Annotated in this window: 51 protein-coding genes and 2 tRNA genes (1 of these 53 running past the window's edge); 25 read left to right on the forward strand and 28 right to left on the reverse strand. The window is 52.4% G+C overall.

The genetic code is table 11. The features are described from left to right. The first annotated feature begins 504 nt into the window (after positions 1 to 504). From CEE36_08035 to CEE36_08045, 3 genes are read left to right on the forward strand one after another with little or no spacing between them, the layout of a single operon-like run. Complete coding sequence (locus CEE36_08035) at positions 505 to 1008, forward strand: hypothetical protein (GenBank protein TKJ41394.1); 504 nt, start codon at positions 505 to 507, stop codon at positions 1006 to 1008. Then, a complete protein-coding gene (locus CEE36_08040) occupies positions 1008 to 3797 on the forward strand; it encodes an isoleucine--tRNA ligase (protein TKJ41395.1) in 2790 nt (929 codons plus the stop codon). Before CEE36_08035 ends, CEE36_08040 begins: the two co-directional genes overlap by 1 nt. Then, positions 3784 to 4152 (forward strand): hypothetical protein, encoded by a 369-nt coding sequence (locus CEE36_08045; protein ID TKJ41396.1) that lies wholly within the window; start codon positions 3784 to 3786, stop codon positions 4150 to 4152. The genes CEE36_08040 and CEE36_08045 overlap by 14 nt, the downstream gene beginning before the upstream one ends. Here the strand turns inward: CEE36_08045 and hflX are convergent. The 11 genes from hflX to CEE36_08100 all read right to left on the reverse strand — a co-directional run bounded on the left by hflX (position 4121) and on the right by CEE36_08100 (position 17554). Then, complete coding sequence (gene hflX, locus CEE36_08050) at positions 4121 to 5434, reverse strand: GTPase HflX (protein ID TKJ41397.1); 1314 nt, start codon at positions 5432 to 5434, stop codon at positions 4121 to 4123. The two genes, CEE36_08045 and hflX, sit on opposite strands and share 32 nt — an antisense overlap. Then, the gene (locus tag CEE36_08055) at positions 5406 to 6023 is read right to left on the reverse strand and encodes a CDP-diacylglycerol--inositol 3-phosphatidyltransferase (protein TKJ41398.1); all 618 of its coding nucleotides are present in this window, start codon (positions 6021 to 6023) and stop codon (positions 5406 to 5408) included. Before CEE36_08055 ends, hflX begins: the two co-directional genes overlap by 29 nt. Then, complete coding sequence (rsmI, locus tag CEE36_08060) at positions 5995 to 6633, reverse strand: 16S rRNA (cytidine(1402)-2'-O)-methyltransferase (GenBank protein TKJ41448.1); 639 nt, start codon at positions 6631 to 6633, stop codon at positions 5995 to 5997. The genes CEE36_08055 and rsmI overlap by 29 nt, the downstream gene beginning before the upstream one ends. A gap of 44 nt (positions 6634 to 6677) precedes the next feature. Continuing rightward, the gene (locus CEE36_08065; GenBank protein TKJ41399.1) at positions 6678 to 7631 is read right to left on the reverse strand and encodes a hypothetical protein; all 954 of its coding nucleotides are present in this window, start codon (positions 7629 to 7631) and stop codon (positions 6678 to 6680) included. Beyond that, positions 7628 to 10018, reverse strand: a complete 2391-nt coding sequence (locus tag CEE36_08070; protein TKJ41400.1) for a Clp protease — start codon at positions 10016 to 10018, stop codon at positions 7628 to 7630. Before CEE36_08070 ends, CEE36_08065 begins: the two co-directional genes overlap by 4 nt. Before the next feature lie 683 nt (positions 10019 to 10701). Further along, complete coding sequence (locus CEE36_08075; protein ID TKJ41401.1) at positions 10702 to 12240, reverse strand: hypothetical protein; 1539 nt, start codon at positions 12238 to 12240, stop codon at positions 10702 to 10704. A gap of 139 nt (positions 12241 to 12379) precedes the next feature. Further along, complete coding sequence (locus tag CEE36_08080; GenBank protein TKJ41402.1) at positions 12380 to 13636, reverse strand: ATP-dependent protease ATP-binding subunit ClpX; 1257 nt, start codon at positions 13634 to 13636, stop codon at positions 12380 to 12382. Then, positions 13608 to 14216: an ATP-dependent Clp protease proteolytic subunit gene (locus tag CEE36_08085; GenBank protein TKJ41403.1), complete on the reverse strand. Its 609-nt coding sequence runs from the start codon at positions 14214 to 14216 to the stop codon at positions 13608 to 13610. Before CEE36_08085 ends, CEE36_08080 begins: the two co-directional genes overlap by 29 nt. Continuing rightward, positions 14194 to 15426 carry a trigger factor gene (gene tig / locus CEE36_08090; GenBank protein TKJ41404.1) on the reverse strand — a complete coding sequence of 411 codons (1233 nt, stop codon included), beginning with the start codon at positions 15424 to 15426 and terminating at the stop codon, positions 14194 to 14196. The genes CEE36_08085 and tig overlap by 23 nt, the downstream gene beginning before the upstream one ends. Positions 15427 to 15459: 33 nt before the next feature. After that, positions 15460 to 15541, reverse strand: a tRNA-Leu gene (locus tag CEE36_08095). A gap of 393 nt (positions 15542 to 15934) precedes the next feature. Next, a complete protein-coding gene (locus tag CEE36_08100) occupies positions 15935 to 17554 on the reverse strand; it encodes a hypothetical protein (GenBank protein ID TKJ41405.1) in 1620 nt (539 codons plus the stop codon). Positions 17555 to 17680: 126 nt separating this feature from the next. Here CEE36_08100 and lepB point away from each other — a divergent pair, with 126 nt between their 5' ends. Then, complete coding sequence (gene lepB, locus CEE36_08105) at positions 17681 to 18541, forward strand: signal peptidase I (GenBank protein ID TKJ41406.1); 861 nt, start codon at positions 17681 to 17683, stop codon at positions 18539 to 18541. 7 nt (positions 18542 to 18548) lie between these two features. Here the strand turns inward: lepB and CEE36_08110 are convergent, their stop codons facing one another. Then, positions 18549 to 18890 (reverse strand): hypothetical protein, encoded by a 342-nt coding sequence (locus CEE36_08110; GenBank protein TKJ41407.1) that lies wholly within the window; start codon positions 18888 to 18890, stop codon positions 18549 to 18551. A gap of 176 nt (positions 18891 to 19066) precedes the next feature. On the opposite strand from CEE36_08110, the gene CEE36_08115 reads away from it, so the two are divergent. Next, a complete protein-coding gene (locus CEE36_08115; GenBank protein TKJ41408.1) occupies positions 19067 to 20218 on the forward strand; it encodes a deoxyguanosinetriphosphate triphosphohydrolase in 1152 nt (383 codons plus the stop codon). Between the two features lie 1158 nt (positions 20219 to 21376). On the opposite strand, the gene CEE36_08120 is transcribed toward CEE36_08115, so the two are convergent. Together CEE36_08120 and CEE36_08125 are read right to left on the reverse strand one after the other, a co-directional pair. Further along, a complete protein-coding gene (locus CEE36_08120) occupies positions 21377 to 21817 on the reverse strand; it encodes a hypothetical protein (GenBank protein ID TKJ41409.1) in 441 nt (146 codons plus the stop codon). A gap of 6 nt (positions 21818 to 21823) precedes the next feature. Then, positions 21824 to 22282: a hypothetical protein gene (locus CEE36_08125; GenBank protein TKJ41410.1), complete on the reverse strand. Its 459-nt coding sequence runs from the start codon at positions 22280 to 22282 to the stop codon at positions 21824 to 21826. Positions 22283 to 22393: 111 nt separating this feature from the next. On the opposite strand from CEE36_08125, the gene CEE36_08130 reads away from it, so the two are divergent. Together CEE36_08130 and CEE36_08135 are read left to right on the forward strand one after the other, a co-directional pair. Next, positions 22394 to 22969 (forward strand): nitroreductase, encoded by a 576-nt coding sequence (locus CEE36_08130; protein TKJ41411.1) that lies wholly within the window; start codon positions 22394 to 22396, stop codon positions 22967 to 22969. A 298-nt stretch (positions 22970 to 23267) separates the two neighbouring features. Further along, positions 23268 to 25124, forward strand: coding sequence for a hypothetical protein (locus tag CEE36_08135; GenBank protein TKJ41412.1), 1857 nt, complete (start codon positions 23268 to 23270; stop codon positions 25122 to 25124). A 166-nt stretch (positions 25125 to 25290) separates the two neighbouring features. On the opposite strand, the gene CEE36_08140 is transcribed toward CEE36_08135, so the two are convergent. Together CEE36_08140 and CEE36_08145 are read right to left on the reverse strand one after the other, a co-directional pair. Beyond that, positions 25291 to 25530 carry a hypothetical protein gene (locus tag CEE36_08140; protein ID TKJ41413.1) on the reverse strand — a complete coding sequence of 80 codons (240 nt, stop codon included), beginning with the start codon at positions 25528 to 25530 and terminating at the stop codon, positions 25291 to 25293. A gap of 14 nt (positions 25531 to 25544) precedes the next feature. Then, on the reverse strand, positions 25545 to 26615 hold the full coding sequence (locus CEE36_08145) for a hypothetical protein (GenBank protein TKJ41414.1): 1071 nt from the start codon (positions 26613 to 26615) through the stop codon (positions 25545 to 25547). Positions 26616 to 27801: 1186 nt separating this feature from the next. Between CEE36_08145 and CEE36_08150 the strand changes: the two genes are divergently transcribed. From CEE36_08150 to CEE36_08170, 5 genes are all read left to right on the forward strand, one after another. After that, complete coding sequence (locus CEE36_08150) at positions 27802 to 29100, forward strand: hypothetical protein (GenBank protein TKJ41415.1); 1299 nt, start codon at positions 27802 to 27804, stop codon at positions 29098 to 29100. Beyond that, positions 29100 to 30029, forward strand: a complete 930-nt coding sequence (locus tag CEE36_08155; protein ID TKJ41416.1) for a hypothetical protein — start codon at positions 29100 to 29102, stop codon at positions 30027 to 30029. Before CEE36_08150 ends, CEE36_08155 begins: the two co-directional genes overlap by 1 nt. Before the next feature lie 95 nt (positions 30030 to 30124). Continuing rightward, a complete protein-coding gene (locus CEE36_08160) occupies positions 30125 to 32197 on the forward strand; it encodes a hypothetical protein (GenBank protein ID TKJ41417.1) in 2073 nt (690 codons plus the stop codon). 13 nt (positions 32198 to 32210) lie between these two features. Further along, entirely contained in the window at positions 32211 to 33152 is a 942-nt protein-coding gene (locus CEE36_08165) for a hypothetical protein (protein TKJ41418.1), read from the forward strand. Positions 33153 to 33267: 115 nt separating this feature from the next. Continuing rightward, a tRNA-Gly gene (locus CEE36_08170) sits at positions 33268 to 33339 on the forward strand. A gap of 235 nt (positions 33340 to 33574) precedes the next feature. Here the strand turns inward: CEE36_08170 and CEE36_08175 are convergent. The 5 genes from CEE36_08175 to CEE36_08195 all read right to left on the reverse strand — a co-directional run bounded on the left by CEE36_08175 (position 33575) and on the right by CEE36_08195 (position 38318). Then, entirely contained in the window at positions 33575 to 34807 is a 1233-nt protein-coding gene (locus tag CEE36_08175) for a hypothetical protein (GenBank protein TKJ41419.1), read from the reverse strand. 108 nt (positions 34808 to 34915) lie between these two features. Beyond that, positions 34916 to 35479 (reverse strand): hypothetical protein, encoded by a 564-nt coding sequence (locus CEE36_08180; GenBank protein ID TKJ41420.1) that lies wholly within the window; start codon positions 35477 to 35479, stop codon positions 34916 to 34918. Between the two features lie 5 nt (positions 35480 to 35484). Further along, a complete protein-coding gene (locus CEE36_08185) occupies positions 35485 to 36339 on the reverse strand; it encodes a phosphoribosylaminoimidazolesuccinocarboxamide synthase (GenBank protein TKJ41421.1) in 855 nt (284 codons plus the stop codon). Positions 36340 to 36639: 300 nt separating this feature from the next. Continuing rightward, positions 36640 to 36969, reverse strand: a complete 330-nt coding sequence (locus tag CEE36_08190) for a DNA (cytosine-5-)-methyltransferase (protein TKJ41422.1) — start codon at positions 36967 to 36969, stop codon at positions 36640 to 36642. Between the two features lie 122 nt (positions 36970 to 37091). Next, positions 37092 to 38318 (reverse strand): hypothetical protein, encoded by a 1227-nt coding sequence (locus tag CEE36_08195; protein TKJ41423.1) that lies wholly within the window; start codon positions 38316 to 38318, stop codon positions 37092 to 37094. A 146-nt stretch (positions 38319 to 38464) separates the two neighbouring features. Here CEE36_08195 and CEE36_08200 point away from each other — a divergent pair, with 146 nt between their 5' ends. The 12 genes from CEE36_08200 to CEE36_08255 all read left to right on the forward strand — a co-directional run bounded on the left by CEE36_08200 (position 38465) and on the right by CEE36_08255 (position 49016). Next, positions 38465 to 39574: a hypothetical protein gene (locus CEE36_08200; protein ID TKJ41424.1), complete on the forward strand. Its 1110-nt coding sequence runs from the start codon at positions 38465 to 38467 to the stop codon at positions 39572 to 39574. A gap of 135 nt (positions 39575 to 39709) precedes the next feature. Continuing rightward, the gene (locus CEE36_08205; GenBank protein TKJ41425.1) at positions 39710 to 41338 is read left to right on the forward strand and encodes a CTP synthetase; all 1629 of its coding nucleotides are present in this window, start codon (positions 39710 to 39712) and stop codon (positions 41336 to 41338) included. Next, positions 41335 to 42111, forward strand: a complete 777-nt coding sequence (locus CEE36_08210; GenBank protein TKJ41426.1) for a hypothetical protein — start codon at positions 41335 to 41337, stop codon at positions 42109 to 42111. The genes CEE36_08205 and CEE36_08210 overlap by 4 nt, the downstream gene beginning before the upstream one ends. Further along, on the forward strand, positions 42111 to 42659 hold the full coding sequence (lptC, locus tag CEE36_08215; protein TKJ41427.1) for an LPS export ABC transporter periplasmic protein LptC: 549 nt from the start codon (positions 42111 to 42113) through the stop codon (positions 42657 to 42659). The genes CEE36_08210 and lptC overlap by 1 nt, the downstream gene beginning before the upstream one ends. After that, positions 42656 to 43561, forward strand: coding sequence for a hypothetical protein (locus CEE36_08220; protein TKJ41428.1), 906 nt, complete (start codon positions 42656 to 42658; stop codon positions 43559 to 43561). Before lptC ends, CEE36_08220 begins: the two co-directional genes overlap by 4 nt. Beyond that, the gene (gene lptB / locus CEE36_08225; GenBank protein ID TKJ41429.1) at positions 43512 to 44297 is read left to right on the forward strand and encodes an LPS export ABC transporter ATP-binding protein; all 786 of its coding nucleotides are present in this window, start codon (positions 43512 to 43514) and stop codon (positions 44295 to 44297) included. Before CEE36_08220 ends, lptB begins: the two co-directional genes overlap by 50 nt. Beyond that, entirely contained in the window at positions 44294 to 45655 is a 1362-nt protein-coding gene (gene rpoN / locus CEE36_08230) for an RNA polymerase sigma-54 factor (protein TKJ41430.1), read from the forward strand. The genes lptB and rpoN overlap by 4 nt, the downstream gene beginning before the upstream one ends. A 522-nt stretch (positions 45656 to 46177) precedes the next feature. Continuing rightward, complete coding sequence (locus tag CEE36_08235; GenBank protein ID TKJ41431.1) at positions 46178 to 46495, forward strand: hypothetical protein; 318 nt, start codon at positions 46178 to 46180, stop codon at positions 46493 to 46495. Further along, a complete protein-coding gene (locus CEE36_08240) occupies positions 46495 to 46956 on the forward strand; it encodes a hypothetical protein (protein TKJ41432.1) in 462 nt (153 codons plus the stop codon). The genes CEE36_08235 and CEE36_08240 overlap by 1 nt, the downstream gene beginning before the upstream one ends. After that, positions 46922 to 47170 carry a hypothetical protein gene (locus CEE36_08245; GenBank protein TKJ41433.1) on the forward strand — a complete coding sequence of 83 codons (249 nt, stop codon included), beginning with the start codon at positions 46922 to 46924 and terminating at the stop codon, positions 47168 to 47170. The genes CEE36_08240 and CEE36_08245 overlap by 35 nt, the downstream gene beginning before the upstream one ends. A gap of 94 nt (positions 47171 to 47264) precedes the next feature. Next, positions 47265 to 48005 (forward strand): hypothetical protein, encoded by a 741-nt coding sequence (locus CEE36_08250; protein ID TKJ41434.1) that lies wholly within the window; start codon positions 47265 to 47267, stop codon positions 48003 to 48005. 132 nt (positions 48006 to 48137) lie between these two features. Continuing rightward, entirely contained in the window at positions 48138 to 49016 is an 879-nt protein-coding gene (locus CEE36_08255; GenBank protein TKJ41435.1) for a hypothetical protein, read from the forward strand. A 191-nt stretch (positions 49017 to 49207) separates the two neighbouring features. Here CEE36_08255 and CEE36_08260 read toward each other — a convergent pair whose 3' ends face one another. After that, a complete protein-coding gene (locus tag CEE36_08260) occupies positions 49208 to 50473 on the reverse strand; it encodes a hypothetical protein (GenBank protein TKJ41436.1) in 1266 nt (421 codons plus the stop codon). After that, entirely contained in the window at positions 50458 to 50643 is a 186-nt protein-coding gene (locus CEE36_08265; protein TKJ41437.1) for a hypothetical protein, read from the reverse strand. Before CEE36_08265 ends, CEE36_08260 begins: the two co-directional genes overlap by 16 nt. Before the next feature lie 1023 nt (positions 50644 to 51666). Here CEE36_08265 and CEE36_08270 point away from each other — a divergent pair. After that, positions 51667 to 51999, forward strand: a complete 333-nt coding sequence (locus tag CEE36_08270; GenBank protein TKJ41438.1) for a hypothetical protein — start codon at positions 51667 to 51669, stop codon at positions 51997 to 51999. Between the two features lie 65 nt (positions 52000 to 52064). Here the strand turns inward: CEE36_08270 and CEE36_08275 are convergent, their stop codons facing one another. The 5 genes in view from CEE36_08275 to CEE36_08295 are tightly spaced (at most 8 nt apart) and all read right to left on the reverse strand, a layout consistent with a single transcriptional unit that may run on beyond the window. Further along, entirely contained in the window at positions 52065 to 52529 is a 465-nt protein-coding gene (locus CEE36_08275) for a hypothetical protein (protein ID TKJ41439.1), read from the reverse strand. Further along, a complete protein-coding gene (locus tag CEE36_08280) occupies positions 52526 to 53623 on the reverse strand; it encodes a hypothetical protein (protein TKJ41440.1) in 1098 nt (365 codons plus the stop codon). The genes CEE36_08275 and CEE36_08280 overlap by 4 nt, the downstream gene beginning before the upstream one ends. Positions 53624 to 53631: 8 nt before the next feature. Continuing rightward, complete coding sequence (locus CEE36_08285) at positions 53632 to 54057, reverse strand: methyl-viologen-reducing hydrogenase subunit delta (GenBank protein TKJ41441.1); 426 nt, start codon at positions 54055 to 54057, stop codon at positions 53632 to 53634. Then, positions 54050 to 57031 carry a hypothetical protein gene (locus tag CEE36_08290; protein ID TKJ41442.1) on the reverse strand — a complete coding sequence of 994 codons (2982 nt, stop codon included), beginning with the start codon at positions 57029 to 57031 and terminating at the stop codon, positions 54050 to 54052. Before CEE36_08290 ends, CEE36_08285 begins: the two co-directional genes overlap by 8 nt. Beyond that, positions 57031 to 57671 carry the final stretch of a tRNA uridine 5-carboxymethylaminomethyl modification protein gene (locus CEE36_08295; GenBank protein ID TKJ41443.1) on the reverse strand. Its footprint extends 2737 nt past the window's final position, so 641 of the gene's 3378 nt are visible here — the last part of the coding sequence; its start codon lies beyond the right edge, outside the window — the gene reads right to left on this strand; it ends in the stop codon at positions 57031 to 57033. Before CEE36_08295 ends, CEE36_08290 begins: the two co-directional genes overlap by 1 nt.

Below are 57671 nucleotides of genomic sequence, written 5' to 3' on the forward strand. Positions count from 1 at the left end.
ACCAGAGCTTCATGTCGTGGCATCCCTGGGAGGTGCGGAATCCTGAGGGCGAGGTCTCGTACACCTTATCCCAGTAACGTGAGAACTGAGCTATGTTGACATCCATCCCCCAGTAAATGTTTGTATCCTCTGGCTGGGAAAAAGACAATAAGCCGAGCAAAACGATAACCATAAGGAAACTTTAGCTGGAGAGATTCAAATGTCAAGCCTGCCCTCAATGATATACCCTAGCCTTCCCAACGTCCTATCTCAGCGGGGATGAAAACTTAACTAATCGGTAAAAAGATTGATTGTTTGAGAACCGGTCTGGATTTCGCATACCGGTAGCCCCGCTTCCTTAAAAATCCTCAATACCCTAACCCCCACCTAGTAACGACCTCTTGGCGCACGAACTTCCAACTCTTGACTTTAAAACTTCTCTCCTTATAATTATCGGCTATGGGCGTATTGTTGATGCTTACAGTTTTGGCGGGAACCCCGACCGATTGGGACGTGGCAAGGACGATGCTTTCAGGGATGTTTGCAGATCTTGGTGGGCTTGAGGGTATTGAAAGTGTAGTCCTTTACGACGCCAGATACTCTTCGGATGATGCTGGATACCTGGTGCGTACGCAGCTGGCCGAGGTTCTAAGAGAACGCGGCATAGAGGTTTACCTTTCCGCACCACTCGGCGCTGAGCCGGAGGTGGAGTTGCGCTACCTTGTAAACCAACTGCGCGTGGTTCATAAACGCAGTTACCGCAAGCTGCTTCTGGGACGCAGGATGATCGAGCGATGGACACAGGCAGAAGTGGAGATAACCTTGATGAAGGACAACATGGTTATTTCACAGCAGCGTTTTGTTGACGAACAGAAAAGCGTGTTCCCTGAAAGCGAACTGGATCTGGTGCGTTCCCCGTTAACCCAGGAGTACTACACCTCATCGTCAGCGGGCAGCCTGTGGGAACCGCTGCTGGTAACCGCGATAGTGGGAACGCTCATCTATATCTTTTACGCCCCCAAGAATTGATGAACTACAGGGATACCATCCATCTTCCCAGCACAGAGTTTCCGATGCGGGCAAAGCTCCCCCAAAGAGAACCCGAGATCCTACGCTTCTGGAACGAGGCTATGATCTATGAAAAAACAATCAAGGCTAGACGTTCGGGCCAAACCTACATCCTGCACGACGGACCGCCCTACTCCAACGAGCATGTCCATCTCGGGACTGCACTCAACAAGGTGGTTAAGGATTTCATCGTTAAGTACCGTTCGATGAACGGTTTCTTCACACCCTTTGTGCCGGGCTGGGACAACCACGGTATGCCCATCGAAAACAACGTCCTGGCCGAGTTCCGTAAGCGAGGGGAACCTGTCGAACGAGGGGCGATCCGCAAACGCTGCCGGGAGTACGCGGCGCATTTCGTGGATGTCCAACGCGATGAGTTCATGCGGCTCGGCGTGTTCGGCGAGTGGGAAAACCCTTACCTGACGATGTCACGGCTATACGAAGCCGAGATACTACGAATCTTCGCCAAACTTGTAGAGCGTGGCTACATCTACCGCGATCTGCGGCCCATCCACTGGTGCACCACCTGCCAGACCGCTCTGGCCGATGCAGAGATCGAGTATCATGAGAAGAGTTCCTACTCCATATGGCTGCGGTTTCCACTGCTTGAAGACCCTGACCGTATCTTCGGCGGGGATAAGGAGGGCTCCTATGCCCTTGTCTGGACCACAACACCATGGACTGTCCCCGCGAATCTGGCCCTGACGGTAAGGCCGGACTTCGAGTACTACGTTGTGAAGAGGGACGAAGAGCGCTACCTTCTGGCCAAGGCGCTCTATGAACAAACGGCTAAAGAGCTGGGATGGAACGAGGGAGAGATCGAGATAGAGCGCCGTCTGGAGGGCGAGCAACTCAGAAACCTCCAGTTCAGACATCCAATCTTCGATCGGCCCTCTCCGGTATTGGAGGGTGATTTCGTCACCGCGGATCATGGCGCCGGCATTGTTCACACCGCACCCGGCCACGGCGAGGATGACTTCCGGATAGGCAAGAAATACGGGCTAGAGATCCTCTGCCCGGTGGATGAGAAGGGGCACTTTACCGCAGAGGCAGGCAAACGTTTTGCAGGCCTGGATCTACAGCAGGGCAACGAGGAGGTGCTGGCCGCACTTAGAGAGGCCGGTAACCTTTTAAAACAGGACATCCTAGAGCACCAGTATCCCTACTGCTGGCGCTGCCATAAGCCTTTGGTCCTCCGCACCACCATGCAGTGGTTCATGAACGTGGATCATGAAGGGCACCGGGATAAGGCTTTGGCTGAGATTGGGAAGGTGGATTGGGTACCGGCGGAGTCCTACGAGCGCATCAAGGCGGCAATCGAGACTCGTCCTGACTGGTGCCTTTCCCGGCAGCGGTTCTGGGGGGTTGGAATCCCTGCATTCTACTGCAACGAGTGCGGCGAAGCTATACTGGATGCGGAGTTGGTGCGGCGCACCGCTGACCTGGTAAAGAGGTATTCGGCCGACTTCTGGTTCGAGCCGGACGTTATGAAGCACTTTCCGGACCTCACCTGTCCTAAGTGCGGGGGTAAAAACCTCAGGCCGGAGCGAGACATCCTGGATGTGTGGTTCGACTCATCCTGTTCCTCGCTGATTGTTTGCCGGAACTGGGAAGGGCTGCGCTGGCCTGTGGATTTGTTCCTTGAGGGTCCGGATCAGCATCGGGGATGGTTCAACGCCTCGCTTATGACCAGCCTGGGTGCGGAAGGACGCTCACCTTACCTGCAAGTGGCAACCACTGGCTGGGCGGTGGATCAGGAGGGTAAAGCTATGCACAAATCGCTCGGCAACTATATAGCCACCGAAGAGATTGTGAATAGTTACGGTGCGGATGTGCTGAGATTGTGGGTTGCCTCATCTGATTTCACACGTGACGTTCGAGTAAGCCGCGAGATTCTGGATCGTGTAGTTGACGCCTACCGCAAGATCCGCAACACCCTCCGCTTCCTCCTGGGCAACCTCGCTGATTTCAGCGAAGAAGAGCGCGTGCCCTACAAAGAGCTTGGCTCGCTTGAGCGCTATATCCTTCACGAGCTGCAAAAACTGGTAAGCAAGGTGCGCAACGGGTTCGACAACCTGGCGTTCCACCGGGCGTTCCAGGCGATCCATGCCTTCTGTGGTGTCACGCTCTCCAGCTTTTATCTGGATGTGGTAAAGGATACCCTTTACACCCGGGGCAAGCGCTCGAAGATCAGATGCTCGGTGCAGACCGTGATGGCCGAGGTGCTCGATACGTTAATCCGGCTTCTTGCTCCTCTGGCCAGCTTCACCGCAGAGGGAGCCTACCGCGCATCCCCTTTGGAGAGGACCGAAGAAAGTGTTTTCTTGCTTAGCTTCCCCAAGGTAGACCCCTCGCTTGAGGATCGCGAGCTCGCCTACGAGTTCTCCCACCTCCTATCCGTACGCGAGGAGGTTCTCAAAGCGCTTGAAGAACGACGCACCGCAGGCAAACTCAAGGCGTCAATCGATGCAAAGGTTAGCCTCGCCGCTAAAGATGACTCCCTGGCTCAACTTCTAAAGAAATACGAATCCCATCTGCCGGAGCTATTTATCGTCTCCCAGGTGAATCTCATGGAGTGGGACAAGATGCCGGAAAAAAGCAGGAAAAACGATCTGGCAGTAGAGGTTCAAAGGCCCAAGGGAGAAAAATGCGTGCGCTGCTGGCTGTGGTCCGAGAGTGTGGGGACCCATCCAGACCACCCGGAGATCTGCGATAAATGCTATGAGGCTATAGCTGATGACCAAACGTAATCGGCAAAGGTATGCGCGAAAACTTCTTGCAGAGAAACTGCACCTGCTTAGAGAAATAGGGGTGGAAGAGAAGGCCTTGGCCGAGTTGGCAAGGGAGGCCTCGGGAGACCTCTCGAGCTTCACCTTCCATATGGCCGATCAGTCCGGTGAAACCTACCGTAGAGAGCTGAAGGCAAGTTTGACCTCAGAACAGACACGCATCCTGCGGGCCATAGACGAGGCACTCAAGCGCATATACAACGGCACATTCGGGATATGCTCACGCTGCGGGGCTAAGGTTCAAAGAGAAAGACTGGACTACGTCCCCTATGCAAAGCACTGTATCAAGTGTCAGCGCTCGCTAGAAGGCTCCTGAACTCCTTATTCAAACCCTCCAGCAAAGCCCTGTATCCCCTCACCTTCAAGGTCACGCTTTCAGGACACTCGATGCGTTCCAACACGTCTCCCGCCTCGTAGAAACGGTGCTCCCATTCAGGATGAGAGCGAGGGATCTTAACCTCCACCTCTATAAGAATCTCTGCTGCAAGCTCTCGGATACGTCTGCGCAAGCCCTCCAGCCCCTGCGAGTGAAGGGCCGACACGAAGGTCGCCTCTTCGTATCTTCGTGCCAACTTCTCCTTCACGATCTCATCGAACAAGAGATCGCTCTTGTTAAGCACAAGCACCCTGGGAATCCCCTCTGCACCTAACTCTACAAGATGGCGCTCGACAACCTCTATCTTTTGATCGAGATGCCGGTCACTTGAGTCAGCAACGTGAAGAACAACGTCGGCCTCGGATATCTCTTGAAGCGTCGCCCGAAAACTTGCCACAAGCTGGGTAGGGAGGTTCTTGATGAGACCAACGGTATCGGTGAGTAGCATGGGGATGTTTTCTTCAAGTTCCACCACGCGGGTTGTGGAGTCAAGGGTGGAAAAGAGCCTAGAGGAGACAAAGGTGTGTTCGGCGGCTAGTGCGTTGAGAAGTGTTGATTTCCCGGCGTTGGTATAACCGGCCATGGTAACGGTTAAAAGCCTCTTGCGGCGCTTTCGCTGGGTGTCCCGCTCACGTTCGATGTGATCGAGCTCCTTCTTCAAACGGTTGATCCGCTCCTGGATACGACGTCTATCCACCTCCAATTTGGTCTCTCCAGGGCCGCGCGTGCCGATCCCCACGGCACGGCCGCCGAGTGCTCCTGAACGACCGCCCAGGCGCGAGAGCTCCCGTCCCCAGCCTGTGAGCTTAGTATACTGGTACTCGAGCTGGGCAAGCTCAACCTGGGTATTGGCCTCCCCGCTGCGCGCATGGAGAGCGAAGATGTCGAGTATCAACGCAGTGCGGTCTATGGTGCGGCGCTTGAGTTCCTCGGCGATGAAACGCAGCTGGGTAGGGGTAAGGGGGTTATCGAATATCACAAGGTCGATCGCAAGCTGTGAGCATATCGCCTTAAGGTAGGCAAGCTTGCCACGACCTACGAAGCTGCGGGGATCGGGCTTTTGCCGGATCTGAAGGATCTTCTCTACAACCTCTGCACCGGCGGTCTCAGCCAGTGCGGCGAGCTCGGCAAGGCTGTCCACGGCGTCCCAGCGTAAGCGGTTATCACGGGCAACCGCAACCAGAAGTACGCGCTCAGCTTTCGGCTTTTCTTGTGAGAACATAGATAAACCGCCTCGCAGCCGTGAATGCGGTGCCTAAAAGAAGACCTCGTATCACCCAATTCATATAATACGGGATAGCTATCAAGGCCACCCCTATGATGAAGACCCGGGTCGGTCTGTCAAAGAACCCAACCTTGCAGTGGATACCTACCCCTTCGGCACGGGCGCGTACGTAGCTTATAGAGTAGGAGGCGAAAAGAAGGGCGAACAGCAACGCGGAGTCGAGTTTACCGAAATCGAAGAAAAGAAAGATCCCAAGGAAGATAATGAACTCTGAGACCCGATCGAGTACCGAATCGAGGAAAGCTCCCTTGGCCGACGCCTTGCCAAGCGCACGCGCCACCTCGCCGTCCACGATATCCCAGGCCGCGGCAAAAAGGATAACCCCGCCTGCGGCACGCATCCAGCCGGAGACACCGCTGGCGAAACCACGGTACATGAGGATAAAGGCCACGCCGGTGAATAAAATCCCTGCCATAGAGATAACGGCGGGAGGCATCCCTAACCGGACAAAGCTCTTCACCAGCGGCGAGACAAGCCACCGGAAGCCCGCATAAACCTTACCGCGTGTTTCCCGAGACCAGGACAACGAGCTCCCCTTTCAATACGATCTCACGCAAGGTTTCTGTAAGATGTTCGAGATCGGTACGTGCCACCTGTTCAAAGCGCTTGGTCAACTCACGCGCAAGCACAACCTGGCGATCAGGACCGAGAACTTCAAGGAGATCACGAGCTATTTTGGGCAAACGAAGTGCGGTTTCATAAAGGATTATGGTACCTCGTTCTTCGGCAAAGGAACGGATCTGGATCTTGCGTCTTCCCGACTTCTTTGAAAGGAATCCAACGAACAGGAACCGGTCGGTTGGGAGGCCGGAGACGACCAAAGCGGCAAGGATGGCCGAAGGACCGGGGATGGGAACAAGATTGATCCCCTGCTTTACGGCCTCGCGCACAAGGTAGAATCCAGGGTCTGATATAGCCGGGGTGCCGGAGTCGGATACCAGTGCAAGGATTTCTCCGTTCGAGAGTTTTGCCAGAAGAGAGGGAGTGCGTGAAGTTTTGTTGGCGTCGTTGTATGAAATGAGAGGCTTGTGAATGTCGTAGTGGGTAAGCAGCGATCTTGTCCGACGGGTATCCTCGCAGACCACAAGATCCACCGCTCTCAGGACATCAAGCGCCCGCAGGGTAATATCTGCCATATTCCCTATCGGGGTGCTCACGATGTAAAGGGTGCCGCGTTCGATCAAAAGATCTGTTCTTTGATGTGGTCAAAAAACTTTAGGTTATTGAGCGCAAACCGGTAGTCCTGAAGCGCCTTGCGGAAGACGGTGATGTGTCTGCCACCGGAGATGGTGGAAAGCGAGTCTGCCAGCAGGTTGAAGAAGGCGGCGAATCCACGCACCAGGCTATCTGTATCCACCTTGGGTGCGCCCGTGAACCTGGCGTCATCTGTGATCTTGAAACTCTCGAAGAAGGTATGCTCCTTGGCAACACCTTTAAGCGAGATCTCTGCTATCTTCTTCACGATGTTGCGTCCAAGGATCGCCGTGAACTCTTCAAGCAGACGGTTTGCAGAGGTTATCAAAAGTTCAACCTGAGCAGATGTAGCGTATGCCGCCTCCTCAGGCACCTCCCGAATGATCTTGATGGAGAGCTCCGAACCCCATTCCTTGAGGTACTTGAAGAGATCATCTGGGGTTCGCCCGCCTGGAGCCAGATATACGGTGGAAACCTCACCTTCCTTCACCAAAACGTAGGACTTCTCGTTGCGACGAGTTATCACCAGTATGCCTGAAAAGTTCTGCACCGACAGGTCACGCAGGAGATTTAGGGGAGGCACACTGCGAGCATCCACCTCCCGAACCACGTTTTCATCCCGCAAGCCGACGATTATCATCACCAAAAGCTGATCGTCGGCGAACGCAACGTTCACAAGTGAGGAGTCGGTGTGCTTGATCTTCTCATCTACATCCATGAGGGCAACCTCTTTGGTAGGAACATTGTTGGCGACCCGCATAATAGTTGCAAGCTCCCCCTGGCGCACGAGCAGGATATCGAAGGAATCCGGGTAGTCTATGGTGATGTAATAGGAGCGCTTAAAAGCCCGGTGCTTCTTGGCAAAGTGCAGCAGCTCATTGAGATCGACGAACTCAGCACGCAGCGAAAAAAGCACGAGCTTTTCCCTTGGAAACCTCATGCCTCCTCACTGTCAAATACCAGCTTGCCGCACGCAAGCCTGACGCGATAGGAGCGCCGCCCCTGACCGTTGATAAGTATCCTGGCTAAAGGATTGGCAACGAGCCGCTCTATAGTTCTCTTAAGGGGCCTTGCCCCGAATCGTTGATCAAATCCCTCGCGCATCAAAAGCTCCTTTACCTCATCTGAGAAACGAACCTTGATTCCTTTATCCTCCAGCCTCTCTTTAAGTCGCCCAAGCTCCAGTTCCACAATAAAACCCATATGTTCCAGCGTAAGCGGCTTGAACACCACTATCTCGTCAATGCGGTTGAGGAACTCCGGGCGGAAGTTCGCTGCCAGATGCCTATCCAGCTCATCCTTGCCGAGCTCGCCGCCGCTATCCAGTATCTCCTGCGAAGCGATGTTTGATGTCATAATAACCACTGTATTGGCAAAGTCAACCGTCCGACCCTGGCCGTCCGTAAGGCGACCGTCGTCCAGAAGCTGAAGGAGTATGTTGAACACGGCAGGATGAGCCTTTTCAACCTCGTCGAGAAGGATAACCTGGTAGGGTCTGCGGCGCACCGCCTCGGTAAGCTGACCTCCTTCCTCGTAGCCCACATAACCCGGAGGCGCACCCACGAACCGGGCGACCGAGTGTTTCTCCGAGTACTCGCTCATATCCATTCGCAGGAGCGCCGCCTCGTCGTCGAACAAAAACCACGCAAGGCTTCGCGCAAGCTCGGTCTTGCCGACACCTGTGGGACCTAGGAAGAGGAAGGAACCGATGGGACGGGCAGGATCGGAAAGCCCTGAGCGCCCCCTGCGAATCGCGTCTGCCACCGCACGAACCGCCTCGTCCTGATCGATGAGCCGCTCGTGGATACGCTCTTCCATCCTTAAAAGCTTTTCGGCCTCCCCTTTGAGCATATTGGCCACCGGTATCCCTGTCCAGCGCGAGATAGTCTCGGCAATCTGCTTTGCATCAAGTATCTGGCCTATCCCCTTGTCTTTCAGGTATGCACTGCGCTCGGCCACGTAATCGGCCTGAATCTTGTCCGCCTCTTTCTTGAGCCGTGCCGCACGGGTGTAGTCCTGAATCTTGACCGCCTCCTGACCCTCACGGGTAAGCTCGGCCAGCCGCTGCCCCTTCTGGCGGATCTCAGGCGGCAGGGAGTACATATCCAGCTTGAGATAGGCTGCCGCCTCGTCGAGCACGTCGATAGCCTTGTCAGGGAGATGGCGACCGGCAATGTAGCGTGATGAGAGCCTGGCAGCGGCCTCTAGGGCGTCATCTGCGATCTTCACCCCGTGATGGGCCTCGTAGCGGTCGCGGAGTCTTGCAAGTATCAGGATCGTTTCCTCGATCGTAGGTTCATCCACGTATACAGGCTGGAACCGGCGCTCCAAAGCCCCATCCTTCTCGATGTGCTCGCGGTACTCCTTGAGTGTGGTTGCGCCCACGCACTGAATCTCGCCGCGCGACAGGGCGGGCTTGAGCAGGTTGGCCGCATCAATCGCTCCCTCGGCAGCGCCCGCACCAACTATGGTGTGCATCTCGTCGATAAAAAGGATAACGCTACCGCGATTCTCTTTGAGCTCATTAAGAACCGCCTTCAGCCGCTCCTCGAACTCACCGCGGAACTTGGTGCCGGCAACCAGCTGACCCATGTCAAGCGCCAGAACCCGTGAGTTGCGAATGATCTCAGGCACCTCGCCCGCGACTATCTGCTGCGCAAGCCCTTCAACTATAGCGGTCTTTCCGACCCCTGCCTCGCCTATCAGCGCAGGGTTGTTTTTGGTGCGTCGGGAAAGTATCTCAATCACCCGGCGTATCTCGTCGTCGCGGCCGATCACAGGGTCAAGCTTGTCCTCCTTTGCAAGTTGAGTTAGATCGCGAGTGTACTTTTTCAAGGATTGGTAGTGGCTTTCAGCATCAGGAGAGGTAATACGCTGCGTGCCTCGTATCTTCTGCAAGGCATGGTAGACCTTATCGGTAGTGACCCCGAAGTCCGAAAGCACCCGTGCCGCCACCCCCTCGCGCTCCTCGGTCAGGGCAAGAAAGAGATGTTCTGTGCCTATATACTCATCCTTGAGCCGCCCTGCCTCCTCTGAGGCACGATCCAGTACGCGCTTTAATCGAGGGGTAAGGTAGGCCTGCTCGGTCCCGCCCCCAGCCCCCACAACTTTCGGCAATCTATCGAGTTCACGTTCAAGACGCTCAACAAAGTATTCCGAGGCGATGCCCATCTCCGATAGAACCTGCGGCACAAGCCCCTGCTGTTGCGTAAGCAGCCCGAAAAGCAGGTGATGCGCGTCAAACTCGGTGTGCTGAAAGCGAGTTAAAGACTCCTGTGCCAGGGCCAGCGCTTGCTGCGCCCTCTGGGTAAAACGGTCTAATCTCATGACAACTAATAGTTTAGCAGGATAGGTGGCTTTGTCAATACAAAAGAACCCTTCCTCCCAGGGATTGATGAGGCTTTTCCGGGGGGAAAAAAGGTGTACAAAAACTACCCGAAAGCTGGTCAGATGCTGGTCAAAAGTTGGTCAAAAGGTGGACATTTTGCGGGTCCGATGCCGAATAAGTGGGACAAAAGATGGACAAAGGCGCGACTGCGTCGCCATTGCAAATATCAAATTGCAAATTTTAAAATGCGATTGCTCCGCAAGCGTCGCCCTCCGGTGCAAAAGTCAAAGTGCAAAGTGTAAAATGGAAGGGTCAAGGGGTGACGCTCACAGCTGACAGCTCACAGCTGACGGCAGGGGACGCGACTTCGTCGCGAATGCAAATATCAAATTTACTCCGCAAGCGTCGTCCTTCGGACAAAATGCAAATTTCAAAATGATGGGGCGGGAAGCAGACGTCTGGGGTAAAAAAGTGGGACAAATAACAGCTCACAGCGGACAGCTGACGGCAGAGGGCGCGACTGCGTCGCCATTGCAAATATCAAATTGCAAAATGCAAATTTTAAAATGCGAATAGCTCCGCAAGCGTCGCCCCTAAACTAAAATGTCATTGCGAGCGAACCCGGTGAGCGAAGCAATCTCGCCCCCTCACCGCCGCTTCGCGCCGTTGTGGGGACCCCAGGCTATCTCACAAGAACGACCTTGAGCGCAGGTGCTTGAGAGTCTTGCGGCACTATGAAGTAAACACCAGGGCTGTGATTTTCTCCCCAGGTCAAAGTTCCGTTTTGAGCCGGGGATTCTATCTCGTCAACCTTGCGGCCCGAGGCGTCGAAGATTGAAGCTCGAAAGCCATCGGGGCTATCTTGATATCGCAGCACTATTTGAGAACCGATGGAGGTTATCACTTCCCAGTTGGGCGGCTTTTCAACAATCGGTGGCTCCGCTACCCCTATCCCCATGTCCCAGTCGGTGATCATTGCAAAGGCCTCGAAGATGGTGTCCGGGTTGGGGCGGGTATACACCCACACGATACGATCGTTGCAGCAGGCAACCGCAGGAGGCTGAGTGTGGCCCCAACAGTTCACGGTATCCGCTCCCCAGGGCGGGGTGTACTCAAACAGGGTGGTGCGGCGTATCGGTTCGTTGTCCTGGATATATCCCAGTATCCCTCCACCATGATCCCAGGTACGCAGTTCTCCATCAGGATAGTCATAGCGGGTTCTTATGTGAGTGTAGGCAAAGCTGTCGTTAGGGGCAACGGCCGTGGAATACCAGCCTCTTGAACCGCCATGTGCACCCCACAAGGTATCTTGCCATATCAGCCCGCGTATGGGATGGCGCGTCAGGCCACGATCACTGAACACCCGACCTACAATAAGCGGATAACAACTCGGATCTTTCCAGAACATCACGAAGCGGTCGTTATCCAGCCAGTAGGACTCAACCCGGTGGCCCCTAGAGCTATCCTCGTTCACCAGATGCCCCATCGGCTCCCAGGGTAGGATAGATTCATCCTCGGCGTCAAACACCTGAAACCTGGGATAAGATATTGCATTCGGAGGAAGGCGAAGCTCATGCCAGGTTACCACCAGGTCGCCTGCATCATTCAGCGCCACACCAGGATAGTTTAAATTGGCATCATCAGGGAGATCGCCGTGAACCCTGAATGGATCACCCTGCGGACCGCCCTGGAAAGAATAACGTCTTGCGTAAATCGTATCACCATCCCAGACTATAGCAAACTCGGCCTGGTCGTTGAGACTCACCGCAACCGCTCTGTTGGAGCTGGGAACATATCCCTGATAGCCTGTCTGAGGAGAACCCAGGGGATTGCCGCTCGTGTCAAAAAGCTGTAAGCGTAAAAACGCCTCATCAGGATTCGGATAAGGATGCTCTGTCCAGAGCAGGACGGTATTTCCTGCTGAATCCATGTCAAGATGGGAACCGCCTATCCGGTGGGTGTCCGCAACCTTGGTTATCTTGTAGGCGTCGGTTAAAGGGCTGCCGTCCGGGTCAAAGAAACGCACGAAAAGCTCTAGCTCATCGAAGGGGGGGTAATCAACCAGCAGGTGGTCTACCCATGCTACGGCAAACCGCCCGTCAGATGCCATTGCTGTGCGCAGGCACCTCTGATCATGGCCTGGCTCAGCCTCGGCGATGCGAAAGGGCCCTACGAGTATATCACCCCACAGGGTTAAAGCTAAGAGGCTTATATTAAGCATTACTGCCTCCTTTCGTCTCAGTATAAGCCAATTCTCCGGCAATGTCAAACTGTTTAGGGTTGGTCAGATCAAATAGTATCAGAATTTTAACGATAGGCGCCGCCGTTTTATGGGTATATGTACTGGCGGTTAAGGATTCTTACCGCGCCTTGCGTTTGGCGGCGGGCTTGCGAAAGCGCGGGACCTTACCCTTGGTTATTACCTCTTCGCCTATGGTGCACTCCACGTATCCTTTCTTCTTGCGATCGGGCAGCTCGAACATGATGTCGAGCATGGTCTGCTCCATGATCGAGCGCAGACCCCTGGCACCTGAGCCGCGTTCGTTTGCCCGCTGCGCAACCGCCTCGAGCGCCGCGTCTGAAAAGCGCAGCTTTATGCCCTCCATGTCGAAGTAGTGCTGGTATTGATTCAGTATAGCGTTGCGCGGTTCGGTCAGGATGCGCACCAGGGCGGCTTCGTCAAGGGATGTCAAGGATACGACAACCGGGATGCGCCCCACAAGCTCAGGGATAAGTCCATAGTGAACCAGATCCTCAGGCTCAACACGGGCAAGTATCTCATCGTCTGAGAGGTCCTCCACCCTGTCGCGTTGGATACCGAATCCTATCGCGGTCTTGCGAAGCCTGGAGCGGATGATTGGCACCAGGCCGTCGAACATCCCTCCGAAGACGAAAAGGATACCGCGGGTGTCCACCGGTATGAACTGCTGCTCCGGATGCTTGCGCCCACCGCGCGGCGGCACGTTGGCCACGGTTCCTTCGATGATTTTGAGAAGCGCCTGCTGCACCCCTTCGCCCGAGACGTCGCGGGTGATCGAGGGCGAGTCAGAGCGCCGTCCCAGCTTGTCTATCTCATCAAGATATATGATACCAGTCTGCGCTCGTTCCAGATCGTAGTTGGCGGCCTGCAGAAGTCTGAGTATGATATTCTCAACGTCTTCCCCAACGTAACCCGCCTCGGTAAGTGGGGTTGCATCGGAGATCGAGAACGGGACGTTCAGGTATCGCGCCATGGTCTGAGCAAGCAGGGTCTTGCCAACCCCGGTAGGACCGATGAGTAGTATGTTTGCCTTCTCGATCTCAACACCCTTGCGTCGGGTTATCAACCGCTTGTAGTGATTGTATACGGCGACCGAGAGCACCTTCTTTGCTCGCCCCTGGGCTATTACGTACTTGTCGAGATGCGCCTTGAACTCGGCGGGCGTGGGTAGGCTGGTAAGGGAAAACGTCTGCTCTGCCCGCTCCTCGTTATCTATGACACCTGCAAACAGCTTAACGCATGAATCGCAGATGTAGCCCCGGCGTCCTGAGATCATACGCTTCACGACCTGCTTTGGCCGGCCGCAGAACGAGCAGACTACCTCGTGACTAGCTCTTTTTTGATCCTTCTCGCTCACGGGTAGGTTCCAGTATCTCGTCTATCAAGCCATAGGCCTTTGCCTCATCCGGGCTCATGAAGTAATCGCGATCGGAGTCTTGCTTGATCCTCTCCATATCCTGACCGGTAGTTTCGGCAAGTATCTCGTTAAGCTTCTTGCGCCACTTCAGGAGCTCCTTTGCGTGTATCTCCACGTCTGCGGCCACCCCTGAAAGCCCTGAGATGGAGGGCTGGTGCAGCATTATGCGCGAGTTGGGCAAGGCGTAGCGCTTGCCTTTCTTGCCTGCGGCGAGAAGCACCGCCGAGATGGAAGCGGCCATCCCAACACAGGTGGTCACGATGTTTGATTTGATGTAGAGCATGGTGTCGTAGACGGCAAATCCTGAGGTAACGATACCGCCCGGCGAGTTGATGTAGAGGTTGATGTCCTTCTGGGAGTTCTCGGCATCCAGGAATAAAAGCTGGGCGATAACCAGGTTGGCGACGTTATCGTCCACCGGCGAGCCCAGGAAGATGATGCGGTCCTTAAGCAGCCGCGAGTAGATGTCGTAGGCCCGCTCACCGCGGCCCGTTTGTTCAATGACTATCGGGATATACAATTAAACCTCCTTCTGCTGCTTGCTGTAGGAGAAAATCTATAATCTTGCGTCTGCGCGCTTCGTTCATTGCTACCTCACGCCTCCAGATGGCCTGCGCCTGGGGCAAGGGAATCCCCATCCGCTCGGCGCGTTCGGCAAACCAGGCTTCAAGCTCCTCATCGGATACGCTGATCTTCTCCTTTTCAGCGATCGTCTCAATGATGATATCGAGTTTGACGTGTTCTGCCGCCTTAGGCTCGACCTCTTGACGTGCCTCGGGTGTGTCCGGGATGCGAAGGCGTACCAGTAAGTAACGAATGCGCTCTTCGACCAGCGATGGTGGAGGATCAAACGGATGCAACTCCAGAAGCTGGGCAAATATCTGATCCTCGCGCCGCTCCTGCATTATCCGTTCGGCTTCCTCGGTTGCGTCGGAGGCCAGTTTGGAACGCATCGCTTGAAGCGTCTCGAAACCCGTCTCCTTTGCGAACTCGTCCGAGAGTTCAGGCAGGCGGCGTTCCTTGATCTCGTGGATAAAGAACTTGAAGGTGGCCTCGCGTCCGGCAAGCTCACCCGCGTCGTCAGGATACCTTACCACGGCCTCCGCGATCTCATGCACCTTCTTGCCCACCAAGGCGGCGTTTATCTGGGGGAGGTTCTCCCGGTCGCCTATCTTCACAAGCACCCCGGTCTGTTTGTCCTGTTTCTTTCCGTCGCGGTAGACCGAGTAGTCGCAGCGAACGTAGTCGCCTTCCCTTGTTTCGCGATCCACCGGCTCGAACCGGGCCGAACGCTCACGCATGGTCTCCAGATGCCTTTCTACCAGCTCATCCCCGGAGGGTTTTGTGACAGGTTCCAGCTTAAGTTTGCGGTATCCACGCACCTCGATTTCAGGCATCACCTCGGCCTCGACCTCAAAGCGGAGCTCGTCTTGCTCTATGAAGTTCCAATGCGTCAGACGTCCCTGGGAAAGCGGACGGATGCGTTTATCCTCCAGCGCCTCGCGATACGCCCTTGATGCGAACTCCTCAACAAGCTCGGCCTTGACGTCTTCGGCATAGCGGGCCGCCACCATGGACACGGGCGCCTTTCCAGGCCGGAACCCAGGGAGCTTTACCCCGCGAGTGAACCGGCGCAAGAGCTTCTCGCGCTCTTTGCGAACCTCATCAGGCTCAACCTTGCCCTCGATAGCAAGAAGCCAATCCGTCTTGTGAACCACGTTGGTTTCCACTTACTTCTTTCCTTTCATTATAAAGTATACCTATGCGAGGAGGGGGAGTTGAACCCCCACGGGTTACCCCACTGGATCCTAAATCCAGCGCGTCTGCCTGTTCCGCCATCCTCGCTTAATGATTTAATTATAGGTGTGGCCAGGTGGGTGTCAACCACGCGCCAATAATCAGAGTTAAGGATAACGAACTAGTTGAAGAGTTACATTGAAACCTGACGAGCTTGACTTCCGTCGAGTGGCATGGTTGGTTCAGCTTTTCTCGTTGGAGCCATCAGCGCATCGCAGTGCTCGTGAGTTGGGAATGAACTACCGAACAGTTTACCATTTCTTTGATCGTATCCGCAGAGCTATAGCCGCAGATAATTGTAGGGATTGGCTTAGCGTCATTGCGAGCGGGAGCGAAGCAATCCCATATGTGGCACAGGACGGATGCGCCAGCAGACGTCTGGGGTATTTGTTCGTGGGGTGATTTAAAGGAAGAAAGTCAAGGAGATTGGGAGAGAAACATTTAAGGAATACTAGCGGGACTGTATTCTATACGGCGTGGTTCTAAGGGAATCTTTGTTGGAACTTCGACTTTACTCTCATCTAGCTTTACCGTAAAAGTAAGGAAAGAAGCTTCAGTTATTGGCAAAACCATTGCTAAAAGCAAGAGAACGGCCAAAAGGACAAATAGCCCCAGTAGGCCAAAAAAGAGCCACTTTAAACCTCTGAGTTTAATGGCCCCAATTATACATCCAAATGATAAGACAACCATGATAGGGATTACCCACCATTTTGATTCCAGTGATTTTTTAGATAAATTTCGATATTTCGGAATATCTTCAAGAAGTTCTTCGGCAAGAGGATACTCCCTACCCCTCAATTCAAAAGCAGCATTGGTATATCTTTCAGCTTCACTCCACTTACATTTCAAGAAATAAGCATAGCCTAAGTTATAACGAGCACTGGCATCTTCTGGATTTAATACCAGTACATATTCAAAGCGCTCAATGGCTTTGTTGAGTCTACGTTTATTTAGATAAACACACCCAAGCAAAAAACTCGCTCCGGATTCCAGATGCTTAGTCTCCGTATCAACAAAAATACCTTCATGTTGTTCAAGTAAATCAAATACTCTTTCGGATTTCTCTTGTGCTTGTTCTAAATCACCAAGTCTGAGTTTTGCAAATCCATTTACAACAGATAATATAGCTAAATTCCCAATAACAATATTCCTATTAAGTGTATCCGTTTTGAACTCATCTCTATTTTCAAAGGCCTTATAGGCTTCCTTTTCTGCTTCATTAAAATTTCCTTTAAGAAATAAGACATAAGCCAAATTGCTACGAGCGTAGGGATGCATCGAATTAACATCAATCGCTGTACGAAACGCCCTCTCTGCTCCATCAAAATTCTTTTTCTCTAATAAAACCACACCAAGATTAGAATGAATGGACGCACTTTTGGGGTTACAAGTTATTGCTCGTCTGTACAGTAATTCAGCACTATCCAGTTCACCTCTCCATTTAAGAAGCAAACCCAAAGCGTTATAGGCTTCGTAACATCCAGAGTCTAGATCTATTGCCAATCTATATCTAATCTCAGCACTGTCCAAGTGGTTCTTATCTTGCATTATACATCCAAGACTATACTGTGCAGGTGCATAATTAGGTTTGGCTTCTATTGATTTTCGGTACATCAATTCTGCGGAATCGGGTTTGTTCTCTTTTTCTAACAGGATGCCTAAGTTGCAGTATGCCTCATAGTTAGTGAGGTCAAACTTTATTGCCTTAAGGTATTCAATCTTCGCACTGTCAAGTTTATGTTGCCATCTCAACAACAAACCCAAAGAGTTATGGGCTAAAGAATGTGTCGAGTCTAAAGCTATAGTCCTTCGAAACTCAATCTCGGCTTCTTTGAGTTTACCTTGTTCCTTCAACACTCCCCCCAAATGATAGTGGTATAGAGCGCGATTTGGTTCAGCCTCTATCGCTGCTCTGAATTTCCTCTCAGCACCCTCTAAGTCTCCTGCTCTATACAAACTAACGCCTTCTCTATTAAACTGGTAGGCAATTTTACTGGGAGTTACTGCAAATAAAGAAATCGCAACAATCGCAAGGGACAAAAGCCCTCTTCTTAAACTCATATCTAAAATATACACCAACAAATTAAGTTGTCAATAGCACTAACTTAACGTTCTTTCCCATCGGAGTATCATCCTGAAAGATGTAACCGCTTGACTTACCCACAACCCCATTTATAATCACAGCTAATGGCGAAGCGGAAGAAGAAGAGAATGAAGCACGTGCCAAAGCCTGAAGAGGTGCAGGCCCCACCGAAAAAGCGCAAACCCTTCGGGCGCAGGGTGTGGGAGTTCGTACGCTCGTGGGGGACGGTGATCCTTGTCGTTCTGGCGATCCGGGCGTTCGTTATCGAGGCGTTCACCGTGCCCACCGGCTCGATGGAGACAACCATCCTGCCCGGCGACTTCCTTCTGGTAAACAAGTTCGTCTACGGATTCAAGGCGCCGTTCACCAATGCGGGAATCATCGGCGGCCGGATGCCCCGCCGCGGCGAGATTATCGTTTTCCGCTACCCGCGCGACCCACGCTGGCCCCAACCTGAGGGACGGTATGCCCGATTTTTCCCCAAGTGGTTTCCCCTGTTGCCGATCTTCTGGGACAAACAGCTAAAGAAGTTCCACTGGTACTCGCCGCGTAACTACGTGAAGCGCTGCGTGGGCCTGCCCGGGGATACGGTGGAGATCATCAACAAACGTGTTTACGTGAACGGCGAGCCATTCGACAATCCGCACGCGGTGCACATGGACCGCAGGCTGATCCCGCGCACGGTGGAGTACGAGGGCTTCAACGAGCGCTGGCAGAGCCTTGAGTTTGAGGGACACTACGAGGTGCGCGACAACTTCGGCCCGATCATCGTGCCCGAGGGCTACGTGTTCGGGATGGGCGACAACCGCGACTTCTCAGACGACTGCCGCTACTGGGGACCGATACCTATCAGGTTCCTGAAAGGCTCGCCTGTGGTGATCTACTACTCCCTGGGCGAGGGCTCAAACATCCTTGAGCGCATCGTTCGCACCCAGTGGAAACGCATCGGCAGGGTGGTCAGATAATCCTCGCTCAAATCTTTCTACCCACACTGAATCCCAGACCAAGATATTTGCCGATTCCATGATAGGTGCGAGCCATGGGGGTGTAGACGATCGGTTTTGCTTTCTCAATGTCCGGATACCCGCTTTCGCCAAGCACCTCCTCGTCGGCCTTAACGTCGGCAATCTCGCCAACGAACTGCGTGTGCAGCCCAAGTTCAAAGGCGTGCAGCAGCTTGCATTCAAGCACCAACGGAAACTCCTTGACATACGGTGCGTCTACCAGATCGCTTTTAACCGGCGTCAATCCGGTGGCTGCAAACTTATCCGTATCCCTGCCTGAGACGATGCCGAAGTAGTAGGGGCACGGCATGCCGTGCCCCTACGGATTAACCCCTGGGGGCTGAGTAGGAGTTAAAGACCTTTGGGATGCAAGGGCTACAACGGACTCGATGACCTCAACCCCCTCATACCTGGTAACGATGTCTTGACCATGAACAGGAGCTATAAGGCGGGTTGACTGCGGGGAAGTCTTAATTAGACTACTACATGAGCCAATCGATCCGCGAGCGCAGAGAAGAGCTTGAGGGAAAGATCTTCTTTCACCCCTATGCGACGCTTTCGGCAAACTCCAAGGGCAGGCTGAGTCCTGAGCCACCGGATCCGGTTCGCACCGTTTTCGAGCGCGATACTCACCGCATCCTCTACAGCCTTTCGTTCCGTCGGCTGCGGCACAAAACCCAGGTTTTCCTTCTGCCTGAAAACGATCACATCGCCACCCGCATGGAGCACGCTTTATACGTGGCTTCCATATCAACGACCATTGCCAGGGCGCTGGGACTGAACTCTGATCTTGTTAACGCTATAGCCCTTGGCCACGACCTTGGGCACGCGCCGTTCGGCCACGAGGGAGAGAAGGCATTGAACGAGGTGGTCGAGCCTTATGGGCTTCGCTTCGAGCACGAGCTGCACTCGCTGAGAACGGTCGATCACCTGGCAAAGCTGATCGGCAAACAAGAGGCAGGGCTGAACCTCTCCTTCGAGGTAAGAGACGGCGTCGTGTCGCACCTCGGGGAGACCGCCGAGCCTTTGGTGGAGCCTGACTTTGAAAAGGCCCCGTCACGTTTGTATGAAACTCGGCGCGGGATTGACAAGCCTGTGACCCTTGAGGGATGCATCGTGCGGATCGTGGATAGGGTTGCCTACCTTGGCCGCGATCTTGAGGACGCGCTCCGCGCGCATCTTATTAAGGAGGAGGACGTGCCGCAGGTTGTCCGCAAGACGCTGGGGACAAACAACGGGCGGATAATCGGGACCCTGGTCGAGGATCTGATCGAGGGCAACGAGGAGCACCCGCGCTCGATTGGCTTCAGCCCAAAGATCAACTCGGCGGTTCGCTCGCTTTACCGCTTCAACTACGATCGCGTCTACCTGCATCCACGCGTGGCAAAGCATCATGAGAACGTGCACGGCATCATCAGACTCCTCTTTGAGAGACTCCACGAATACCTGGTGAAGGGAGGGTATGAGGAAGGCGATAAGCCGAGTGTTTTCACGCAGTTGGATTACTTTGTTCGCTACACCTCCTGCGAGCAAGGTGCTGACCCGGCCCAGGTGGTGATGGACTTTGTTTCCGGCATGACCGACAACTACGCGGTCCGCTGCTTCGAGGAGCTGTATATCCCGCGAGGGATTAGGTAATCATTCCAAGGACAAAAGTTGGTCGTTTGTTCGACGCCGTCTCGCCGTTCGCTGCTTTGAGGAGTTGTATATACCGAGAGGGATCAGGTAGCCGCCATTTATTCCCCTCCCTTGACGGGAGGGAGTGCTCTGTAAACCCCACCGTCTGGGACCGTCGGGTAGGGAGAGGGTGATTCCTGTCATTGCGCTGATAGGAAATAATCGTTGACCGCCCTCAATAGCAGAGAGATTGATGATAAAAGTATGGGGATGAATTCTCGGATTGCGCTCCATATGAGATCGCCACCCTCCATTCGGTCGGTCGCGATGACACTCACCCCAGCCTTTGTCCTGCCAGACACTAGACGGTAGTGCAAGCGTTGGCACTTCGTCCCCCATCGAGTGGGAGGAGATGAGCACCCCACGCCGTTGTTTCACATCCTGGACGGCAGGACAGGTGACGTCGCGGGGACCCCGAATAAATGCCCCTTTTGCACCAGCGGCAAAAGATCGCAATAGTGAGGGGGACAGGCGTTTGGTCGGAGAGTCTGTTATGCGCCGAAGATCGCTTCGCGGAAGAAGAAAAACACCAGGATAGCGAAGAAGATAAGCACCACGCTCACCACCACAGCTATGATGCCTATGCGGAAACCGCGGCGATGACTGACCCTTGGAACCCTTTTAATCATCGTATAAGTATACCGACTCTAACCCGGCCGTCAAGGGAACACAGTTCGTGCGCCAAGAGATTGTTACCAGGGTAGCGGGATGGGGTGAGGGAAAGATGTGGAACAGCCTCACCTGCCTCTGTGCACGAGGGTGTCGCTCAATTCAAATTGCAAACTGCAAATTCTAAAAATTGCAAATTTGTCTGGACTGTTTGACGATGAACAGTTGGCCTCCAAGTGCTGTGATTATTGGAAGGTTCTTCTTTAATCAATATTCAACCCTCTGCATCTTCAATTTGATATTTGCACCCTTGAGGGGGCACTTTGCATTTTGATTTTCAATTTGCAATGAGCATGCCCAAGTCGTCCTCCTCGACGAACTCAACTCCCTATTACCTGGTAATGATGTGTTGACCATGGACATCACCCCACGAAGTCACTGCGTCGGTTTGCGCCGTCGCGGGGACCCCGAAGAAACATTCAAACCCAATTCTCCCAGCTTCGGGGTGAATCATCTTTCGACTATGGTTACCGGGAAGCTTACGGTGCCGAACGGCGTGTCAAAGTAGACCGTGCCAACGATCTTGTAGCGTGCCCCAAGGTTCTTAATGGTAGAGATGATTGCGGCACCAACCTGGGCGTAGTCGATGGTAATCACCGGCGATATCTTGACCGACTCCCCCGAAGGGATGCGAGTCTTAAGGTTGGAAACACCGTTGGCCACATGCTCATCGTTTACGTATAGGTCAAAGCGCATCCGGTCAAGCACGACGTCTATCCTGTTCGGGTTGGTGACGTCTATGTTGATAGCGATCCGCAGGTAGCTAAGGGTGATCTCCTTGATTGAGGTTCCTGCCAGCCGGAACTCGCATTTCTGAAGCTGGGCTCGCCGGAATATAAAGCAGCCCGGCAGCATCGCGGCCAGAAACACCGCAGGGAGTATCTTTCGCATCACCCTCTACAGAAGTGGGAGGTAAAGGCTTGAGATGGTCGTCCAGGAGTGATATGCGCCGAGCGGGGTCTCGTAGTAAACCTTTGCCCTGATGCTGTAGGAAGCGGAGTGTGATTTGATCATATTGAATATGGCCAGGCCTGCGCTGAGGTAGTCGATGGCAATGTCGGCTTTGAATTTTACCGACTCGCCTGGCGGGATGGGTTTATCCTTGAAGCTTGCCGCACCGCTGCCTATCTCCTGGCCGTTGGCGTACACCCTGAGTTGCATGCGGTCGACTATTACCCCAACCCCGTTAGGGTTGGTGACGTCCAGCTCCAGCTGTAGCTTGGCATAGGTAAGAGCTTTCTCAGTGGTCTTGACGTCGGCCACGCGGAAATCGCAGTCCTTGATTCCCTTGGGCCGCATGCCAACGCAACCGAAGAAAAGAGCCAGGACTAAAGTTAGCGGTAATGTCTTTTTCATAACTCCTCCAATCAGGAAGACTACGTTCTAAAACCTGCTTGTCAAGTGGCCCCTTCAATCGAGCCCAGACGGTCGGTGTTGACTTGAGGTTTCAAGGAGGTATTCTTACCTATGGATAGATGGAATACCTTTTTTGAGATCGTAAGTAGACGCCGAAGCATCCGTCGCTACGAGGATCGCCCGGTCGAGGAAGAAAAGATCCGAAAGATGCTTGAGTCGCTCAGGCTTGCGCCCTCATCCTCGAACTCGCAGCCCTGGCACGTGGTGGTGGTGAGAGATAAGGAGGTAATCTCAGCACTCTCAAAGGCCGCACCTTTAGGGTCGCGCTTCGTGATCTCCTGGATGTCCGGGGCTCCGTTGGTGTTCGTCTTAACAGTGCGCCGGAAACTAACACACAGGGTGGCCCATGTATTCGGACACTCAAACCTCTGGCTCGATGCAGGGATAGCCGGTGAGCATCTTGTATTGGCAGCGCACGCCCTCGGGCTCGGCACCTGCTGGATCGGCTGGTTCAACGAGAAAAAGGTGCGCGAGCTTGTGGATATACCTCGTTCCTACGAGGTGGTGGCTTTGATACCGTGCGGTTATCCGGCTGAAGAACCCGAACCCCGGACACGGAAAAACCTGAACCAGATATACTCAATTGAGCGATTCGGCACCTCAGAGGGGATGGATGAGATATCCTGAAACACTTATCCTGGGGTATTGACAAGTTGCGTTACTTCATTATCATTGTGAGAGTGAAGAATTGCGTGGGAGAGTATAAGTGGATTTAAGGATTTACGATCGTGCTGGGGATTGTCTTGGCACGCGGGTCGAGGATCACAGCTATAAGGCTAAGGGACAGTTTGAGCCCTGCAATGATCTTAACCCTCAAACCGATCAGGCAGGCGGTTATGCCTTATAGCTTTAAGTGCATCCCCGACAGTTATGGACATAAACCAAGAAACGTAGTTAAAAAAGCACTCTGCCAAGGAGGGGGCTTATGAAGAAAACCCTTCTCATTTTATTGCTTGTAGCAGTAGCGGCGTCTGCTCAGTTCAGCGACGTCAGAGGTACTACTGCCCATCCTCTTTTAAAGATAGGATTCGGGCCGCGTGCGGCTGCTATGGGCAACGCCTATGTAGGACTCGCACAAGACATCACGGCCCTTTGGTGGAACCCCGCAGGGCTCAACCAGCTCAACACCTACGAAGCCCTGATCTCGCATCACGAATGGCTGCGGGGCATAAGAGACGAGTTTGCAGCACTCATATGGCCGCAATCGCCCTCGAACACCTTTGGTTTCGCCGTGAACTTTACAAGTGCGGTAGGCATAGAACACTGGGATGAGCAAAACCAGCCCTACACTGGGGCAGATTCACTCGTCATGGCCTACGAGGCTATGCTTGTGGGTTCATACACTCGTCTACTGGGTGAAAGATTCGGCGTAGGAGCAAGCGTTAAGGGTCTTTATGAGAATCTCAACGGCCCGGCAGGCTACGGCGGAGCGGTTGATCTCTCGCTTCACTGGAAGGCCTCTCCCGTCTTCGGTCTGGGTCTTGCCGTGCAGAATCTCGGACCCGGGATGTTCTATCCAGGCGGCATGTACCTGTTCCCGATGCAGGCTCAGATAGGAGTTGCACTGACATTTGAGGATGTACTCTACGGAACGAACTTCCTTGTAGATGTCCGCTTGCCCTTTGACAACAACGTGAGCGTGCATGCCGGCGCCGAGGTTTGGCCGCTTGAGATCCTGGCGGCGCGTATAGGGTTCCAGTCAGGTCCTCAGACATTGGGAGAACTCAACTACCTTGCCGGCCTGACCGGAGGGGTCGGACTCCTCCTGGGCAACTATCGTGTTGATTACGCGATTGCCCCCTACGCCCACCTTGGATTGACTCATCGACTGGCCCTTATCGCGGCCTTCGGCGAGAGGCCGCGTTACGGCGGTGTAATAGTTCGTGTGATCGATGCAGAGACGAAAAAAACGCTTGCGGCCCACATTAAAGTGGAAGGGGTTACCAGGGTAGAGAAGGATCTGGCCGAGAATGAAACCTGGGAGCGCAAGGGACTCGCCACAGGAAGGGTCTCTGCAACCGCCAGCAAGAAAGACTACTTCCCATCCTCCGCTCAAGCCGAGATCAAAGCCGGCCAGACAGCCAAACTCGTCATCGCCCTCTCAAAGATCCCGCCTGGAGGGATAACAGGTCGTGTCTTCGACGTGAAGACCAACGATCCCCTCGTGGCCACGATCACCTACGAAGGACCCAAAGGGATCAAGGGCGAGGTCAAAACCGACGAAGACGGCAACTACACCATACCTGCACTCTACAGAGGCGACTATGCGCTGTTTGCTCAACCACAGCACCCCAAGTACTTCCCACAGGATGCCGCGGTTAAGGTAGAGGCGGCAAAAGGCGCCAGGAAGGACTTTGCGCTGCTGCGTGAGAAAGAGGTAATCGTCTTCTACAACGTCAACTTCGAGACCGGCGAGGCCAGGGTTCTGCCCGATTTCTACGACGTGCTCGATGAGATCGGCCAGATTTTTGTGGATAACCCCGCGATCGCGGTGGAGCTGGCTGGACACACCGATTCACGTCCCATAAAGACCCCGGAGTTCGCAGACAACTTGGAGCTCTCCCAGGCGCGTGTAGAAGCGGTCCGTGAGTATCTCATAGACAAGTTCCAAATCGATGAAGAACGACTCGCAGCCAAAGGCTACGGAGACACACAGCCTGTCGCCTCCAACGAGACCGAAGAGGGCATGGCGAAGAACCGCCGCGTGGAGTTCAAGGTACTGACCGGGATCGAATACTTCCACGAGATCCGCAACATCAGACTAGAGGAAGAGGAAGACTAGAAGAAACCTAAATAAACGAGACGGGACTTTCAGCCTCCGTGAGAAGACCTCAGAGGGGCTGGTATTATGCAATCCTCAAGTAAGGTATCCAAAAGGCCCCCACTCGATACCACAAAAGCAAGTCCCCTAACCAGGGGCTCTGGCCTTTAGAAACAGAATCCGCTAGCTAATCAGCACCCAGATACCTGTCAATGTCGTCAACATGTGCCCATATCTCATACTCACGCTGTGGGATATCACAGCCGCATAGCTGCTCAAGGACAGAGATAAGTGAGGGGGCATCCTCGGGCCAAGACTTGCCTCCCAACCCGTTGAGGGGCGTTTGTACACTCACCTGATCCACCGACACACCCGCCCATGCAGCCACCGCCTGATGAACCTGTTCTTTAGAACAAGAGCTAAGCATAATTTCCTCCTTAACTATATGTTTTTATCCTCCTCAACATCTGAGCTGGGCACTTGCTTAAGCCACTCGTCCAGCTCGTTCTTCAGCCCCACAGAGGGGTACCCCCGACGAGCTCGCTTAAGAAGCCGCTCCAAGCCAGGGACCTTAAACCCTAGTTCCTTCACCATTTCACCAAGCCTTCCGTGAAGCGACCGAAATCGCTCCACATCATCCGCTTTCTCAGCATAGGACAAAGCCTCGGTAAAGTAACGTATCGCCCGATCCCCGGCTCCCTCGTAGACGGCCATCTCACCACGAACCATTTGAATATTACTCATCAGCGAAGCCGAGTCAACCCCTTTTGCCAGCCCTATAGCCTCCCTCAGGAAAGGACCAACCTTACCGATCTGCTTCAACCCGATGTGAATCCGGATAAGATTACACAAAACAATGGCCCGATTCTTACGATCCCCTAACCTCTTAAAAAGTCTGTATGCCTCTTCCAAAGGTTCCAGCGCCTCGGTGAACTCGTCTTGCTTAAGGTGCAGAGCACCCCGCCGGAAGTGGGTGATTGCATCGAGTTTCTTATCGTCAAGTTGTCGAGCGAGCTCCTCAAGTTTCTCGAAACTCTGCATGGCGAGCTTCGGTTCATCCTTTTCCATATAGGAGTAAGCGATGCACTCATAGCACCCGGCAAGCCCACGCAGATCGCCAACCTTCTCCAATCGCTTCCTCGCGTCCTCAAGGATTGCAAGGGCCTGGCTGTGGTCCCCGCGACGTTGATTGAGGGCAGCCCTGTTTACCAGGATACGTCCTTGAAGACGGACATCCCCATTGATGTTTGCAAGGGTTAAAGCTTCGCTCCACGCCTTATCGGCCAGGGCGTAACGGTTCATGCGTCCGTAAACCCTGCCTAAAGCCAAGATACTCTTGCAGAGCACCTCAGAATCCCCGCAGGTAAGAGCATACCTGCGTGCAATTGTAACGTAATCAAAGGCCTCGTTCAGTTGACCACGGTTAAGAAACGCCTCTCCCGCGATCCGATTCAACTCTGCGCTCTCTACAGTTGTAGGGGCGTGCTTAAGTCCCTGCACAGCGCAACGCAAGGCATCCTCCGATTTGCCCTTTCCGAGATACTTACAGGCCTCGGCAAGGAGCCTCGCACTCTTGGTCTCTCTAGAGCCCGTATCGTGTCCCTTGTTATTCAGCGTATCCTCTCCACACTTTAGACTCGATGCATTATTTAATAACTGTAGTCTACTAAAGATGGGGCTCTTGTCAAGTTCGCACATCGTCAACCGGGGAGGATAGATACTTATTTATTTTAAATATTTATACTGTTAGTTGCGCACCAAGGGTCTCAGTCAATCCGAAACCCTTCCAAAGGATAGAACCTCATACTTCTCCGTAGCTAACCCTACTCATAGCTCCCAGGCAGCTTTCTGACTAAGACGTGCCCATAGTGATATAGCCCGGCTGGATTGCTTGGGCTGCGTCGCTTGTCGGTATCCTTATAGGCGTAGAGAGTCTTCGTCAGGAGAAGGGCAAGAGTCTATTTAGCCAATAACCGCCTCAGCTTCCTATACCTTAGGGGTATCTTACACCTTAGTATAGGACACCTGTCTTTGATCAACAAAGTAGCTTCCGTTGAAAGACAAACAAGGTTTTAGCAGGTTTGATTTAGAGGTCCTATCCTCGGAACAAAAAAGATCCCGGTCTGAGACAATCTCAGACCGGGATCAGAGGAGGCATTTAATGCGTTATACCTGTTGCGCGTAAATCCTACATTATTTGAACCAGCCTCCTTCAGAGCAGGCAATGTCCTTACAGATCGTGGCTCAGTACCTCGCTTTCTCTGCCGAGGCTTTAAAGTCCAGGAATCAACGATCAAAAAGTCTATTGTAATTATAGGAATTTTTTGCCCACTGTCAAGGTGAATTTTTGCACCTCGCAAAGCTGCTTCGCTACTTTGTGGGGACCCCTCCATCCTCCTTTTCGCCTGCGGCGAAAAGATCGGAGCTTCGTTCCAGTAACTCCCTACATGACATAGCTGAGATCCTGTCTGGAATGAATATACTAAGGTTGACTTTTTAAGAAGGGGTAAGAATACGTAGGGGCGACGCATACCCTATGAGATGTACAACATCTCAAGGGGCAGGCCCTGCGTCGCCCCTACAACTTTGGAGTTTGGAGTAGATTTTTACGTGAGGCAACCAGCCAACTTCGTGTTGATTTTTGATGAGGCAATGCTGCATCTTGACATCAGCAGAATTCTGGCTAAAGTTATAGGGGATGAGAGGTTTAATCTTTATCTTAAGTGCGCTTGTATCAGCAAGCAACTATCATCCTTCAACCCTGTTGGTGCCGCCCTACCGTCATACCCTGGGATATAACCGTGCAAACCGCTTCTATCTCTCGCTGTATCTGGGGGGAAGCTTCCATTTCCAGGATCCTCAAGGGCTTGCTGGCATAAAACTTCGTATGTATGACGACACCATAACCAAACGCGACGATGACGAGTTGACGCTCTTTGCCGTTCACTCCGGGGCCGGGGAGATAATCTATAACGTGGAGTTCAAGCGCCTGGAGCGTTACGGGGAAAAAGGCTCAGGGGTGGGTCAGTTCAACCAGCCCATGGGGATAGCGGCAACCCGTGATGGAGACGTTTATGTGGCGGACGTAGGCAATAACCGGGTGGTTCATCTTCGCTACGCAGAGGACGGCAGCATCGCCTGGCTGCAAACGATTGGCTCAGGCTACAATCATCCGACCGACGTTGCGGTAGACTCCAAGGGAGCAATATACGTGGCGGATGAGGGCAACAATCGTGTGGTTGTCTTCAATCCCGATGGAAGTGTGCGCTCGGTATGGAAGCGAGATCTCTTCAAACCTCGTGCTTTGGCGGTGATTGATCGTGACGCACCAGCCAACGACAACAAGGACAACTTCGTAGTAGTGATCGACAGCCGCCAGAAGCGCATCTCGATGTTCGACCCCTACGGAGATCTGAAGGTAAGGGTTACACACAAGGAAATGGGATATGAGGACGTGCGTTTTGCTTACGTGGCGATTGACCGTTCAGGAAGCATCTACGTCACGGATATGCATAACCACCAGATTCATAAGTTCGACAGGCACCTTCACTACATTATCAGTATAGGACGAGAAGGAAGCGATGACTACGAGTTCTACTCCCCACGTGGAATCGTTATCAACCCGCCTACGGGCCAGGTATTTATCGCCGAGGCGGAAGGAGGTCAGTACTACTGGATCGGAGCCGACGGTTTCATCGCGGGATGCTACCCGAACCCATTTGATGCAGATCAGGGAACAACCATCTCGATCTATCTCACCGAAACCGCCACCATCTCCGTTGAGATATACGACGAGGACGGCTTCCTTGTTCGCAAGCTTAGCCCGCGTCATAAATACCCCATCGGAGAGGCTCTGATTGTATGGGACGGACGAGACGAACGAGGAGAACGGGTGAAAGCCGGTAGATACACGGTAAAGGCCGAGCTCAAACCCGCAAACATATCAAAACGCTACTTCAAAAAAGAGCTCCAAACAACGGTGAGATGCACAGAATAGTGATACTGGGCCTTGCGCCCCTTCTGCTCGCTGCGGCTTTAACGGATATAGGCGCAGATTTCGAGGACTATCGTGAGAGCCCGGCAACCGCAGGATTGGGCGGGTGTGGATTAAGCATGGGGCAGGACCCCGCTGCCTGGGGCTATAACCCGGCCACCGGTCTCGATGCAGGTTCGGGCATTCTTCTTAAACATACCGAGGCGTTCGGGGGAGAGGCGAGAGTGACAAACGACCTCCTCGCCGCAAGCTACAGAACCTCTTTCGGAGGTATAGGATTAATGGCTCTACGTAACGGGGCTGGCAACATCCACTTCACCAGCTTGCCCGATACAACCCGGCCGGTCGGTCCGGACAACCGGCCACAGATTGATTCAACCGTCACCGCCTCAGACTGGATCGGCCAGCTCTCAGCAGCGCTTGTCCGCAATCGCCTCTCGCTTGGGGCAAGCCTAAAGATATTCTACAGGGATCTTGTCGCGGCAAAGGGTTTTGGGCTGGGCGCAGATATTGGAGCGCGTTACCGCTTTGAGTGGGGCCTGGCGCTTGCCGCACGGATCAAAAACGCCTCTGCCAGCCCTGTGTTCTGGAGCACCGAGGAGACCGACCTTCTTATCCCGCGCGGCGCGATCGGAGTAATGCAGGAGTTCAAGCTGGGCCGCCAAACACTCCGCCTGCTTCTTGAAAGCGAGGTGAGTTTCATGGGTCTTGACAGCCTCGAGACTCACCTGGGGCCCTTCTACCTGAGGCCACGTGGGGGGATGGAGTTTGTTCTCTATGATATTATCTCGCTGCGTTTAGGGCGCGCTGACTACGGATGGAGTGTTGGTGCAGGTGGCCGGTATAGAGGTTTCTTTATTGATTATGCATACCGAGGTCATGACGGCGGCCTTGGGGCAACGCATCTGGTAGGGGCAGGATATACATTCTGAAAGATATTTGGAAAAAAGGGGGTATTAGAAGACCAGAAGCGGAAGAGGTAATTGATAGGTAAAGGATCGTGGTTCAAGGAACCGAAAGGAGCATCATGAAACTAGCAATGGCTGTTCTGGGGCTTCTTCTGACAGCTTCAATTATTGGAGCCAGGGATATAGAGGATGCACTAAAGGCTGCCAGGAGGATGTGTGTAAACGACTCCCTGCCTCAGGCACTTACCATGCTGGAGGAGGAGGTGAAAGGAGAATGGAAAGAGCAAGAAAAGTTTCTTCTGCACCTGGAAAAGGCGGATATTCTCCTGTATCACGCCGGGCTGCCGCGCAAGGCCTACAAGGTTTATACTATGCTTACCAGACTGACCCTCCCTAAAGACAAAGAAGCCAGGCTCTACTACTGCCTTGGGTTGGGTCTCGAACGCAGCGAAGAGTTCAGACGTGCGGCGCGTTCATACGAAAAGGTCATAACCGAGTATCCTGACTCGCCCTTCTATGAAGGTGCCCTTTCGGCAATCGAGAGATGTTTCCTTAAGAACTATCAGATGAAGGCAGCCGAAGTAGACGACTATCCCATAACCGAGCTGGAGTTGGAGGAGATTGCCTCAAAAAAGCTCTCTCCTTCTGAACAGGAACACGTCTCGACCCCGGAAGGTCGTAAGGAACTTACAGATCGCATCATCTACGAACGTCTTCTAAAGCTGGCAGCCGCCCAGGAGTTCGCACCGATTGAGTCCACAGAGGTACGTATCAAACTAAGATGCGGTACCTGCAGACCGAAACGTGTCCTCATACCTGGCCATTTGAGCGATGCCGATCTTGCCTATCAAATAAAGAAAGCTACGAGTGGGGTTCTACTAAAGGAGCTTTACCAGAAGGAGGTGCTGGATAAGATCGAGATAACTGAGAAGGACAAGAAGCGTTACTACAAGGAGAATCAAAAGCGCTTCATCCAACACGCGAAATACACCATTCGCGAGATTGTAACCGACTCGACGATGCTGGATTCTGCGCTTGCGGCCCTGGATGCAGGCATACCATTCGACTCGGTGGCCAAGCTATACTCAACTGCTTCAACAAAGATAAGAGGCGGTCTGCTGAGCCCGCGGCCTCTACATACATTTTCCCAAAGCATGCAGCCTGTGATAGAAAACCTGGGGGTAGATTCTGTAAGTGAGCCTTACGAGACCGAACGAGGCTGGGAGATCCTTTTGCTCGAGGACAAAACCGAGGAGACGCGCACACCCTATGAGGAGGCTAAGCCTTCGATTGAAGAGCTCTTGCGGCGCGAGGAGATAGATGAGTTGAGCGAGGAGGCGCTCGAGCGTTTCCGCGAGAACGCAGACCTCGATTCAATATCTTCGGCTGATACCCTGGCTCGCGTGGCAGGTAAAGTGATACTTAATGCCGATCTGGATGCATACATTGCAACGATGCCGCTCGGAACCCCTGAGCAGGCCGAAGATACCCTTTTCCGCAAGCAAGCACTCCAGCAGTTAATCGGCGAGATGGTCTTCGATCACGAACTTGCCCAACAGAGGTTCTATCTCAGCGACAGCCTGTCGGCTATAACGGAATCCAAACGCATCCAGCTTCTGGTAGACGCCTTCCTGCACAAGGAAGTAGACTCAAAAGCCGAGCCAACGGCGGAAGAAATCGCCGCTTATTACAAGGAACACAAAAAGGAGTTCTGGCGTCCGGCACAGGTCCGGCTCCGCGAGATACTGGTTTCCTCAGCCGACACCGCCAAGATGATATATCATCTGCTTCAGGAAGGAGCCGGGTTTGACTCGCTGGCAAAGGTCCTCTCAGAAGCCGAGACAGGGTCGAGAAGCGGATATGTAGGTTACATCAAAAAGGATCAGAGTGACAAACCATACGAACGTCAGGCCTTCAGACTCAAAGAGGGCAAGTTCTCCAAACCAATTCAAACCGACGAGGGTTACTGGTTAATCACGGTGGAAAAGAAGAATGAAGGCTATCAACGCTCGCTTGAGGAGTCCCAAGCACAGATCCGTTCCATCCTCTATCGTGAGAAGAAGCAAAAAGCAGAACAGGAATTGAAAGGGCGCTTGATGGCCGCAGCCCGGATCGTGTACTTCCTGGACGAGCAAGAACCCTCGTTTAAGGTCACCCCAGAGGAAACGGCACCTGCAGACGAAGAAGAATAGTCCGGATCGTAAGATGAGCCTGAAGGAAAGAGACTGGCTTATGCTCGAGGACACCCTGGGTTCCTCCTGGGTTCTGATCTCACCTGGGCGCTGCTCAAGACCAAAGGACGCAAAGGGTAAATGTCCCTTCTGCCCAGGCTCAGAGCACCTCACTCCACCTACCTTGTTCAAACTACCTGAAGAAGGAGATTGGCAGGTTCGCGTCTTTGCCAACCGCTACCCCTTCTTTCCATCAAACGAGAATGATGAGGTCTACGGGATACACGAGGTTATAGTTGAAACCCCGAAACACGACGCACTCTTGCACCAGATGTCCGTTCAAACCATATCCAGGGCGATGCGCGTGATTCGCGACAGGATGAGCCATCATGGTTCCAACGAGCGCCTGCGTGCACTCATAGCCTTCCGCAACGAGGGATTACGCGGCGGTGCATCACGTAAACATCCACACACACAGCTGGTCGGACTCTCATGGCTGCCTCCTCGCCTGGCTAAAGAATCGGAGGCTTTCTTGAACATGGCCGAGCAAAGCCGTTGTCCCTTGTGTCTTGCGCCAACCGATCCTCTTATAATCGTTGAAGAGGAGTCTTTCAGGGCATTCTCCCCACCCACCCCCCGCTTCCCGCATGAAACCTGGATAGCACCTGTACACCACGAGCCCGCCTTCACTAACCTCAAAAACGCAGAGATCGACGATCTGGCTGCACTTTTAAAGAAGGTGCTTTCAGCCATTGCCAAGCTCTCATCACGAGGACAAAAACCCAAGCCCTTCGACTACAACCTGGTGCTGCATACCGAACCCCTTGACGAGGAGCAGGGAACCTTCCATACTCATATAGAGATACTTCCGCGTCCTGAGGCGCTGGCAGGGTTCGAGATAGGAAGCGGTCTTATGGTAAACCCGATAGCTCCACAGCAGTCGGTATCCGAGTTACGCGAAATTCTCTTCACCTGACGGGTGGGAGATTCGGAAGACACGGGGTTGACAGAATACACTTGCCTGGGTAATATTCTGTGTCTGGGAGAGGTTTCGAACAGAAGCAAGGACTCGAGGCCTCGAACACTAACAAGCGGGAGTAGCTCAGTGGTAGAGCATCACCTTGCCAAGGTGGGGGTCACGGGTTCGAAACCCGTCTCCCGCTTTTTTTACCCCACGTCTTTACCTCGTAAAGCCGCTGGGACCCCGAGGGAATCTTACTCAACAACTACAACCTTACGACTCGGCGGGTTCGTCCGAAGGTTGACGACCATAGGGAGTCACACCGGAGGGAAGCGACCGAAGAGAGCTTCAAACCCGTCTCCCGCTTTCCTTTTTTGACTCCTTCCGTCTCTCTCATGTCTTCCTATCCTCCACCCACCCCCTATCGATCCGAGGCGTCATTTTTCTCCTAGCTTTTTGGTCAAGAAGTACCAGAAGTAGGCCGACTGTCCGTAGAATGCCAGACGGTACGCCACTTGCGGCAGAAAGAACTCGAACTTTTGGTTCCACACCACATTGGCCCCATTCATCTCGGACAGAGGTGTATCTATGAGGGTTTTGTTATCCTCGGTTCGAGTAAACACCATTCTGAAGTCCGGGGTGAGACTGGCCGTACCCTCCTGGGGGACCTTAAATCTGCGGTCGCTTCGTGTTTGGATGGAAGAGGACCACATCCTGGCAGCAAGTGAAACCAGAGGATTCCTGCCTTTCCTTTTGCGATCAAGTAGCATGGGCATGGTCACAGCGTCGTTGTAATGCGCCCAATCTATGTATCGCTTGAAGTTGCGTGCTTCAGGCACTGCCGGCTCGCCAAACCTCTTTAATACGAACGTTCCGTTCCCACTTAACTCCCAGCGCGCCCCGCAGTTGGAACAGTAAAGATGCCTGCCTTTGGATTTAAGCACGAAGAAGTTCCTGCAGTGCGGACAGAGCCAGAACCGAAGTTCCAGGTGCTCGGCGATGTTGCGGCCGCCGAAGGTATGTTTCGTAATCTCAGGATCTTCAAGCTCGCTGTAGCGAAGTTTCTCATCTATCATTAGCGCGATCTCGGCTACGCCGTCCGGGATCTCGGCCGGGTTCTCGAACAGATGGCTGAACTGAAGGATAATCTTTCCCCGGCGAGGCCGGTTTGTCCAGCGAGGCCAGGTAAGGTAGGATCCCCTCTGTTTCACACAGATAACAGGCAGGCGCAGTTTCTTCACAAGGCGAGGGATAGTTTCATCTAAGGGGAGCACCTCACCGTCCCAGTTGCGGCCGCCTTCAGGGGAAACAGCTACTATCTGTCCCTGTTTGACCGCTTTAATCAACGTGCGCATGGTAACGTAGTCAGGTATGTTTTTGGCTGTGGGAATGACCTTTAGCCAGCCAAGCAGGATGCGGGTAATCTTATATCTGAAGTCATCGTCCGTGACAACGAAGCATATGGGCCGCTTGATAAAGGAGGAGATAATGAAGGGGTCAAGTGTGTTTGTGTGATTACCTACCAAAAACGCTGGCTGACCCCTATGGGGGTTGAATATCTTGCCTTCGCTTTGTGTATGAAGTAAAAAACGCAGGGGTAGCCCGACGAAGATCTTTAACCACCACCATAAGATGTCCCTCCACATGAAGGAGAGGCGTCTACCTATCATAGTCTAAGCAAACGCAAAATTCAGCAAAAGTCAAGGGTTGAGAGATGATAATCTGTGGTTTTGAAGAGCAAGTACTTGAGTTCAGCAGTTGCAGGGACTAAGTGTTTATCACCGACTTTCAACGTAACGCTTGAAGTTTTTCATGATGCGTCGGCCGTCGCGTTTGGCGATAGGGGTGTAAAGCCATTCCATACCTGCGGCCTGGACCTCAAGAACGTTCTTGAAGTAAACTCGAGAACGATTAGGCCCCAAGGAGTCCAACCGCCAAAACCCTTCTGCACATATGAAGGCAAAGGGAAGAGGTGATTTAACCACAAAATTGACTAATTTAGTCCCTACAGATTTTCCTTCATCAATTATCCATTTGCGGTTTGTGATCTCGGCATGAAGAAGAGGGAAGTCGCCGACATATCTCACGTCATACCAATCTTCGCCTCCCCCAAGGGAGTCGATGCGTTCGACGTTATCCGCATATCCCTTAATGTGTCGAAACTCCCACATGAAAGGCCAGACTTCCTCGACAGAGCGTTCGATTTCTATGGAGGTAATAACGGTAAAGATCCCGCCGTCACGAGTTATCTCAACATAGGGCTCGGCAAGGGCTGTTGGAAAAAGGAAAAGCAAAAGGAGGAAGGCGACCGTAGTCAATCTGGGTTTGAAGACCAAGACCATGGCTCTCAAGACCCCCGGGGTAGAACACGGGGAAAGCGGTCGGTGAGGTCGGCGACTACGGCATATTTCGAACGGGTGCTTTCAAGATCGCGCGTGTCGCGGTAGACCTGCTTGTCAAGTTGCTTTGTCTTATCCCCACCCGGCCAGATGCGCCATGAGTCGTTATCAATCACGTCGGCAACCACCAGCTTGCCCTCATCACTGCGACCGACCTCGATCTTGAGATCGATGAGCTTTATGTTCAGCTTGGCCCAAGCTGCGAAGAGGACATCGAAAACCTGCCGGGCGAGGCAGGTTACCTCTTTTATCTCTGCAGGATTAAGGAGGGGCTCCATCTCATCGATAACGTTTGAATCCGACACTGGCTCCTTGGGAGGATAAAGATACCAGCGGTCCTGGCCAAAGCTGATGATGGGATCGTGACGGGCGTCGTCCTTTATAAAGAACTCCACCGGCCTAGGATCGAAGTCTTGCCCTTCGACAGCCTCTGGATTGCGCTTGAGGTAGGAACCAGCGGCGGTGCCGCGGATTACCACCTCTAAAGGAATCATCTTGCAGCGCTTGCAGAGGAGCCTCAGAGAGTCGATCCGTTTGATGTAGTGAGTGGCGACGCCGTGGCGGTCCAAAAGCTCGAAAACGTTGGCGGTGGTTCTGGTGGCAAGCTCCGCCTTACCCTGGATAACGTCATGCTGGGCACCGTCGCCTGAGGTGATATCGTCCTTGGAGACCATGTGAACGGTGCCGTCGCCAAAGGGGTGGAAATAATGCACAAGTACATCGTAAAGGCAGAAGACCATCTCGACCGTGCCGTTCCCCCGATCGTAGATTATCTTGGTTTTGCCCTCAATTAATTTTTTCATTCCTAATTCTCCGGATTATATTGGGAAAGTCAACCTCCTTGCCGGTAGAGACTACCAGATTCCTTGCGTGCCACGTATCGCTTGAAAGTTGCTACGAACTCGTCAGGCTTACATGGCACTCGTCACGATTAAGGTGGACAAAAGATGGACATGTGTAAGGTCTTGGATATCCCCTTCCCCCGACTCTTCTGCGAAGAGTCGACCCCTCCCACCAGGGGAGGGGAACCCTTTGTGTAGAAGTCATTCCTTAACCTCCCCCTCCCTTTGTGGAGGGGGTAGGGGGAGGGGATTCGACTCATCCTACTCAATCTCCCTTCTGATAGTTTTCATCACCCCTTCAATGTTCCTCAAAACCTCGTTGTCCCAGAACCTCAACACCTTGAATCCCTGAGATCGAAACCACTCGTCCCTCACCTTATCAGCTTCGGAACCAGCATGTTGACTGCCATCCACCTCTATAACCAGCTTTGCATCAAAGGAAATGAAGTCCACTATGAACTCTTTGATCGGATACTGTCTTCTAAAGATTACGCCAAGCTGTTTGCGGCTGAGATACTTCCAGAGTTTGATCTCTGCATCGATCATGCGTTTGCGAAGGGTTCTGGCCAAAGGTGTGAGTTTTCTCTTCATCGTAAATTCTTCTCTTCTCCCCGACCCTTTTATCCCCCTCCACCGAGGAGGGGGGAAACCTCTATGTGCAAGTCATTTCTTATCCTCCCCCTCCCTACGTGGAGGGGGGTAGGGGGAGGGGATTATATTACTATCTCCTCATGAACAAGGTCGCCCTCAGTGAACCGCTCGAAGCGGAGCGGCTTGGCGTCAATGGTCCTGTAGGAGCCGTGAACCACAAACTCGGCCAGAGCCTGAGCGGCGGCAGGTGCAACCATGGCGCCGTGTCCTGACCATCCGCATGCCAGGTAGAGACCCTCATATGCCGGATGGGTGCCCAGGATGCCGTTGTGGTCGCCCCGGGTTATGCTGTACAGACCGCCCCACATGGATTTCACGTTGCAGTGCTCGGTGCCTGGGATACGTTCCTGCATGTAGGGACCGATCTCATCTTTATAGTAGGCAAGCGACGCATCCTGATCGAACCCCGACTTCTGTTCAGGATCGGCACGACCTATCTGCAGGTTGCCGGTCTCGTACTTGAAGTAGATGCCGCGATCGATGATCACTAAGGGTATATTCTCGTAGCCGGGGATATCGGGCAGGTTGGTGACGAAGAGCTGACGTTTGATGGGATCAACAGGAAGGTTCTCGTCGTCGTGCAAACCGGAGGCTGCAAGAAGCTGCATTGACCAGGGACCGGCGGCAAGAACTACACCTCCGGCACCGATGCGGCGCCCGTTGGAAAGCTCCACACCCTTCACCTTGTCCCGCTCAAACTCGATGCGCTTTACCTCGGTGCGCAGGTGAACCTCGGCGCTTTCGGCAAACTCGCGCTGGGCACGCTCGGTATACCCCTTGGCCGCAGCAGAGGGATCAAAGCTGCCGCAGTCAGGGCCGAAAAGCCCACCTACCAAAGGCTGGAACCCTGCAAACTCAACGATCTCAGGATCCATGTGATCTACACCTGCCTTAAGGCCCGGAACCATGGGCTCGATCTCTTCAGGGGGGACAAGCTCGGCGCGGACACCTACCTCATCGAACGTCGGCTTGTAGGCCTTTACCCGCTCCCACTGCTCGGCATAGAAGGTGAAAAGATAGCCGTGCTTGTGAAAGCCAATGGGTATATTGAACTCCTTTTCGAAGGCCTCCAGGAACTTGATGGAAGCAGTGGACATCTCCATGTTGATGCGTGAGCCCCACAGGTTGCGGAAAGCGCCCGCGGATTTAGCCGATGTTTCTTCGGCTAACGCGTCGCCCCGCTCGAGGAGTGCCACGTTTCCCTTAAAACCCTCGGATTTAAGATTCCAAAGGATTGATGTTCCAATAATGCCTCCTCCGATAATCACAAGATCGTATGAGTCACGCACTGTGGCCTCCGATTTTTAGGTTGAGTCTATTCCCAACCAGTAATTTGTCAACCCGTAACACACCCGTAACGCACTCGTAACACGCTCATAACACATCCTGATATCGATCAGAATGTGTGTTACGGGTGTTGCGTGTTGACAGACTGATGTATAACGTCTATACTGGGGCAAAATCACAAGGAGGAACCATTATGAGAAAAGCGTGGACGATCTTATTCCTTCTCGTTTTCCTGCCTCTTTCGGCGCAGCCGGTGTTTACTGCCGATGACCTGCCGCGAATCGGGTATGAAACTGAGTACTTGAGTGACACCTCAGAATACATAATCGTAGATGTAGGCACCACTGGTGGACCTCAAACCTGGGATTTCTCTCGTGAAGTAGAGGGCGAAATTATACCGTTTGAGGTACTCGACCCTAATGCTACACCTGTAGGATTCCTTTTCCCTGATGCCGAGTTCGCTTACCACCTTGCTGGGACGCTCATTGATACTCTCAGTGGTGAAATCTGGCAGTACTACAAAACCACCTCGACCGAAATGTTAATGGTCGGGGATTATATCGAGTCCTACCACCCGATACTCGACAGCATAAAGATAACCCATAATTACGAACCTGACCGCATGAACTCCGTATTCCCCCTTCAAATGGGTGCACAATGGCAGGACTTTTTCCACACTGTGGATTCACTTGATCCTACCGGTGTATTTACCATAGAAACGACATCATCGAGTTCAAGCAGAGTGGACGCATGGGGAACCGTCATCACTCCAGCAGATAGCTTTAAAGCCCTCCGTTATGTCACCTATGACACAACCCTCATTATCGTGAGAATCATGGCTGCTCCAGATACTATACTAAACCGTACTATCAACTACACCTGGGTGGCGGCTGATGTAGGACCGGTGATGCTCATCGCCAGTCTTAACGATGAAATCAACCCGGAGTTCAACGCAGCATCAACCTACAGAGTGCTTAACGGAGACTCGGGTGCGGTCGCGGAATCGGGCTTGATAAAGTCCTCGCTTCACCTGGGAATAACCGGGGACAATGTTTACTTCAGCGTTCCTCACACGGACGAGGTAAGACTCGATATCTACGATGCCACCGGTCGCAGGATGAGTGCACTCTATCATGGAGTGTTACCAGCTGGCAATCACAATTTGACATTACCCACTGATCTAGCACAAGGAGTTTACTTTATTAGGCTGCGCACATCCGGTGCAAGCCTGGCAACCAAGTTTGTAGTCCTGGATTAAAAAGGCTTTAGCACTCCAGGCGGGGGTGATCCTCCGGCCTATTATTCTATGGGGGTTCCTGCCATATCTCAAGATGGCCCTCGAATTGCTAAAGAAGTGCTTGACTAATCGCTCAAAAACGCTACAATAAACCCCGTGGCAAAATATATATTCGTAACCGGTGGCGTTGTATCCTCTCTTGGTAAGGGTATAGCCGCATCATCAATAGGGCTTTTATTAAAGAGCCGGGGTTTCAGGGTAACCCTCCAGAAGTTCGATCCTTACATCAACGTCGATCCGGGCACCATGAACCCATATCAACACGGGGAGGTGTTCGTAACCCAGGACGGTGCCGAGACCGACCTTGACCTGGGTCACTACGAGCGATTCATCGACGAAAACCTGTCTCGCCACAATAACCACACCACAGGACAGATCTACGGGAGTATCCTTGCCAAGGAACGCAAGGGTCTCTTTTTGGGAGGCACTGTCCAGGTGGTTCCCCACATCACCAACGAGATCAAGCAGCGTATCACCAGACTCGCCTCCAAGCAGTCGCTGGACGTGGTAATCTGTGAGATCGGCGGCACGGTTGGCGACATCGAGGGTCAGCCCTTCCTTGAGGCCATCCGCCAGCTTAGGCTTGATCTCGGGCCCGGGAACGTTCTCTACGTCCACGTAACCCTTGTCCCATATATCGCAACCTCGGGCGAGTTCAAGACCAAGCCTACCCAGCACTCGGTGCGGGAGCTGCGTGCCGCTGGAATTCAACCGGATATCATCATCGCCCGCTCCACCGAGCGCATGCCCCGCGCCGCAAAGGAAAAGATATCACTCTTCTGCAGCGTAGAGAAGGAAGCGGTAATAGATGCCCCTGATGTAGAAAGTATCTACGAGGTTCCGCTTGTTTTCCACGAGCAGGAACTTGACAGGCTCGTGATTGCAAAGCTCGGGCTCGCTGAGAATCCTGCAGATCTTTCGGCATGGCGAGACTTCGTGGAGCGTGAACGCAGCCGCACGGAGACTATACACATAGCGCTGGTGGGCAAATACACAGGTCTGCGGGACGCCTACAAGAGCGTAATCGAAGCACTTAACCATGCGGCGGTGGCAGAGGGGGTAAAGATAGATCTGGTGTGGGTGGAATCAAGCGATTACGACGAAGATAAGTTCCAAGGATTTAAAGAGATAGACGGCATACTGGTCCCCGGAGGTTTCGGGACCAGAGGAATTGAAGGCAAGATAGCGGTTGCACGTTACGCACGTGAGAAGCGTATCCCCTATCTAGGCCTCTGCGTGGGACTGCAGATCGCGGTGATAGAATTTGCCCGCAACGCATGCGGTCTTGAGGACGCAAACAGCACCGAGTTTGATAAAAAAAACCCGCATCCTGTGATAGATTTGATGCCTGAGCAGAAGAACGTTTACCGCAAGGGCGGGACTATGCGTCTTGGTTCCTATCCGTGCGTGCTTAAACCCGAAACCAAGACACGCGACTACTACAAGAAAGAGGTGGTGTTCGAGCGGCATCGTCACCGCTACGAGGTAAACCCCGCCTATCTGGAACGACTGCAAGAGGCCGGCCTTGCAATCGCCGGCTCATCACCCGACGGGCTTCTCGCAGAGATCGTAGAACTTGCGGATCACCCGTTCTTCATAGCAAGCCAGTTCCATCCGGAGTTTCTCTCAAGGCCTTTGAAACCACACCCTCTGTTTGCAGCCTTCATAAAGGAAGCACATGAGTACGCAACACGTACACAACTCGTCAACCCCCACTCAAAATAAAAAAGAGGAATGACCCCGTGTTGGTCGTATTCTTTTTGATTCTGCTGCGTGTAACACCCTTTGAGCTGGCAGTGATGCTCGCAAGGCTGCTTGTGAGGATGTATACGGTTATTTCTCCCATCGCCCGCTCCCAGTTGCGCAAGGCAAAAGAAACACTGGGGCAAGGCCGATTCCCGGCAAAGGCTTACATTAACCATGCGGCATTTAACCTGACCCTCGCGGCACGCATGGGAACAGGCTTCTCAAGGGAGTTAACTGAACGTGTGGTAATCGAGGGAGAAGAGAACGTGCGCACTCTTAAGGACAGAGGAGATTCAGCCGTGGTGGCGACGTTTCACTATGGGCCGTGGGAGCTTCTTGCCGAGGTATTTACAAAAAAAGGCTACCCCATTGCCGCGCTTGTAGGTCGTCAGCGCATGCCTATCTTCGAGGGTTATCTTGCGGCCTTACGACGCAGGGTGGGGCTTTTAACCGTAAATGACCTTAGCAAGGCATCGCGCGCACTGGGTAACGGAATGTTTCTTGCAACACTTCTGGATAAGACCCGCCGTGCGAAGGGAGGGGCTTGTGGATTGTCCTACTCCGACTATACTGTATCCGTGATACCTGAACGTCTTGCAAAGAGAACCCGCACGGCTCTACTGCCGGTGATCTGTCGCTTCCGCAACCGAAGGCTAGAGATAACGATAGGTTCTTCTGACCAGAACCTTCGTGAGTTCTTTGCCCCCTTCTTTGCCGAAACCCCGTTCGAGTGGCTCGTGTGGGGGGAATAATGCGAAAGATCCTTTGGTTAACTTCCTGGATGTTGGGCTGCGTATTGCTTCTTGGGTCGTGTTCAGATGAAGAACGGGAAAAGGTCGCCGAAGAAGAACTGCCAAGCCAGATAGTAGATAACTTCCAGATGCAGGAGTCTAAAAGCGGCAGGGACCTTTACTTCCTGCGGGGCCGCCGCGCGTTCTACTACGATAAACGATCGGAGATCGTCGTTCTTGAGCCGCACATAACCTTTTACGGCCCTGGTAGGGAGATAACCTCCAAGGTAGTATGCGACTCAGGTGTGATATCGAACCGCACAGGCGACCTTGTGGCCTACGGGAACGTTGTTGTCACTGCGCAGGATAGCACGATCCTTCGCACAGACTCACTCGCCTGGTTCAACCGACGCGCCAAGATAGAGACCGACGCAGAGGTGTCGATCTCTTCACCCCAGGGGACCATCAGGGGTAAGGGACTGATATCCGACGCCGACCTGAATCGCATAGAGATCAAGGAAGAGGTCAAGGGAACCACCCCATTCTCGGTGGAGGAGGAGAGTGAATGATGATTGTATTCTTCCTGCTCTTTTCGGCTCTTGAGTTCGAGGCGGACAAGATGGAAAGCCTGCGTGAGGGATCGGGCAGGACAACCCATCTTACGGGCAACGTGCATCTTTATGAAGAAAAGCTCGATATCCGCGGTGCCGAGGCGTGGTTTAAGCCAGCAGAACAGAGCCTTATCGTATACGGCTCGCTTCGCATAAAGGCGCAGGATGCGGATATCACCGCGGACTCGCTGTGGTTTGAGACCGAGAACCGCATCTCGCATCTCTACCGTCGAGTGGTCGTAAAAAGAGGGAACACGGAGATAAGAGCCCCTGAAATCTCAATATACCACCGCTCAAGGATTGCCAAGATCCCCTACGCGGCCCAGATACGCGACCTCAAAGAAGGAATCCTTATCACAGGGGATGATGTCTTCTACGACCTGGGGAAGGACAAAGGCAGCGTTTCACGTAATCCCATTCTTAGAGAGGAGCGGGATTCGTCCGATTTCAGAATCACAAGCGAGCGCATGCATCTCGACCAAGGTGCAAAATCTGCAAGTGCTGCAGAGGATGTACGTATAGTTACTGAAGATGCGACCGTTTACTGCGACACGCTCGTTCTTTTCTACGAGAAGGATTTTGGGCATGCTTTTGGGAATACAGCGATAGAAAGCCCTGAGGGAAGGATCGAGGCCGACTCGGCTGACTTCAAACTTTCAGGCAGGAATCTGGAGGAGATTTTTCTGTATCCGTGGGTCATCACCCGTTACCGGGCTGAAGGCCAAGACTCGGTGGTAGTTAACTCCCCTTACCTGACCATCGACCTCAGTAAAAAGAACGCAGAAATCCTGATCTTTACCGGAGGAACAAGTGGCACCTACTTCTGGCGAGAAGAAGAAGCAGCACCGCAGCAAGACTAAAGTTAAGGCCAATACAAGTGTCTTGCGCACCGAAGGTCTGTGTAAGGAGTTCGGCAAACGGCCGGTTGTACAGGATGTATCCTTACAGCTGCATCAGGGTGAGGTGGTAGGGCTCCTGGGGCCCAACGGAGCGGGCAAAACCACAACCTTCTCGATGATCATCGGATTCCTGCAGCCGACAGCAGGAGAGATTAGATTAGACGACCGACGGATCAACGATCTGCCTATCTTCCGCCGTGCCCGACTGGGGATAGGCTATCTCTCACAGGAAGCATCCATATTCCGCAAGTTAAGCGTTGAGGATAACATAAAGGCCGTTCTTGAGCTAAGAGGCTACTCCAAGGAAGAGATCGGGGAACGCACAGAGACCCTCTTAAAGAAGTTCGAGATCGAGAACATACGGCGGTCGAAGGGAAACACTCTATCAGGTGGCGAAAGACGCAGGGTGGAGATAGCCCGCGCGCTTGCCACCCAACCCAAGTTCCTCTTACTTGACGAGCCCTTCACCGGTATCGACCCGATAGTGCGAGGTGAGATACAGGAGATGATCCTCCTTTTAAAGAAAGAGGGGATCGGGATATTCGTAACCGACCACAACGTGCGAGAGACCCTTGAGATCACCGACCGTACATACCTGATGTACGACTCACGGATCCTTGTCTCAGGTACACCTCACGAGCTTGTCTCGAACAAGAGGGTGCGCGAGGTTTACCTGGGCAAAGAATTCAAGATATGAGACCCCCGCCCCCTTACGGAACACAGCGCCTTGAGACCTCGCTTCGACCTGAACTCACCCTACACCTTACCCCCCAGATGCGTCTGCGGCTTGAGATACTGCAAGCCAATATACTCTCCCTTGAGGAGATGCTCTCACTTGAGGTTCAACAAAATCCAGCTCTTGAGTTGATCGAGGGGGAGCCGGAAGGGGAGGAAGCAAGGACCACAGAGGAGTTCTCGATCGAGGACTTCTATCCCCACAACCCTGGTGCAGGTTATGAGGGGGCCGAAGAAAAACCTGAACCCGGACCACAATGCGCGGATCGTTCATCTCTTGAGGAACATATGATGTTAACCGTAGTGCATGAGTTCTCAGGTTGCGAGAAAGACTACCGAATTGCACGCTATATCCTCGAGGGTCTTGACGAGGACGGGTTTCTGCACGAGGACTCTAACTCTATAGCCAAAGCCCTTGGTATAACAGAAGAACAAGTAGAGAATATAAGGCGACGTATCCAGCTCCTGGATCCGATCGGGATAGCCTCACATGATATTCCTGAAGCGCTTTTGGTCCAGCTCGAAGCCATGGGATATAACGAGGAAACCCCGGAGGTCCGTATCATTAAGGAAGGCTTCGATGCCTTGCTCCAGAAAAGGATCACATCCCTATCCAAAAGGTTAAGGCTTCCAACCGAAGTAATTGCTGAGGCATTTGAAACGATCTCCAGCCTTGATCCAAAACCTGGGCGCAACTTCCATGAGATAGCATCTCGTTCTGTTCAGCCGGATATAACGATTCGTTACCGTGAAGGAAAGCTGGAGGTGGTTATAAATGAAAGCCCGTTGCCCGGCCTGAAACTCGCAGCAAAGTTCAAGGAGATCCTTATAAATCCAAAAAAATTCTCCAACGAGGAGATCGAGTTTGCCAAGCGCAAGCTTGAGAGCGCGCAACTCTTTATCAAAGGAATCCTGCAGCGCCGCGATACCCTGGAACATCTGGCTCAAAACATACTTCTTCGCAACTACGACTTCTTCAGCGGACGAACCAACCAATCAACCCCCCTTCTTATGAAGGATGCTGCCGAGGAGTTGAGGTTGCATGCTTCAACGATCTCACGCGCGGTGCGGGACAAGTATATTGAAACCCCGGTCGGCATCTTCCCATTGCGCTCCTTCTTCGCCAAGGGCGAGAGAAACCCTGTAATGGAGAAGCTTAAGAACATAATAAAAAATGAAGAAAAAACCAATCCTCTCACCGACGCGGAGATAACCGAGCGGCTGCGAAATCTGGGGGTTCGTATCTCACGCAGGACAGTCGCCAAGTATCGCCTCCGCCTCAATATCCCGGACCGTTTCCAGCGCAAAGCACTGGGGTAGTAAATCGGGCGAACGCTCCCTTTCAAACAATACCAGAAAGCCGAGAGTTTCGGCGACAATGAAAACCGCTCCCTGGCCCCATCCCTGCCAGAGGGCGGCACTTCGTCTCCCATTGGGAGAGGGCGGCTCCGCAGGAGTCGGGTGAGGGGGTGTCATCGCGAGGATGCCCCAGCATCCGCGGCGATCTATTCCCGAAGGGAATGTTCCTTAGGTTCTCCCCCTGCGATCTTTTCCGTGCAGCGGAAAAGGAGCACTTATTTCCCCCTCCCTTTGTGGACAGCGTGCCCCTTGGGGTGCCAATTTTACTGCACCCCATAGGGTAGGGGGATTAAGGGGGAGGGGGTTTTCTGCGATCTTTTTGGCCGAAGGGCAAAAAGGAGCATCAACTTCGTGGGGTGCTTAAGTGATTTGGTGGAGATTAAGGGGGAAGTCAAGTGTATTGGGTAGCGCAAGAAGTGCGTCTAAAATCACTTGACATTTTTCGATTCCCGATTAAACTGATAGTATACAAGGAGGCCAAATATGGGCGAGTATGAGATACTTGAACCACAAGAGTTGATGATAAAACTCTTAGCCAGAATTGCATACCCACCAGAGAAAGTTAGAGAAATTGTAGCAGGTGGTAAGCAAAAAGTAGTTCCTTGGCTTAAAGCCTATAACCTTTGTGACGGGAAGCACGACAAACAAAAAGATATGGCCAAAGAAGCGGGTGTGGATGGAGGTGCTTTCAGCCGTGCGTTACAAGAATGGGAGAAGTTGGGAATTATTTTCCAAGTTAAGAACAATGATGGGAAGGTTTGTTACAAAGCAATTACTTACCTTGAAGAAAAGGAGGATTGATGGCTGAGGAACTCGTTGAAAGAAGGCTAAACCAGATTGTTAGAATTCTAGCTCTGAACGCCACCAAAGATGATGAAAAAGACAAGGACAAGGTTTTGAAGTTAACGAAAATGGGCTTTAATACGGAAGAGATTGCTGAATTTCTAGGAATGGGTACGAATGAAATAATCAAAATTCACCTTGCGGATGTTCTCGACAGTGAAAAAAAGAAACAAGCCTATCTACTAACAACAGCCCAGAAAACCCAGTCCCAAATCTGTAAGGCGCTTAAAATAAGCCCCCCCACTTTAAGTGAGCTTTGGCAGGAATGTGCCCGCAGGGGTTTAATGAGCAAAGAAGGAAAGAGGTACAAACCTCTATTTGACCTGCAAAAGTACAAGTTGATTGCCAAGGGGTCCAGACCTATAGAACCTCAGGAGGACGACAATGACCAAGAAAAAGAAGGAACCGAAAACAACTGAAGAATTACTTGAGGAAATCTCAAGCAAATTAAACTGTGTCATTTATTTGTTAGGGGCGGATATATTCCAAGAAGGTACTCAGAAAAACCATGTTAAAAAACTAAAGAAGGTCGGTTTTAACTACAAAGAAATCGCCCTAATGCTTGGAACTACACCAGGTTCTATCAGTGTAGCAACGGCACCAAGTCAAAGTAAGAAGAAACCAAAAAAGTAATATGCCCAGAACAAGACTTCTTCCTAAACCTCTAACTGATTACCTTAAACCGATTCTAGGCGTAGAGAAAAATGAGTCTGTCCGCAATAAACTTATGCGGGAAGTAGGCACTCAATATCCACTTGAACTAGCAGCAGCAATTTTCTTAGTAAGAAGGAAGGATAACCCCTACGATAAAAGCTTGGGAATAAGCAACGAAACACTTGAGAAATTAGGGAAGTTAGATCCTATTGTAACTGCCCCTCGCGCTCAACCCAAGAAGACTTCAAAACCTAGCCTAGAACCAACTAAAGAACCAACCAAGCGACCAATAAATGTATACATAGCTCAGAAATTTAAACTCACAGACCCAATCTTACCAAAAGCACGTTTAGATGAAGCCAAAATTATGGCTGGAATCTACCCTCTTTTGTATGTTCTGGAAAACTCTATACGTGCGTTCATGTTGAGGGTTCTAAATCACCATATAGGTAAAAACTGGTGGGATGAACCTGATCTATTAAACCTCGAATTAAAGAGAAGAGTAGAGAAAAGAATTGCGGATGAAAATAAAGAACCTTGGCACGGGAAACGTGGAAGTGGTGTGCATCAAATCTACTATACGGACCTTGGTGAACTTCCAGAAATAATGACTTCAAAAAAGTGTTGGAAATTCTTCAAAAACATAATAGGAACACAAGAATCTATCAAAAGAAGAATAAGAGAAATCTGTCTGTCTAGAAATATAATAATGCATTGCAATCCATTAAGTAAACATGATCAAACAAGGCTTGAAGTCTACTTCCGTGATTGGGAAAATCTTCTTGAGGAGAAGATGGATAGTATCCCAAATTAAAATTCCTTGTCCAGCTTTTGGGTAGCTTTTGACCAGCTTATTTTTTACCCCGGACGTCTGCTTAGCGGGGACAGAATGGATGCTGTGGGTAATCTTAGTTGACTTATACTCTTCGGCAGGTTAGAATTTAATATGCGGGAAAAGAAGTTTGTACTCAAGATAAATTGGAGACACGAACTGCGCGATGCCGCGTTTATTGTGGTAGGAAGTGCTGTCTGCGGCATAGCCTACGCGATGTTCCTCATCCCCCATCATATAGTCTCCGGAGGGGTAGGCGGCATCTCCATAATAATCAACTATCTGACCGGTTTGCCGATGTCCCTCTTTTACGTTGCCATCAACATACCGATCTTCTTCCTCGGGCTGCGCGGGATGGGAAAACGCTACGCTCTAAAGAGCCTGGCCGGTATCCTGGCCGTATCAGGGTTCATCTTTCTCTTTGAGAATATACTTCACCTCCCCTCGGCTACCCAGGATACCATCCTGGGAGCGGTTTACGGCGGGGCGATTCTGGGTGCTGGACTGGGGATAGTTTTCCGCGGACACGGCTCCACCGGTGGAACCGACGTCGCCGGTCAGTTCTTAAACAAGCATACCAACATCTCGGTGGGCGGATGGATACTGATCATCGATGCCGTCATCATCGGTTCAGCAGGGGTAGTGTTCGGCACCCTTGAGGCCCCCTTGTACGGGGCTTTGGCACTGATCGTGAACACCAAGGTAATAGACCTAGTGCTTGAGGGCTTCAGCTACGCGCGAGCCGCGCACATCATTACATCCAAGCCTCAGGAGGTCTCCTGGGCGATAGCACTGGAGATGCGCAGAGGCGTCACCTCGCTTCAAGGACATTCATATTTCTCAGGCGAAAAAAGGGAAGTGCTATACGTGGTGCTTACCCGCAGGGAGATTTCGTACCTCAAGTATATCGTTAAGCAGATAGATCCCGACGCGTTCGTGGTCATCTCCGACGTCTACGAGGTGCTGGGCAAGGGGTTCAGGCCAAGGACTTAAATGAATCCCAGCCTTGCCTGATTAAGATGGCAAGGTACAGAAACCCCCGAATTGACAACCTCCTCTTATCCAAAATATACTTTAATGTTATTATAGAGACCCTTTCAAATTGGAGAATCAGATATAGCCCAGTGGGCTCCTACATTCAACATTTATCTCCAAAGGATAATTTAGTTTGAGTGCCCGTTTCTTCATGAATCCAATTTTTCTCTTACTGATTTGATGGCCTTTTTCAGATTTACTAAGGGAAAGGTCTTCAGTCTTTTGAGAATATTATCTTCGGTTAATTCCGTTAATATCCCGGCACATTCTTTACCAGTAGGTGATTCTACTTTGGATATTCGGTCAATAAATTCGGGAATCGCCTTTCCTCCAAAATTCTCTTCAATTCCATACCAGAAATAGTGTGCTAATGCATAGCCCAAACCCAATTTTAGCATATCTGCTTCCTTAGTGGGAAGGGGATAGGTTGGGCTAGTTAATGGCCAATCCAAAAGGTTAAATTTGATTATTTTTTCACCGTTTCTAATTTGTTCGTCCACATATCTCTCGTAATTATTCAATTCTTTTTTAATATCATCTGAAATTCCGGTCTCGCCACGCTGATCATTAGTCAACCTCCGAGCGAAAGAGTAACTCACATATTCGGCAATGCCGTCAGTAATCCACCTGACTTTGTCATCGCCAAATTTGATGTTATTATTGAGTGTGATTTCTGTCCACTCGTGCACAATACTCAAGTAAATACGAGCGAATTCTTTATCGTAGATTGAGAAGGCAAAAAGGTTGTATTCCGTTCCTTCTTCTATAACCCAATTCTGAGGCAATAATATCGGCTCCTTTTCATTAGTTATCACGATTCCAAATGGTTCGGGCGCAAATCCGATTCGTTCTTCGATAATGATCCTCATAACCGGAATATATTTTTTAATCTGCAAAGAGAACTCTTCGTAACCGGCTGGATAGTAGACAATATCCTTTTCTGCCTCTAATCGATTCAACTCTGATAGATTTACCAACTGGAATTCCCGTTTTTCTGGTGTGTCTAACGGAGTAGCGAAGGTGAAGCCAAATTTGAGCCGCTGGGCGCGGTCTTCAGCCATAATTGTCGGGTTAAGTTCAATAGTCTCAATATCAAAATAGAACTTTGTTTCCCCGCGGTTGTCAGTATTTATAACCCTTGTGCTATCTTCGAATTTTAGAATGATATTCCCAAAGGGGCAAGGGTTGCCGAGGGAATCTACCACAGCAAAGGTAAAAGGGATTTTCATTAAATCAGTATAATCCTTAAAAATTCCGCTTTTAATAAAACCATCGCACATATCCTTCGTCTTAAAACCTCTGCCTCCTTCAATGGTAGGAATAGTGAAAGTCCGATGGGGGGCGCAGGAGAAGCAGCCCCACATTGAGATGCCAATCCCAAGTATGAGTATCCACTTCCTCACAACCACCAACATTCTACTCCAACTTCTTGATAGACTACCGCTTCGCCGGTTATCGGATTGGCTTCAACCCCGCTCTTAGCATATCCACGAACACCCTTTAGAGTATCACCATCCCCATACTGAACGAGCTTTACCGTGAGTCCGTAGTTTCCTTCGAATGCATAGGCAATAATATGCCCCATCTCCGAAACGAAATCTGAAAAGCAAATCACGACCTGTGACCTAATATGTAGAACCGCCCCTTAGAGGAAACTTATCTACGAACTTTCTCAGGTCTAAGACTATCCCTTCAACCTTAGACGAGCGGGTATCGTCTATACTTGGAATTATAGTAAATTTTTGCCGTATGTCAAGACCCTTCATGCTGCCTTCGATAGGGCAATGGGTTTTATCCCTGAGAGAAAGAGCATTGCCGGAGGTCTAACCTCTTGCCCTTCTCCCCCGATTTGGACGCTTATAGTTGTAACTTCACATAAATTCATCAAGGTCACTCTGTAGTTCCTCCACAGATTCATCTCGCTTCTTCCTGAGGGTTATAGAGAAAACCTCATGCCATATTCTCTTGACACGACCCGATCTACCAATATCATAGCGGGATCAGAAAGGCGAAGAGCAACTGCTTCAGACGATTCAGACGACAGGGAAAATAAACCAGTTTGTCAGGGTAAGAAAGGAGTTACCATGCAGCCACGAGATGCGGAAAACCAGGAAGCTAAAGTCGACAAAACTCTTATCACAGTCTCCGTCGTTTTGGGCGGCATATACTTCCTTCTAATATTCGGGTACATAGCTTTGATTGCGTTTCTGTTTTCACGAACCTGGTGGTAATTCACAAGGAAGAGCAAGCACACCAATCTCTGCTTCTATCTCTTCCAATGAACACCCGGGATTAAGGGACGAAAAAGTCAAACCCTCATTTGCGGTCACTCCTTCTTCGTGGCCTTGAACTCCACCCCCTTCTCGGAACTCAACCGGCCATAGCACAATAAAGAAAACTTCTCATTGACATTTTTCCTATCACCCCTTATGATACGGTGATGTTGGAGTCTAAACGGGTGTGCCCCCAGTGCGGTTCAGGCGAAATCATCGAGGTAGGGGTTTCCCGTCTCATGTGTCAGAACTGCTATCACGTATTCAATTCCGATACATCTGCAGCGAAAAAAAGGCAATCACAAGAGATTCCTCTACGCAGGTGTCCATACTGTATGAAGATGAAGCCAGCCCACCTATTCCAGGGCGGCATCTGCAGCGACTGCATCAAAAAATATAAAAAGGCAGCACAGGCATCTGAGGATGAGGTGCTTCGCAGACGTATTGCTGAAGAACACCGTCGTGAGATCCGAGAGGATTCCGCCGATTTCGGATGCCTGGTAGGGCGTGAACTAGGCTGTTTGCTGGGCTTGTTAGCCAGGATAATAGGGCCGGAAAGATACTTTGAGTACCGCCATCATCGCAGGTACAGGTGGCTGAGGATACTTATCTTCCTGGTAATCCCTGCCCTGATATTTATTGTGTATCTCTTGATAGTATTACTTTAGTCATCGCCAGCATCATCCCCTGAGCCTTAACCAGGCTTGAATAGAAAAAATTTGTGATCAAGTAACTACTTCTCGACCTTTTTGAACTCCACCGACTTATCCGAGCGGGGTACTACGATGATCTGACAGGGATAGGTAAGTGCCATGGTAACCATGGCGTCTGGGGGCGGGGATTTCTCAAGATACTCAACCACAAGTCTCTTTGGCCCATCTAGCACGCGCTGAATCGAAATACTGTAGCCACCGGTGGGCTTCTCGCCGGAAAAAACACCCACAAGCATCCGGGCAGAGAAATCTACCTTGGGTGGCGCAAGCTTGGTTCCTTCTCCTGTTATCACCATACAGTAGCGATTCCAGAACGCCTCCCAGCTTCCGGCGTCGCGGAAGACCATACCGCCGGATTCAGGATACTGCAAACCACTACAAGGTATCGATTCAAGTGGGGAGACCGGTTTAAGGGTCTTCACGTTGGAACACCCCATCATCAATAAGAGGGCCACAATGGACCCCAAGATGAATTTGCTTATCATACTTTCTCCTCGCCCATCTGGCAGAACTCCTCCTCTCTGAAGGTTGCCAAGGGCAATGGATCGGTCACAGACATACCGGCGTGGATATCCAGCTCCTTCTGGGCAATGGTGCTTATAAGGGTAAAGAGCTGCCCCACCTTGATGTCGTGGGGACAGGCCTGCTCGCACATCCCGCAGCCAACGCAGGAGAGTCCGATGTGGTTCATCCGACCGAGGTGAAAGAGCATCTCGTCGCGCGGCATTTGAAGAACCACGCGGCGGGCGGCCCACTCCTCGTAGCGCGGACCCTCGAAGTGGAAGGTGGCGGAGTCGAAGAAACACTCGTTGCAGTAGCACACCGGACACATGCTCCGGCAGTTATGGCAGTTGATGCAGCCCGCGAAGAACTTCACCAGATTATCTATACTGGCGACTTCCTTCTGTAACTCCGCAAGATGCTTTTCTGCGTATGCGGTGCGTTTGTCTTTTTCTTCCTTGAGTGCTGCATCGCGTGCGGAGGTATCTTCGAGTTCCTGTTCGAGTTTGATGTGCTTGAGGATCTCTGCACCCTTCTCGGTCTTGGCTTCCAAAATGATGCCGCCTTCGGCTCCGAAGGTACCGATGTTGATGTCGGCAACCGGGGCTTCGGGATAGGAGCACATACGACAAACAGGGCGAAGGTCGTCTTCGGTGAAGTCGGCGAATGTAGGAAGGGTATCGGACGCTTTCTCTTCGAACGTCTCAGGTTCAACCGTACCCGGGCAGTCGCGGGTGATTAAAAGAACGTTATCCAGGCTTATCTGGCGGAGCTTAACCAACTCCACCGCGGCACGGGACTCGCAGGGACGAAGCAGCACGGCGACGGTATTGGTTGGATTAGCAAACCGAGTGATCTTGGAAAGCTGAACGGCGGTAGAGAGAGGCATAACCGGAGCGAACGGAAAGGTTTCATCGAGGGAGTCCTGGGAGGAAAGGAGAGCGGGGAATATCTGGTTCAAGCCAGCCTTGCGTGCGGGTAGGAGAGCTGAGGAGATAAGATTGGCCCCGAAGAGCTCGGCAAAGAACTCCCTCGTTGCCTCGCGAGGATTCAGACCCTTCGCATAGATTCCAATCATCATTACACCTAGGTCTGCGGGGATTTACCCATCGGGTTCGGGCCTTTTTGGCTAAGCTCTTCGGTCATCTGTCTGATCACCTTGGCGAACCGCAAACCTTCGGACGCGGATATCCAGCGCAGCCACACCCGTTCAGGGTCAAGCTTAAGGGTGTTGAAGATGGAGTTAAGAAGTGCCACCCTGCGCCTGGCCTTATAGTTTCCGTTAACGTAGTGGCAGTCTCCGGGATGGCATCCGCCGATGAGCACACCGTCGGCACCTTCAAGAAGTGCTTTGATAACGTAGCTTGCATCCACCGAACCGGAGCACATCACCCGTATGGGCCGCACGTTGGCCGGATACTGGATACGCGAGGTGCCGGCCAGGTCCGCGGCAGCAGCGGTGCACCAGTTGCAGAAGAATCCCACGATCTTTGGTTCAAAATTCTCACTCATCTACGCCCCTTTCTTGCTGGGCCGCTAAAACGTCAATCATCGCAAAAGCCTGATCACTTTCTAAAGTCAAAAGATGTGCTGCCTGCGACGGGCAGGCGGAAGCACAGACTCCACACCCCTGACAGATGCTCTCGATCACACGAGCAGACTCGAGTTCCTCATCCATCACCCTTGCCTTATTGGGACAGGCATCGATACAGATGCCGCAGAAGGCACACCGACGGGTGTTGGTTCGCGCAACGTAGTACTTGGGTTCAAGCTTTTCGCGGCGGAGGAATACCAGGGCTTTGGCCACAGCGGCGGATGCCTCGGTTAGGGCCTCGGACAACCGTTTAGGTCCTTTGGCCAGGCCGGCGGCAAAAAACCCATCCGCTTCAAGCTCGGTGGGCCTGAACTTGGGGTTAACCTCGGCAAAGAACCCGAACTTATCGAACGCGATCGGCTTATCGTTGTAGAGGATGGGAGGCGTAGATGCGGTGATCCCGTTAGCAAGCACCACGTTATTGGCAGTGAGTTCTACGGTGGCCTCGAGGAGTCTATCATAAACGGACACAACCAGCTTGCCGTCGCGCTGGGAGACTTCGGGCGGGCTGTCCTTCTCGTAGCGGATGAAGTTCACGCCCAGCTCGCGCGCCTTGAGATAGTAAATTTCACTAAGTCCCCAGGTCATCACATCCCGGGCAAGGATGGTGACCTCCGCCTTGGGATCCGCTTCCTTGAGTGCAATGGCGTTTGCCAGAGCCCGCCGGCAGCACACCCGTGAGCAGTAGGGATGCTCCTCGTTGCGCGATCCCACGCACTGGATCATGACGACAGATTTCAGATTCTCGGTCTCTCCCTGAGATATCCGCCCGGCAAAATCTCTTTCACTTATCACACCTTCCAGTCCCCAGCCGAATTCGCCCTCCTTGGGTTCGTACTCTTCGGCTCCGGTAGCAAAGAGGATTATCGCAGCACCCCGTATCAGTTCTTCCTCACCCCGTTTGAGGTAGCAGGTGAACTTACCAAACTCACCCTCTATTCGGTCAAGAGTGATATCTGTGAGTAGTTCGATCTTTTTGGATTTCTTTACTTTCTTGATGAGTTCGTCGAGGAAAGGCTTAGCCTCGAACCCCTCTAAAGTCCGGGTGAGCTTGCTCGCCTGACCTCCGGGCTGCTCGGTCTTCTCGATAAGTGTTACCGAGGCTCCAAAGTCTGCAAAGTGCTTGGCCGCCCACAGCCCTGTTGCACCACCACCAACTACCAGCGCTCTGCCAATCAACAGCTGGGGTTCTGTCTGTTCAAAGCTGAGAAGTCGCAGCTTTTCGGCATGGGCAAGGGCAAGAGAGAGCGCGGCCTCGTTGACCCTGGATTGATCTTCAAATCCCCAGATGACATACTCGCGGAAATCCAAAAGCTCAAGCTGTGCAGGATGCCAGCCAAGTTTCTGAACACGTTCCTTGAGTAAACGCTCAGCCTTGTTTGGCGAGGGACCTGCAACCACCAGCCGACCAACCTCCTTCTCTTTGATAAACTGCTCAAGCTCATCCAAACCCTGCTCGGTCTCGGTATAGTTGATGAATACTGCCGGGATGCCTTTAGAGGAGAAGAATGTTTTTATCTCGTCCTGGTTCAACCCGGTCTCACCGCAAGGATCAAAGACAATACCGACCTTGGGAAACGGTTCCACCGATTTGCTCGGTACAGCAGACTTTTTGGATATACCGAGGATAGAAGCGATGCGTCCTGCTGCGGCCTGGGCCTCGGTTATCGAATCGGGCAGATCCTTTGGCCCTCCTGCCGAACCGATAGCGAACACCCGCGGGTTGGCTGTCTCAATCTCGGTCCCTTCCTTGATCTTGATAAATCCTTCTGTGGTCTCAAGCTCAAAGAGCTCTGCAAAATCATCTGCCCTGCCTTCCTGCCCCACCACCAGGGTCAGCAGATCGAACTCCTCTTTGTGGAACTTGCCGTCTTCTGATTCGTAATGGACGATGAGGTTGTTGTCTTGAGCCTCCTCTACCTTTGCCGGGCGGCAGGGAACCCAGCGAACGTCGGTCTCTTCCATATAAGAATAGTATGGCTTGCCGAAGTCTCTTCGATCCATATAGAAAATGGTAATCTCTGCATCAGGGTAGCGCTCCTTAAGCATACGCACCTCCTTGGCCCCATACATACAGCAGGCTGAAGAGCAGTAGGGATGCAGGCGGTCGCGCGAGCCGGCGCAGAAGATGAAAGCGATCTTATCAGGTGTGGAGCCGTCGGACGGGCGCTTGAGCTCGCCCTGGGTGGGTCCGAAACACGAGAGGATGCGTTCGAGTTCCAGGCTGGTAACAACGTTGGGGAAGCGCTCACCCAGCTCGGTGAGATATGAAGGATCGATAAGCGAGAAGCCGGTGGAGATTACGACCGCGTCGGCTTCGATTGAAAACTCCTCCGGCTGCATTCCCATGTCAATGCAGTCTGTGGGACACACCTTTACGCACTCACCGCAGCGGGTGCAGTTGGAGCCGTCAATCACCCAGGTTGAGGGAATCGCCATGGGGTAGCGGATGTAGGCCGCCTTGCGCTTACCCAAGAGGTTGAAATCGTCCGGGACCTCTACCGGGCACACATCCTCGCACAGGCGGCAACGCACGCACAGCTCAGGCTTGATGTATGCCGGCTCGGCGTTGAAGTAGAGTTTAAGCCGATCGCCCTTGGCCTTTTCAACGTTCCAGAGGGTGGAGAGGTTGTAGATGTCAAGACCCTCCGCTCCAAGGTCATGGCGCAGGCAGAGCTCGGAGGAACCCGGCTCGATGCGCGAGCGAAGCTGACAGAACCCGCAGGCGTCGTTTGGAAACTGCTTGTCAAGCTGGCCGATTGTGCCGAGCAAGTGGGATTGCTTCTCTACAAGTGAGACGCGGAACCCCAAATCGTTGAGAGCCAGTGCCGCCGCGATGCCTGCCGCTCCCCCGCCCAGAACCACTATGTGTTTTTCGACTTCCTTGGCCATCAATAATCCCTGGTTGCTTCGTCAATCATTGCAAATAGCTGGGTCCTGGTATAGTTGCGGTGCTTGACCGCCTGTGAAGGACACGCCGCAGCGCACGCCCCGCAGCCCTCACACAGCGCCTCGTTGACATATGCCTTGCGCTTGACCGGATCGACCTTGGGCGCATCGTATGGACAAATCTCCTCGCAGACTCCGCACCCGGTGCAGATATCGGCATCAACCTCGGCGATCAAAGGTTCACGCTCAAGCGTTTCTTTGGAGAACATGACCAGCACCTTGCCTGCCGCACCCGAAGCCTGGGATACGGCATCGGTTATATCCTTGGGAAACTGGGTCACCCCGGCAACGAAGATGCCAGCGGTGAGGGTTTCAATAGCGCGAAGCTTGGGGTGTGCCTCGGATACCCAGCCGTATTCATCGGTGGCCAGACGCAATTTGGATGCAAGCTCTGTAGCACCTTTGGAGGGCAGCATGGCAGGCGCCGCCACCACCAGATCTGCATCCATCTTGATGGGCTGGCCCGTAAGGGTGTCCTCGGCGAACACGGTCACCACCCCGTCATGCTCGTACAAACGTGAGACCTTGCCGCGGATGAAGGTGGCGTGCTCCTCCTCCATTGTGCGTGCGTAGAACTCCTCGT

Source organism: candidate division TA06 bacterium B3_TA06 (assembly GCA_005223075.1).
In the GTDB taxonomy this organism is placed as follows: domain Bacteria; phylum Hydrothermota; class Tepidihabitantia; order B3-TA06; family B3-TA06; genus B3-TA06.

Coding starts and splice junctions, on each gene's coding strand:
- CEE36_08035 (TKJ41394.1), top strand. CDS start 505: ATGCTTTCAGGGATGTTTGCAGATCTTGGTGGGCTTGAGGGTATTGAA.
- CEE36_08040 (TKJ41395.1), top strand. CDS start 1,008: ATGAACTACAGGGATACCATCCATCTTCCCAGCACAGAGTTTCCGATG.
- CEE36_08045 (TKJ41396.1), top strand. CDS start 3,784: ATGACCAAACGTAATCGGCAAAGGTATGCGCGAAAACTTCTTGCAGAG.
- hflX (TKJ41397.1), bottom strand. CDS start 5,434: ATGTTCTCACAAGAAAAGCCGAAAGCTGAGCGCGTACTTCTGGTTGCG.
- rsmI (TKJ41448.1), bottom strand. CDS start 6,633: ATGGCAGATATTACCCTGCGGGCGCTTGATGTCCTGAGAGCGGTGGAT.
- CEE36_08065 (TKJ41399.1), bottom strand. CDS start 7,631: ATGAGGTTTCCAAGGGAAAAGCTCGTGCTTTTTTCGCTGCGTGCTGAG.
- CEE36_08070 (TKJ41400.1), bottom strand. CDS start 10,018: ATGAGATTAGACCGTTTTACCCAGAGGGCGCAGCAAGCGCTGGCCCTG.
- CEE36_08075 (TKJ41401.1), bottom strand. CDS start 12,240: ATGCTTAATATAAGCCTCTTAGCTTTAACCCTGTGGGGTGATATACTC.
- CEE36_08100 (TKJ41405.1), bottom strand. CDS start 17,554: ATGAGTTTAAGAAGAGGGCTTTTGTCCCTTGCGATTGTTGCGATTTCT.
- lepB (TKJ41406.1), top strand. CDS start 17,681: ATGGCGAAGCGGAAGAAGAAGAGAATGAAGCACGTGCCAAAGCCTGAA.
- CEE36_08110 (TKJ41407.1), bottom strand. CDS start 18,890: ATGCCGTGCCCCTACTACTTCGGCATCGTCTCAGGCAGGGATACGGAT.
- CEE36_08115 (TKJ41408.1), top strand. CDS start 19,067: ATGAGCCAATCGATCCGCGAGCGCAGAGAAGAGCTTGAGGGAAAGATC.
- CEE36_08120 (TKJ41409.1), bottom strand. CDS start 21,817: ATGCGAAAGATACTCCCTGCGGTGTTTCTGGCCGCGATGCTGCCGGGC.
- CEE36_08125 (TKJ41410.1), bottom strand. CDS start 22,282: ATGAAAAAGACATTACCGCTAACTTTAGTCCTGGCTCTTTTCTTCGGT.
- CEE36_08130 (TKJ41411.1), top strand. CDS start 22,394: ATGGATAGATGGAATACCTTTTTTGAGATCGTAAGTAGACGCCGAAGC.
- CEE36_08135 (TKJ41412.1), top strand. CDS start 23,268: ATGAAGAAAACCCTTCTCATTTTATTGCTTGTAGCAGTAGCGGCGTCT.
- CEE36_08140 (TKJ41413.1), bottom strand. CDS start 25,530: ATGCTTAGCTCTTGTTCTAAAGAACAGGTTCATCAGGCGGTGGCTGCA.
- CEE36_08150 (TKJ41415.1), top strand. CDS start 27,802: ATGAGAGGTTTAATCTTTATCTTAAGTGCGCTTGTATCAGCAAGCAAC.
- CEE36_08160 (TKJ41417.1), top strand. CDS start 30,125: ATGAAACTAGCAATGGCTGTTCTGGGGCTTCTTCTGACAGCTTCAATT.
- CEE36_08165 (TKJ41418.1), top strand. CDS start 32,211: ATGAGCCTGAAGGAAAGAGACTGGCTTATGCTCGAGGACACCCTGGGT.
- CEE36_08175 (TKJ41419.1), bottom strand. CDS start 34,807: ATGATAGGTAGACGCCTCTCCTTCATGTGGAGGGACATCTTATGGTGG.
- CEE36_08180 (TKJ41420.1), bottom strand. CDS start 35,479: ATGGTCTTGGTCTTCAAACCCAGATTGACTACGGTCGCCTTCCTCCTT.
- CEE36_08185 (TKJ41421.1), bottom strand. CDS start 36,339: ATGAAAAAATTAATTGAGGGCAAAACCAAGATAATCTACGATCGGGGG.
- CEE36_08190 (TKJ41422.1), bottom strand. CDS start 36,969: ATGAAGAGAAAACTCACACCTTTGGCCAGAACCCTTCGCAAACGCATG.
- CEE36_08200 (TKJ41424.1), top strand. CDS start 38,465: ATGTATAACGTCTATACTGGGGCAAAATCACAAGGAGGAACCATTATG.
- lptC (TKJ41427.1), top strand. CDS start 42,111: ATGCGAAAGATCCTTTGGTTAACTTCCTGGATGTTGGGCTGCGTATTG.
- CEE36_08220 (TKJ41428.1), top strand. CDS start 42,656: ATGATGATTGTATTCTTCCTGCTCTTTTCGGCTCTTGAGTTCGAGGCG.
- rpoN (TKJ41430.1), top strand. CDS start 44,294: ATGAGACCCCCGCCCCCTTACGGAACACAGCGCCTTGAGACCTCGCTT.
- CEE36_08235 (TKJ41431.1), top strand. CDS start 46,178: ATGGGCGAGTATGAGATACTTGAACCACAAGAGTTGATGATAAAACTC.
- CEE36_08240 (TKJ41432.1), top strand. CDS start 46,495: ATGGCTGAGGAACTCGTTGAAAGAAGGCTAAACCAGATTGTTAGAATT.
- CEE36_08245 (TKJ41433.1), top strand. CDS start 46,922: ATGACCAAGAAAAAGAAGGAACCGAAAACAACTGAAGAATTACTTGAG.
- CEE36_08250 (TKJ41434.1), top strand. CDS start 47,265: ATGCGGGAAGTAGGCACTCAATATCCACTTGAACTAGCAGCAGCAATT.
- CEE36_08255 (TKJ41435.1), top strand. CDS start 48,138: ATGCGGGAAAAGAAGTTTGTACTCAAGATAAATTGGAGACACGAACTG.
- CEE36_08260 (TKJ41436.1), bottom strand. CDS start 50,473: ATGTTGGTGGTTGTGAGGAAGTGGATACTCATACTTGGGATTGGCATC.
- CEE36_08265 (TKJ41437.1), bottom strand. CDS start 50,643: ATGGGGCATATTATTGCCTATGCATTCGAAGGAAACTACGGACTCACG.
- CEE36_08270 (TKJ41438.1), top strand. CDS start 51,667: ATGAAGATGAAGCCAGCCCACCTATTCCAGGGCGGCATCTGCAGCGAC.
- CEE36_08275 (TKJ41439.1), bottom strand. CDS start 52,529: ATGATAAGCAAATTCATCTTGGGGTCCATTGTGGCCCTCTTATTGATG.
- CEE36_08280 (TKJ41440.1), bottom strand. CDS start 53,623: ATGATTGGAATCTATGCGAAGGGTCTGAATCCTCGCGAGGCAACGAGG.
- CEE36_08285 (TKJ41441.1), bottom strand. CDS start 54,057: ATGAGTGAGAATTTTGAACCAAAGATCGTGGGATTCTTCTGCAACTGG.
- CEE36_08290 (TKJ41442.1), bottom strand. CDS start 57,031: ATGGCCAAGGAAGTCGAAAAACACATAGTGGTTCTGGGCGGGGGAGCG.